The sequence below is a fragment of the Siphonobacter sp. SORGH_AS_0500 genome (assembly GCF_031453245.1).
GTDB lineage: Bacteria > Bacteroidota > Bacteroidia > Cytophagales > Spirosomataceae > Siphonobacter.
Genome location: NZ_JAVIYT010000008.1, coordinates 115,344 through 173,014 on the forward strand (window position 1 = coordinate 115,344; position 57,671 = coordinate 173,014).

The 57,671-nt window shown below is 45.9% G+C and carries 44 protein-coding genes (2 of these 44 cut by a window edge); 37 read left to right on the forward strand and 7 right to left on the reverse strand.

All coding sequences use genetic code 11. From position 1 onward, the window contains the following. The 4 genes in view from QE357_RS23820 to cbiB are tightly spaced (at most 9 nt apart) and all read left to right on the forward strand, a layout consistent with a single transcriptional unit that may run on beyond the window. Positions 1-1,184: the 3' portion of a magnesium chelatase subunit D family protein gene (locus QE357_RS23820; protein ID WP_309713468.1), read on the forward strand. 688 nt of this gene lie to the left of the window's left edge; 1,184 of the gene's 1,872 nt are visible here — the last part of the coding sequence; its start codon lies beyond the left edge, outside the window; it ends in the stop codon at positions 1,182-1,184. Positions 1,185-1,193: 9 nt separating this feature from the next. Next, positions 1,194-2,666 (forward strand): cobyric acid synthase, encoded by a 1,473-nt coding sequence (locus QE357_RS23825; RefSeq protein WP_309713471.1) that lies wholly within the window; start codon positions 1,194-1,196, stop codon positions 2,664-2,666. A gap of 3 nt (positions 2,667-2,669) precedes the next feature. After that, positions 2,670-3,674, forward strand: coding sequence for an aminotransferase class I/II-fold pyridoxal phosphate-dependent enzyme (locus tag QE357_RS23830; RefSeq protein ID WP_309713474.1), 1,005 nt, complete (start codon positions 2,670-2,672; stop codon positions 3,672-3,674). Beyond that, positions 3,665-4,594, forward strand: a complete 930-nt coding sequence (cbiB, locus tag QE357_RS23835) for an adenosylcobinamide-phosphate synthase CbiB (RefSeq protein ID WP_309713477.1) — start codon at positions 3,665-3,667, stop codon at positions 4,592-4,594. Before QE357_RS23830 ends, cbiB begins: the two co-directional genes overlap by 10 nt. Here cbiB and QE357_RS23840 read toward each other — a convergent pair. Then, on the reverse strand, positions 4,591-7,281 hold the full coding sequence (locus QE357_RS23840) for an outer membrane beta-barrel protein (protein WP_309713479.1): 2,691 nt from the start codon (positions 7,279-7,281) through the stop codon (positions 4,591-4,593). The two genes, cbiB and QE357_RS23840, sit on opposite strands and share 4 nt — an antisense overlap. 375 nt (positions 7,282-7,656) lie before the next feature. Between QE357_RS23840 and QE357_RS23845 the strand changes: the two genes are divergently transcribed. The 7 genes from QE357_RS23845 (at position 7,657) to QE357_RS23875 (ending at position 19,577) form a co-directional block, all read left to right on the forward strand. After that, a complete protein-coding gene (locus QE357_RS23845; protein ID WP_309713482.1) occupies positions 7,657-8,688 on the forward strand; it encodes a FecR domain-containing protein in 1,032 nt (343 codons plus the stop codon). A gap of 4 nt (positions 8,689-8,692) precedes the next feature. Further along, positions 8,693-12,262 carry a SusC/RagA family TonB-linked outer membrane protein gene (locus QE357_RS23850; protein WP_309713485.1) on the forward strand — a complete coding sequence of 1,190 codons (3,570 nt, stop codon included), beginning with the start codon at positions 8,693-8,695 and terminating at the stop codon, positions 12,260-12,262. 20 nt (positions 12,263-12,282) lie between these two features. Continuing rightward, positions 12,283-13,650: a RagB/SusD family nutrient uptake outer membrane protein gene (locus tag QE357_RS23855; protein ID WP_309713488.1), complete on the forward strand. Its 1,368-nt coding sequence runs from the start codon at positions 12,283-12,285 to the stop codon at positions 13,648-13,650. Between the two features lie 10 nt (positions 13,651-13,660). Further along, positions 13,661-15,634: a TlpA disulfide reductase family protein gene (locus QE357_RS23860; protein ID WP_309713491.1), complete on the forward strand. Its 1,974-nt coding sequence runs from the start codon at positions 13,661-13,663 to the stop codon at positions 15,632-15,634. A gap of 3 nt (positions 15,635-15,637) precedes the next feature. Continuing rightward, positions 15,638-17,224, forward strand: a complete 1,587-nt coding sequence (locus QE357_RS23865) for a S41 family peptidase (protein WP_309713493.1) — start codon at positions 15,638-15,640, stop codon at positions 17,222-17,224. A gap of 21 nt (positions 17,225-17,245) precedes the next feature. Continuing rightward, a complete protein-coding gene (locus QE357_RS23870; RefSeq protein WP_309713496.1) occupies positions 17,246-18,388 on the forward strand; it encodes a TlpA disulfide reductase family protein in 1,143 nt (380 codons plus the stop codon). A gap of 157 nt (positions 18,389-18,545) precedes the next feature. Further along, positions 18,546-19,577: a histidinol-phosphate transaminase gene (locus tag QE357_RS23875; protein ID WP_309713499.1), complete on the forward strand. Its 1,032-nt coding sequence runs from the start codon at positions 18,546-18,548 to the stop codon at positions 19,575-19,577. Between the two features lie 44 nt (positions 19,578-19,621). On the opposite strand, the gene QE357_RS23880 is transcribed toward QE357_RS23875, so the two are convergent. Continuing rightward, positions 19,622-20,221, reverse strand: a complete 600-nt coding sequence (locus QE357_RS23880) for an RNA polymerase sigma factor (RefSeq protein WP_307144020.1) — start codon at positions 20,219-20,221, stop codon at positions 19,622-19,624. A gap of 243 nt (positions 20,222-20,464) precedes the next feature. Between QE357_RS23880 and QE357_RS23885 the strand changes: the two genes are divergently transcribed. Then, positions 20,465-20,884 carry a BLUF domain-containing protein gene (locus QE357_RS23885; RefSeq protein WP_309713503.1) on the forward strand — a complete coding sequence of 140 codons (420 nt, stop codon included), beginning with the start codon at positions 20,465-20,467 and terminating at the stop codon, positions 20,882-20,884. Between the two features lie 468 nt (positions 20,885-21,352). On the opposite strand, the gene QE357_RS23890 is transcribed toward QE357_RS23885, so the two are convergent. Then, the gene (locus QE357_RS23890; RefSeq protein ID WP_106636094.1) at positions 21,353-21,766 is read right to left on the reverse strand and encodes an OsmC family peroxiredoxin; all 414 of its coding nucleotides are present in this window, start codon (positions 21,764-21,766) and stop codon (positions 21,353-21,355) included. A gap of 72 nt (positions 21,767-21,838) precedes the next feature. Further along, on the reverse strand, positions 21,839-22,423 hold the full coding sequence (locus QE357_RS23895) for a TetR/AcrR family transcriptional regulator (protein ID WP_309713506.1): 585 nt from the start codon (positions 22,421-22,423) through the stop codon (positions 21,839-21,841). 173 nt (positions 22,424-22,596) lie between these two features. Here QE357_RS23895 and QE357_RS23900 point away from each other — a divergent pair, with 173 nt between their 5' ends. From QE357_RS23900 to QE357_RS23950, 11 genes are all read left to right on the forward strand, one after another. Next, the gene (locus tag QE357_RS23900) at positions 22,597-23,628 is read left to right on the forward strand and encodes a sensor histidine kinase (RefSeq protein ID WP_106636092.1); all 1,032 of its coding nucleotides are present in this window, start codon (positions 22,597-22,599) and stop codon (positions 23,626-23,628) included. Further along, positions 23,625-24,371, forward strand: a complete 747-nt coding sequence (locus tag QE357_RS23905) for a LytTR family DNA-binding domain-containing protein (protein WP_309713509.1) — start codon at positions 23,625-23,627, stop codon at positions 24,369-24,371. Before QE357_RS23900 ends, QE357_RS23905 begins: the two co-directional genes overlap by 4 nt. A gap of 133 nt (positions 24,372-24,504) precedes the next feature. Next, complete coding sequence (locus tag QE357_RS23910; RefSeq protein ID WP_106636090.1) at positions 24,505-25,281, forward strand: acyl-CoA desaturase; 777 nt, start codon at positions 24,505-24,507, stop codon at positions 25,279-25,281. Positions 25,282-25,483: 202 nt separating this feature from the next. Beyond that, positions 25,484-26,074: an RNA polymerase sigma-70 factor gene (locus QE357_RS23915; protein WP_309713980.1), complete on the forward strand. Its 591-nt coding sequence runs from the start codon at positions 25,484-25,486 to the stop codon at positions 26,072-26,074. 197 nt (positions 26,075-26,271) lie between these two features. Beyond that, the gene (locus QE357_RS23920; RefSeq protein ID WP_106636088.1) at positions 26,272-27,231 is read left to right on the forward strand and encodes a FecR family protein; all 960 of its coding nucleotides are present in this window, start codon (positions 26,272-26,274) and stop codon (positions 27,229-27,231) included. Between the two features lie 207 nt (positions 27,232-27,438). Further along, positions 27,439-30,789 (forward strand): SusC/RagA family TonB-linked outer membrane protein, encoded by a 3,351-nt coding sequence (locus tag QE357_RS23925; RefSeq protein WP_309713517.1) that lies wholly within the window; start codon positions 27,439-27,441, stop codon positions 30,787-30,789. A 13-nt stretch (positions 30,790-30,802) separates the two neighbouring features. Beyond that, positions 30,803-32,155, forward strand: coding sequence for a RagB/SusD family nutrient uptake outer membrane protein (locus QE357_RS23930; protein WP_309713520.1), 1,353 nt, complete (start codon positions 30,803-30,805; stop codon positions 32,153-32,155). Positions 32,156-32,182: 27 nt separating this feature from the next. Further along, positions 32,183-33,310: a TlpA disulfide reductase family protein gene (locus QE357_RS23935; protein WP_309713523.1), complete on the forward strand. Its 1,128-nt coding sequence runs from the start codon at positions 32,183-32,185 to the stop codon at positions 33,308-33,310. Between the two features lie 103 nt (positions 33,311-33,413). Beyond that, a complete protein-coding gene (locus tag QE357_RS23940; RefSeq protein WP_309713526.1) occupies positions 33,414-34,472 on the forward strand; it encodes a PLP-dependent cysteine synthase family protein in 1,059 nt (352 codons plus the stop codon). Positions 34,473-34,499: 27 nt separating this feature from the next. Continuing rightward, positions 34,500-36,554 carry a cytochrome c biogenesis protein CcdA gene (locus QE357_RS23945; RefSeq protein WP_309713529.1) on the forward strand — a complete coding sequence of 685 codons (2,055 nt, stop codon included), beginning with the start codon at positions 34,500-34,502 and terminating at the stop codon, positions 36,552-36,554. A 138-nt stretch (positions 36,555-36,692) separates the two neighbouring features. Continuing rightward, entirely contained in the window at positions 36,693-36,815 is a 123-nt protein-coding gene (locus QE357_RS23950; protein ID WP_309713532.1) for a hypothetical protein, read from the forward strand. 21 nt (positions 36,816-36,836) lie between these two features. Here the strand turns inward: QE357_RS23950 and QE357_RS23955 are convergent, their stop codons facing one another. Next, complete coding sequence (locus QE357_RS23955) at positions 36,837-39,485, reverse strand: HEAT repeat domain-containing protein (protein WP_307144242.1); 2,649 nt, start codon at positions 39,483-39,485, stop codon at positions 36,837-36,839. 813 nt (positions 39,486-40,298) lie between these two features. On the opposite strand from QE357_RS23955, the gene QE357_RS23960 reads away from it, so the two are divergent. The 10 genes from QE357_RS23960 to QE357_RS24005 all read left to right on the forward strand — a co-directional run bounded on the left by QE357_RS23960 (position 40,299) and on the right by QE357_RS24005 (position 49,824). Continuing rightward, the gene (locus tag QE357_RS23960; RefSeq protein ID WP_309713534.1) at positions 40,299-40,715 is read left to right on the forward strand and encodes a hypothetical protein; all 417 of its coding nucleotides are present in this window, start codon (positions 40,299-40,301) and stop codon (positions 40,713-40,715) included. 199 nt (positions 40,716-40,914) lie between these two features. Next, positions 40,915-43,275, forward strand: coding sequence for a TonB-dependent receptor (locus QE357_RS23965; RefSeq protein ID WP_309713537.1), 2,361 nt, complete (start codon positions 40,915-40,917; stop codon positions 43,273-43,275). Positions 43,276-43,437: 162 nt separating this feature from the next. After that, a complete protein-coding gene (locus QE357_RS23970; protein ID WP_309713539.1) occupies positions 43,438-44,592 on the forward strand; it encodes a PepSY-associated TM helix domain-containing protein in 1,155 nt (384 codons plus the stop codon). Between the two features lie 21 nt (positions 44,593-44,613). Next, entirely contained in the window at positions 44,614-45,006 is a 393-nt protein-coding gene (locus tag QE357_RS23975) for a hypothetical protein (protein ID WP_309713542.1), read from the forward strand. A 243-nt stretch (positions 45,007-45,249) separates the two neighbouring features. Further along, positions 45,250-45,678: a hypothetical protein gene (locus QE357_RS23980; protein WP_309713545.1), complete on the forward strand. Its 429-nt coding sequence runs from the start codon at positions 45,250-45,252 to the stop codon at positions 45,676-45,678. Continuing rightward, the gene (locus QE357_RS23985) at positions 45,675-46,286 is read left to right on the forward strand and encodes an SCO family protein (protein ID WP_106636074.1); all 612 of its coding nucleotides are present in this window, start codon (positions 45,675-45,677) and stop codon (positions 46,284-46,286) included. The genes QE357_RS23980 and QE357_RS23985 overlap by 4 nt, the downstream gene beginning before the upstream one ends. A 10-nt stretch (positions 46,287-46,296) precedes the next feature. Beyond that, complete coding sequence (locus QE357_RS23990; protein WP_309713551.1) at positions 46,297-46,623, forward strand: c-type cytochrome; 327 nt, start codon at positions 46,297-46,299, stop codon at positions 46,621-46,623. Between the two features lie 507 nt (positions 46,624-47,130). Further along, on the forward strand, positions 47,131-47,790 hold the full coding sequence (locus tag QE357_RS23995) for a hypothetical protein (protein ID WP_309713554.1): 660 nt from the start codon (positions 47,131-47,133) through the stop codon (positions 47,788-47,790). Then, on the forward strand, positions 47,790-48,473 hold the full coding sequence (locus QE357_RS24000; RefSeq protein WP_106636071.1) for a response regulator transcription factor: 684 nt from the start codon (positions 47,790-47,792) through the stop codon (positions 48,471-48,473). The genes QE357_RS23995 and QE357_RS24000 overlap by 1 nt, the downstream gene beginning before the upstream one ends. A gap of 4 nt (positions 48,474-48,477) precedes the next feature. Then, complete coding sequence (locus QE357_RS24005; protein WP_309713558.1) at positions 48,478-49,824, forward strand: HAMP domain-containing sensor histidine kinase; 1,347 nt, start codon at positions 48,478-48,480, stop codon at positions 49,822-49,824. Positions 49,825-49,966: 142 nt separating this feature from the next. Here QE357_RS24005 and QE357_RS24010 read toward each other — a convergent pair whose 3' ends face one another. Beyond that, on the reverse strand, positions 49,967-50,677 hold the full coding sequence (locus QE357_RS24010; RefSeq protein WP_309713561.1) for a hypothetical protein: 711 nt from the start codon (positions 50,675-50,677) through the stop codon (positions 49,967-49,969). 704 nt (positions 50,678-51,381) lie between these two features. Between QE357_RS24010 and QE357_RS24015 the strand changes: the two genes are divergently transcribed. Beyond that, entirely contained in the window at positions 51,382-53,727 is a 2,346-nt protein-coding gene (locus tag QE357_RS24015) for a response regulator (protein WP_309713564.1), read from the forward strand. On the opposite strand, the gene QE357_RS24020 is transcribed toward QE357_RS24015, so the two are convergent. Beyond that, entirely contained in the window at positions 53,728-54,942 is a 1,215-nt protein-coding gene (locus QE357_RS24020) for a TCR/Tet family MFS transporter (protein ID WP_309713567.1), read from the reverse strand. A gap of 147 nt (positions 54,943-55,089) precedes the next feature. Between QE357_RS24020 and QE357_RS24025 the strand changes: the two genes are divergently transcribed. From QE357_RS24025 to QE357_RS24035, 3 genes are all read left to right on the forward strand, one after another. Next, positions 55,090-55,794: a YetF domain-containing protein gene (locus QE357_RS24025; protein ID WP_309713570.1), complete on the forward strand. Its 705-nt coding sequence runs from the start codon at positions 55,090-55,092 to the stop codon at positions 55,792-55,794. A gap of 86 nt (positions 55,795-55,880) precedes the next feature. Beyond that, positions 55,881-57,212: a cytochrome ubiquinol oxidase subunit I gene (locus QE357_RS24030; RefSeq protein ID WP_309713573.1), complete on the forward strand. Its 1,332-nt coding sequence runs from the start codon at positions 55,881-55,883 to the stop codon at positions 57,210-57,212. Positions 57,213-57,263: 51 nt separating this feature from the next. Beyond that, positions 57,264-57,671 carry the beginning of a cytochrome d ubiquinol oxidase subunit II gene (locus QE357_RS24035; protein WP_309713576.1) on the forward strand. Its footprint extends 624 nt past the window's final position, so only the first 408 of its 1,032 coding nucleotides appear in the window; the start codon lies at positions 57,264-57,266; its stop codon lies beyond the right edge, outside the window.

Here is a 57,671-nt window from a genome sequence, read left to right on the forward strand (position 1 = left end):
CTGCCGAACAAACGAACCTAACGCAACAAATCGAGCGGGCCCGACAGTTGTTACCTTCGGTAGCTATGCCAGAAGGATTACTAACCCTCATCAGTCAACTTTGCACCCAACTAAATGTCAGCAGTTTACGGGCCGATATTGTTCTTTATAAAACGGCGTTGACCTTAGCCGCTTACCATAACCGGACTACCGTTACGGCTGATGATGTCAAACAGGCTGCCGAATTGGTATTACCGCACCGCCGCCGCAAAAAACCGTTTGAACCGAATCACTGGAATAACTCGGAGCTGGATGAGTTAATGAATCAGTTACCGCCACCACCGGAAGAAACAGGGAATAACGATACCCGCGAAAATAACCCCGCAGATTCCACGGATTCCGATTCTTCCGAAGAAGTTTTTGACAGTGCCCCGGTGGCTTCTTTCCCCTCTTTGCAAGTCGAAGATTTTCGAATGAACGCTTCGGCGGGGCGACGCAGCGTTACGGAAAACAGTAACCGGGGCTTTGTGAAGCAAACCATCGCCAATGCCCAGACCAAAGATTTAGCCATTCAGGCCAGCATTCAGCAGGCTATCATCCGTAATCCCGATCATTTTTCCTTACAAAAAGAGGATCTTCAGGCGAACGTCCGAAGTGGCAAAACCGGACATTTGATTGTTTTCGTAGTGGATGCCTCGGGTTCAATGGCGGCTAGCCGTCGGATGGAAGCCGTGAAGGGAAGCGTCCTGAGTTTATTAACTGATGCTTATCAGCGTCGGGACACGGTAGCCGTCATTGCTTTTCGGGGCGTGGAAGCTCAGTTGGTACTCGAACCTACCCAAAGCGTCGAGCGGGCCGAAACGGCTCTACGGGCTTTGCCCACCGGCGGACGAACGCCATTACCCCAAGCGTTACAACTGGCCCAAGACTTGCTGAACCAGCGGAAAGAAAACCCCTTACTGATTATTTTGAGCGATGGCAAAGCAAACGTTCCGCTACCCGGCGGCGGCGATGCCTGGCAGCAATCCCTGGAAATCGCTCAATCCCTGCGACAGGTACCCACCCTCGTGCTGGACACCGATACGGATTACCTGCGGCTCGGCAAAGCCAGCGAACTGGCGGCGGCATTGGGAGCGGATTGCGTATCGCTGGAAGCATTATCCGCCGAAACCCTGACCCGAACCATTGTTAAGCAACTCCAATAAATGAATCGCGTGCATTCATCTCTTCGACCTATTATGTTTGTGGGGACGGCTTCTGACGTAGGCAAGAGCATCATTACCGCCGGATTTTGCCGGATTTTTAAACAGGATGGTTATGCTCCCGCCCCATTTAAGGCTCAGAACATGTCCCTGAACAGTTATGCCACGCCAGAGGGGCATGAAATGGGCCGGGCTCAGGCCGTGCAGGCAGAGGCTGCGGGTATTCCCTGCCATACGGATATGAACCCGGTACTACTCAAGCCTACCACCGATCAGCGTTCGCAGGTCATTTTGAACGGTAAACCCGTAGGCTCTCAGTCGGCATACGAGTATTTCCGCACGACCGACCGAACGGAGCTGTTTGCCTCGGTAGCCCAGGCTTTTGACCGATTATCCCGTCGTTATTCTCCTATCGTTATGGAAGGTGCAGGCAGTATTTCGGAGCTTAATTTAAAACATCGGGATATTACTAATCTTCGCATGGCTCAGCACGCTGGGGCGGCCACTTACTTAATCGGAGATATTGATCGTGGTGGCTTATTCGGCTCCGTTTACGGAACCATTGCTCTTCTGACACCCGAGGAACGGGCCTGCATGAAAGGCATCATCGTCAATAAATTTCGCGGCGACGCCCGACTTTTTGAGGATGGAAAACAGATGCTCGAAGAACTCACGGGCTTACCTGTCGTGGGAATACTACCTTATTTTCGGGATATATTCATTGAAGCCGAAGACTCCGTTTCGCTGGAATTGAAACAGCGAAACCCTACGAAAAATAAGGTCAATGTCGCGGTGATTCTACTACCCCGCCTTTCAAACTTTACCGATTTTGATCGACTGGAAAAAGACTCCCGCGTCCACCTGTTTTACACCCACCGCCCGGCTGACCTTGAGCAATCGGACCTTATTATTCTACCCGGTAGTAAGAATACGATTGAAGATTTACTTTTCCTGAAAAACAACGGCATGGCCGAAGCTATTATTAAGGCTCATAAATCGGGAAAAACGGTGATTGGCATTTGTGGAGGATACCAGATGCTCGGCGAACAGATTGAAGATCCTTTGCACATAGAATCGTCTGTCGATTCTATTCCGGGTCTCGGACTTTTGCCCGTTCGCACGGTATTACAGGCCACGAAAACCACGCTTCAGCGGCAGTTTCGTTTCCGGGCCTCGGAAGAACGTTGCCTGGGTTACGAAATTCACATGGGGGAAACTTACGTAAATGGCGAAAGTCAGCCCTTAACCCAGTTCGATTCGGGTGAAAGCGAGGGTTATTACCTAGACGAGACCTGCTGGGGTAGTTACCTGCACGGTATTCTGGATAATCAAGTCGTAGTCGATTCGCTACTTTCCCGCTTTACATCGGCGGAGGTAACCCCTTTCGATTACGCTGCCTACAAGGAAGAACAATACGATAAGCTCGCCGCTATGATTCGGGCGAATGTTGATTTAGAATTGATTTACAGTCATTTAAAAAAGTAAGGTATGCTGGAAGGACACGGCGACGATGGGTATCGTTTTTCGGGAAAAATTCGGGCCGACTTCAGTACCAATGTCTGGTACGGCGGGGAGCCTGTGGGCCTGAAAGCCTATTTATTTGACCGCTGGGAAAAAGTAAATCGTTACCCCGAAGTATTGGCAGAAAGCCTGTCTGAGCGGATTGCCCAACATCATCAGTTGTCCACGCATCAGGTTTTGGTTAACAGCGGTTCAACCGAAAGTATTTACCTGATTGCTCAGGCATTTGCGGGTGCCCAAACCACCATTATTACCCCCGCCTTCGCCGAATATGAAGATGCCTGTACGCGTTTTCAGCATCAGCTTCAGTTTGTAAATTGGTCGAAAAAAGAAGTATTACCCCAAAGCGATCTGGTTTTTATCTGTAATCCCAACAATCCAACCGGAGCTGTTTTCAGCGAACTGGAAAAGTGGTTAATCGATTATCCATCCACCCTTTTTGTCATAGACGAGGCTTTTATTGATTTCACCAAAGCCCTTGCATCCAGCATTCATTTATTAGCTCAGTATTCGAATCTGATTATCCTTCGTTCCCTGACAAAAACGTATGCTATTCCCGGTCTTCGACTGGGTTATGTATTGGCTTCTGCCGGGTTAATTAATCGATTAAAGTACCAGAAACAGCCTTGGACGGTTAATACCTTAGCTCTCGAAGCAGGACATTTTATCTTCGAACATTTTAACGAAATCCAGATTCCTTTACTATCCCTGTTAGCAGATAAAGAGTCGTTTGTTCAGGCGTTAAAGCAGATAGAATTCCTGGAAGTTGAGGACAGCGAAACTCATTTTTTTCTGGTAAGAACCCGTATAGAAACAGCGGCAGCATTGAAATCTTATTTGCTGGAAAAGCACGGTTTATTAATTCGAAACGCCAGTAATTTTAGAGACTTAAGCCCGCAACATTTCAGGCTGGCTACGCTTCGTCCTTCTCAAAATAAATTATTACTTTCTGCCTTACACGAATGGTTTTAAGCCTTGCCGCTTTATTCATCGGCTATGCACTGGATTTATTCATCGGTGATCCCGATCACTGGCCGCATCCCATTCGGGTGTTTGGTAATGCTATTTATGCAGGAGAAAAACGATTCAATACAGGTAACCATCGGTTCTGGAAAGGCTTGGGTATGAGTCTGTTCTTATGTCTGTTGGTGTTTGCTTTTTTTACTTGCATTAACCATTTACTCCAACTCCTTCCTCAAAGTATCTGGTTGATTTTCAACGGAATTATGGTGTGGTACGGACTGGCGAATCACAACTTAATCAGCGAGGGAAAAAACGTTTTTAAAGCCTTGAATGAAGGCGGTGTTGAAGCAGGGAGAACCCAGCTTTCGCGGATTGTCGGTCGCGATACCCGAAACTTAAGCCCTCAGCAAATCAGAATTGCGGTACTGGAAACCATGTCCGAAAATCTAAGCGATGGCGTAATTGCTCCCTTGTTTTATTATGCTCTTGCGGGGGTTCCCGGAATGATGACCTACAAAATGATTAATACGCTGGATTCGATGATTGGGTATCGCAATGAACGGTACGAGCAATTCGGCAAATTTGCCGCTCGCCTGGACGACGTTGCCAACTTCATTCCCGCCCGATTAACGGCCTTATTAATGATCCTGGTTACCTTCAGCAAACGCGGGCTTACGTTCGTTTTCCGTTACGGCAACCAGCATAAAAGTCCGAATTCGGGTTACCCCGAAGCGGCTTTGGCGGGTATTTTAAATTGCCGTTTCGGCGGACCCAATGTCTATCATGGGAAGCTCGTGGATAAGCCTTACATCGGAGCAACGGAACGAATGATTGAAGATCAAGAAATCAAACAGGTCAGCCGTATTAACCATTTGACCTGTTTATGGATGATCCTGCTTATTGCTATGATTTTCTACGCTTTATCCTAACGCCTTGCTGACCTGGTTTTACGTTCTGGATTAGGCGTTGGCATTCCCCCAAAATTTCGGAAATGATACATAAAGCTTACCAGAAAATACCGGGATAACACCCGATTCTGCCGTTCTTCCGTGTAGAGTTCCGTGACGTTACGCGTCACGCTCCGGTTCTGATTAAGTAAATCAAACACCCGAATCTGCATTTCCGCCTGCTGTTTTTTCAAAAATTTCTGACTAACCGTTACGTTCCAGAGCGTATATCGCTGGGCCGGACCGGCCGTATTTCCGCCGTAATGTTGATAGGTCGCATCCGTGCTAAGTCTCAGGTAAAAATCCCACTCGTAATAAAAGCTTGCGGATACGGAGGTATTGATAAACGATGTATTTCGCTGACTTTGCAGGGAATAGCGAGCGGACTGGTACGTCAGCATGGTCCGTAGGCTATATCCCAAACGTTCCTGATACGAAGAATTTAATTGTAGTTCGGGACTGATCAGTAAAGAATTAGCTTGATTAACCTGGCCATTGACCAGAGTCAGGCTGCGGTTATAGTTAATGGAAGAGCCTGTATTAACCTGTAATTTCAGAAACTCAAGCTGACGTCCATAATTAACATTACCCGATACCATGTAATGGCCGTTGGTATTCAGGGGAAGCGTCGTTTGAACGCCCTGCTCATCAAAACGGACCGATTGTATAATTTTATTGGTGACCTGATTAGCATTAATGTTAAGAAAGAAATTCTCAAAAGTCGTCGAATTAAAAGAGTTATAATTCAAGTTCATCGAATGATGGAATTCCTGCCTCAAGTCGGGATTACCCAGTCGAATGAGTAAAGGATTTGTATTATCAGCCACGGGCTGCAACTGATCTACGGTTGGGGCTTGCGTCTGCCCCTGATAATGAAGCCGGAGGTAACGATCCTTTTTTACTTTAAAACTTACCATGGCTGTGGGTAACAGACTGATAAAGTCTTTAGTAATATTCTGCGACGTAGATCTACTGCTAAGGCTTGCCTGCTGGACATCCATTCCCAGATTGAAAAGATTCTGGCCCTGATTTTGCTGGAATAATACGCCCGCTGCATGACTGGGGTAACTCGACCGAAAACGATTGGACAGGGAGTCATTGAAGCGGTCATACCTGCCCGTTGTTTCGTTATAGTCGCGAACTTCCCGATTGGAATACGAGGGATTTTTCTGGAATCGGTAATGAAACTCAAGTCGGTTTTTTTCCGAAAACGGTTCACTGTACGAAACATATACCTGATGACGGGAAGAACGGGTCGTTTGCTCATTTTCCTGATTAATCGTCTGGTTTTGTCGCTGACCAAAGAATTCGTTCGTAGACTTCGTTAATCCTTCATTTTGTTGATGATTCAGAAAAAGCGTATACGTGACCATTACGTTTCTCCCTTTTTTGTGAAAGTTTCGATTCAGGAAAGCGTTAACCGAACCATTCAAACTTTGATTATCCGTTGTATTTTCAGTACTACTTTGATTAATCGGATTTAGAAATTCTGAGCCTATGGGATACGTTTGTGACTGTCGATGGGAAAGATTACCGGATTGCAGAAGCGAGACATTCGAATTCAAACGAAAACTGGTCAGCGAATCAAATTCATGGTTAAAATGGAGATTCAGCGAATGGGTGGTGTTTCCAGCATGGGACGAACTCGATTCCCGCACCTGATACGAGGTATCGGGCAGTGCATACGTGCGAATGCTTTGCTGGTCATTAAGGGATTTAACCCGATTAGCTCGATAATTGATACCCAGGTCTGTTTTCTTGCCCCAACGATTTTGATAATTTACTCCCCCTACTAACGTTCGATTAATGGATGAACCACTGCCGGGGCCACTATTGGTATTATCTGCCTGAGCAATTACTGAAAATTGCTGCGATTCTCGAAAACGGTTTAGATTGAGTCGAACCCCATATCGCGGATTTCTTTCACTCTGATCGGGGCCAATGCTGAATTCCTGATCGCCGAATAAACCTTTTCGTCGGTCTTTTTTGGTGACAATGTTGATGGTTTTACTCCGCGACCCGTCATCCATTCCCGACATTTGGGTTCGCTCTGATTTCTGATCAATCAACTGAATTTTCTCGACTATATCAACGGGCAAATTTTTCGTTGCCATTTTAGGATCACCGTCAAAAAATGGTTGCCCATCCACAAGAATCTTCGGCACATCCTGGCCCTGAGCCTTGATATTTCCGTCTTTATCGACCGTAATGCCGGGTAATTTGCCGAGTAACTTTTCTATGACCGCACTGGGCTCCGTCTGAAAAGCTTCTGGATTATATTCTATCGTGTCTTTTTTAACCGTCACCGGCGGTGCCTGCCGGCGAATAACCACCTCAGCTAAGGTACTGGCTTGGGTGAGAAGTGGAATAGTGTCTAGCTGAATATCAGAAGTATTTACCTGAAAAACTGAACTATAATTCTGATAACCTACGTAGCTAATGACCAGATGGTATTTGCCTTTCGTAACACCCGAAAGGATAAACAGCCCAGCTTCATTGCTGCGAGCTCCTTTCACCAGAACGGAATCCGAAAATGTAAACAGGGTAACACTGGCATCCGACAGATTCACCCGAGTGTCCGAATCCTGAATTCGACCTCGCACCTGCACCTGAGCACTAGCCCACGACCAAACCCCACAAATCAGGATTAAAACCCAAAGAAATCGCATTGCATAAAAAATAAACCCCGCCCTTCACTCCTGACTCCACGCAAAGATGAGAAATGCTTTTGATTGAATACGTCAATCACGATCAAGATGTTGTACGGTCCTGAAAACCGTCGCCCTTCTCAATCAGTCGTAAGCCATTCCCTTAATCATCACTTAACAATTTGATCATCTGTCCTTTATAACTTTTCTTCTTTGTAAAAGCCTTTTCATTCCTGCCGTCCTTGGCTAAAATTTTAGCCTTTCTGCTGTCTACTATTCTTTGGCATTTTTTAAAGAAGCATTCAGGTATGTTCAGGTTTTTAAAAAATTTCAACTTTTTATTCTGAAAGAAGGGATAAATTAAAAATTCCGTGTGTATACCTAATTGAAGAGACCATGAACGAAGCATTACAAGTATATCAGACCTATAAAACGATCGAATTCTTTAAGGATGAAACGTTCGTTGACAGTGTAAAACATCCCACGCCCGAAAAAGAGCAGTTCTGGCAGGAGCTATTACGGACCTATCCTGATCGTCGTCCTTTTGTAGAAGAAGCCCGGCAATGGATTGAATGGTTGCAAAACCAGCCTCTATACATTCCTCAGCAATCTGAAACGGAAGCCTGGGGACAATTATGGGAAAAGATTGAAGAGAAAGAGCGTTACCAGCGAACATACATCCGCCCGCTCCGTCGGGCCACGCAGTGGGCTTCAGCGGCGGCGGCAGTCGTTCTGGTCTTTTTCGCAGGCCGTGAACTTATCCAATTGGGAGATCAGCAGGTAGAAACTCCTTTTGGACAACTCAGCACGATTACCCTGCCGGACGAGACGGAAGTGGTCTTGAACGGTAATTCGAAAATTCACTATTCCCGGAACTGGAAATCCAGCAAACCCCGCGAAATCTGGGCGGAAGGCGAAGTTTCTTTTCACGTCAAGCACGTGGCTATTCAAAACCGGGTACAGGAGTCTGATTCCTTCCGAGTACACGTAAATGGATTGAATCTGACGGTGTTAGGAACTCGTTTCAACGTTAAATCGCGGCGGCAGAAAACGGAAATATCACTACTGGAAGGACGCATCAAAGTTGAAAAACCCGGCGTATTCGTCCGTTACCTCAAACCGGGAGAAAGTCTGGGCTACGATGCCCGAACCAGCCAGTTGCAGGCTCTTGATCGCAGTCCGCAGGCGAATACGGCCTGGGTTAACAAAGAGCTTGAACTTACCGGATATACCATGGCCGATGTAGTGGGCATACTGGAAGATACCTACGGCTATACCGTCACTGTTGACAAGCCAGAATTATTGAGCAGGCGGTTGAATGGAACGGTTCCGGCGGCGAATCCGGACGACATTTTATTCGTGATTGAAAAAGTATTTGATGTAAAAATCGAAAGGCAACACCAGCATCTGATTATACATACCCCCTGAGTTTATGAAAAAACCCTTACTGTTCCTTGTCTGCTTACTCCTAACGGGTCCGGTTGCCTTCGCTCAGCAACGGATTACCCTGAACCAGGCTCTGGTCAAAATCCAGGCTTTTTACGGAACCAAGTTTTCCTACGCCGAACACTTGACCGATAATATGTATGTTCAGCTCAAAACGCCGCTGTCAAAAAACCAGCCAGTAGAGAATGTACTAAAAGAAATTCTCTACCCCAATAAACTCTTATTTCTATACGTTCAGCACAATTACTACACCCTGATTAAAGATACCCGCGACCAACCCTCGAAGAACCGAGTGGAGGCTTCCGCACCTGGTTATACAGAAATCGTCGAGCCAGAGTCTGCCTACATTGAGACCATTCGCGGCACGATTACCGACAGTCACGGCAAACCACTGATTGGAGCAACGATTAAATCCGACCGGGGAAATGTCGGCGTGACTGCCAATAGCGACGGTCAATATACGCTTCGGCTCACGCAACCCACCCAGCACCTTACGGTATCTTTTGTCGGGATGGTTACGCAGCGGGTGGCCGTTGGTAACCGAACCATGATTAACGTCATCCTGGAAGAAAACACGCAGGAATTAAAACAAATTGAAATTCTCTCGACGGGTTATCAGAAAATTCCAAAAGAGCGGGCAACGGGTTCTTTTAGCCAGGTAACCAAAGAAATTAAAGATGTTCCCAGCATTAACCTGATGGAGCGTCTGGAAGGAGCCATGCCTGGCGTGAACTTTAATGTCCGCAAGAACACTATCCAGATTAGGGGTGTAAATTCTTTTGGATCAGGTGCAAATACCAATCCACTCATTGTCATTGATGGCTTCCCGGCCATTGATCCTGAGTTAACCAGCCGTGGTACTTCCCAGTATACGGCGGGTGCCATTTTAAGTCGTTACAATCCAGAAGACATTGCCTCCATCACCGTTCTGAAAGATGCCGCCGCTACGTCCATCTGGGGAGCACAGGCCGCCAACGGCGTAATCGTGATTGAAACCAAAAAGGGCCGGCCCAATACCTCTTCCATTAATTTCAGTACGAACCTGAGCATCTCTCGTCCCGCTAATTTGTCAAGTTTAACAACCATGAGCAGTGCGGAATACATCGCTCTTGAAAAAGAGCTCAAAGACCGTGGTTTTTATTCTGACCCAACCAACTGGGATTCTTCCTGGATGAATTTCAACCAGAATCGTCCCCTCAGTGATGCGTTGGAATGGATGTTCCGGGTGGATCGGGGCACAGCAACGGTTAGTCAGCGGGATTCGGCCTTAAGTGCTCTTGCGGGGATTAATAATCAGAGTCAGATTCGTAAACTGCTTTTACAAAACGCAATTTCCCAGCAGTATAACCTTTCTCTTTCGGGCGGTGGACCGAATAGCACCTATTACCTTTCAACGAATTACAGCAAGGATATTCCCGTTTTTCGCAGCAATCAATCCGAAAGTTACTTTGTGACGGCTAATCTGGGTAACCAGTTTTTTCAGAACCGCCTTCGACTCAACACCAGCCTCAATTATAACATTAGTAATAGCATCAATAATTCAGCGGCTATTAATGCCATTACCACAAGTAATCTGGGCCTTCGTCCCTATGAGTCACTCGAAGACGCTCAAGGAAATCACATTCAACGGTATTACGTGTATCGGCAGGATGTCGCCCAGGCTTTTGAAAAGAAGGGTTACCTCCCTTATGGGTACAATCCTATTGATGAATTGAATTATTCGAAATACACCACGCAGGAAAATCGCCTTCGCTTTGGAGCGGACTTAACGGGTAAGCTTACGGATTGGCTCGATCTAACTGTAGCCGGACAATGGCAGCGAAATCTGGTAAACGGGGTGAGCCTTGACGAATTGCAAAGTTACAACATGCGGAACCGACTCAACTATGCCACCAGCATCAGCCCCACTACGGGCAGCATCGTATATGGCATACCGTTCGGAGGTTCGATGATAAGCAGAAACCAGATTAATGACAGTTATTCGTTGCGTGGACAGTTCAATATCAACAAGAGCTGGCATCAGTTTGCTCAGTTAAACATGGTAGCGGGCAGTGAAATTCGGCAGACCTTCAATAATGCCCAACAGCAAACGCGTTACGGATACAATGCCGATACCCGTAGTTCACTGGCCTTTAATCCTTCTGTTGCTTACACCACCATTGACGGATATAGCAGCATCCTTGGCTATAACGACGGAGCAATTACCTATGACCGCATGCGGTACCTGTCGTATTACAGTAATGCTGGACTTTCATTTCTTAATAATCGCTATTCTTTATCGGCTAGTATTCGTTTTGATGATTATTCGCTCGCCGGAATTTCACGGAGTCGCCGGGCCCGTCCCCTGTGGTCTACGGGCGTTAAGTGGAATATCAAGTCCGAATCGTTCATGAATACCGTCTCGTTTTTTGACGATTTACAGCTTCGCCTCACGTATGGAATAGCCGGAATCATTCCAACCGCTACCTCCAATAGCACTTTAATTAATACGTTTGGAGCTGATAACCTCACGAATGAAGCTTATGCCAGCATTTCAACGCCCGCCAATAGTCAATTAAGCTGGGAAAAAACGGCAAGTAGTAACATAGGGCTCGATTTTGCACTGCTTAACAATCGCCTCTCGGGAAACTTTGATGTTTATCAGAAAAAATCTACGGATATTCTCGGACAGTTTCCTTACAATTCTACCTACGGCTGGTCTACGCTTAAGTTTAACTCGGCATCCATGGAAAATCATGGTTATGAGCTAGGCTTGAAAGCAGAAGTAATTCAATACCGGGGTTTCCGATGGTCCTCTGCGTTCAACGTTTCTTACAACACCAATAAAGTTACCGATACCCGATTTAACCAGACTACCGTGGGGCAGATCCTGAGTAATGTATTTCTAAACGGAATGCCTACGGATTACCTGTATGCGTATCGCTGGGCTGGCCTTGATAACCGCGGACAAGGACAGATTTATAATAAAAGTGGAGAAATCGTTTCGGATCAAGTCGGTGTCAATAGCTTAACTCGTGAAGACTTGGTATATGTGGGTCGGACAACAGCACCCTATTTTGGAGCTTTCATTAATAACTTTTCATACAAGGGCTGGACGCTGGCGGTTCGGTTTACCTATGCCATGGGACACGTCTTCCGTCGTCCTTCAATAGATAACTATCCTGACTATCAGGCTACCGCTCTTTCAGGACTGATGGGAACTCAGAAAGATCTGGCTCTTCGCTGGCAAAAACCCGGGGACGAAGCTTTCACCAACGTACCCGGTCTGGCCAACATAAGTTATAACAGCGTAAACCGATATAAATTATCCGATCTTCTCACGGAGAGTGCCAGTCATATTCGCTTTCAGCAACTTTCACTAGGTTACCAACTGGGCGAATCATTACTAAAAAAGTTACCCGTCAAATCTGCCAGTTTGAACGTAACGGCTCGTAACCTGGGTCTGATTTGGGTGAAAAATAAAGCGGGCGTTGATCCCGAGTATTACCGCACAAATAACTACGCTAACCTTCCTCCGGTAACAAGCTTTTTCTTCGGCTTAAACGCTTCTTTCTAACGATCCTAGCCAATATGAACATGAAAAAATACATCTTGATTTTATCAGTTTCCTTATTGGTCATGACTTCGTCATGCCGGAAATACGTGGAGATTGAAATCAATAACAGTAACAACCGACTTCTGAAATATACTTCTGATTTTCAGTCTCTTTTAAATAACTATACGGTTTTTTCAGCAACGCCTTCATTACCCATGCTTTCGAGTGATGATATTGATGCCGGGGCCGATCAGGCCGCCCAAAACCGTCTAACCACGGACCAGAGTAATGTCTATACCTGGGCCGAAAACTATTACGACGCTACGCAAAGCGACGCGGGCTGGGATCAGCTTTATAACCAGATCTACGTCTGCAATGAGGTACTTGCTAAAGTAATGACCAGCGAAAATGGAACCGACGAAGCAAAGCATAAGATTTATGCGGAAGCTCAGGTGCAACGATCCTATGCCTACCTCACGCTGATTAATCTTTACGCACCGATTTACCAAAAAGATAAAGCAAACACCACTCTCGGGGTTCCCTTATTACTCGTTCCTAATCTTTTCCAAAAGTTAAATCGGGTATCCCTGGAAACCGTTTATCAACAGATTTTCAAGGACATAGCCGAAGCTTTACCTTTCTTACCTACTTATCCGAGTTTAAATACCCACCCCGGAAAAGCCGCGGCTTATGCCACATTGGCCCGAGCTTATCTGATGCGTCAGGAGTATACACTGGCTCAGGAAAATGCCCGTAAAGCTCTGGAAATCCAGAACACGCTGGTTGACTTAACTACCTATCAGACCACCCCTACGCAATTTCCCCGTCACCTGAATAACCCGGAGATCATTCTTTCGAGATCGGCTTTATTTAATACAAATATTCCGCTCAATCCTGCTTTATTACAGCTATTCGACACAAACGATCTTCGCTATATGCTCTTTACGCGAGTCGGTACGGCTTTTGCCCCCAACATTGTGGGAAGGGGATATTATAAAGGACGCTTGACTGTAGACCTTTCTATTAACTCAGGACCTAGCGTTGGCGAAATGATGTTAATTCAGGCCGAGGGCTTTGCTCGGAATAACCAGACTGACCAGGCCCTTCAGGTACTCAATACCCTTCGTGCCAAACGCTTCACGGCGGCTAATTATAAAGCCTTACAGGCCACTACCGCTCAGCAGGCTCTTGGGTATGTATTAGACGAACGTCGCCGGGAACTCATGGGAACCGGTCTTCGCTGGCTTGACCAACGTCGGCTAAGTCTGGAAAGCGAATGGGCCAAATCGGTCACTCGAACGTACAAGAATGTAAGTTATACCCTAGCTCCAGCCAGCAATCGCTACGTCTACCCGATTGGACCGAAATACATTGATCTCAATCCTGAGATTCAGCAAAATGACCGTTAATTTTTCCTATATGAAATCTCCTTTTGTTATTCTTGCCTGTCTGGCCCTTCTGCTCAGTAAGGGTTTGCAGGCTCAGCAACTCACGCTTTCCCCGCAAAAACCAGTAGTGGGGAAGACGCTTCAAGTGCAGTATTCACCCCAAGGCAGTTCGCTACAGGCGGGTGTACCCGTTTTAGGGGAGGCGTTACTCTACCAAAATTATTCCTGGACACGAGTGGACTTGCCTTTGGAATCAAAAGGCAATCTCTATCAGGGACAACTTTTGATCCCCGCCCCAACTGCCTTTGTTGCCTTTCGGTTTTTTCAGGGGTCCCCTTTCAGGCCCGATCAACTGGATATTCAGAAAAGTTATGGACTGACAACCGTCAGCTCCACAGGTCAGACTTTACCCGGTGGTGCGTTGGCTTCCGTTATCTTCCAGATGCCTACTCTGGATAGCCATATGCCCTTTTTTTGGAATGATATGCAACCTGCCCTATCAACAGAAATACTTCAGAAAGCCCTCCAAACGGAGTTAAAAGAACCCGCTCGGGTAAAGCACTTCATTCCTACGTACCTAACCATGCAAAAAGCCATTCTGGGTAAGTCTTTTACGCAGCAAGCTCCGGCATTGCTCGCCAAATTGGAGGCTATTCCTGACTTATCAGAAGCGGATCGCATGGAGTTGGCTCGGTACTATAGATATGATTTGAAAGACAAAACCCGGGCCGATCAAATAGAGCAATCGGTCATTCAGGGTAATCCTACGGGGCCTTATGCCCGATTGGCCGCTTCTCATGAGTTAATAGGAGCAAAATCTCGGGAACAGATGATTAGTAAATCAGAAAGTTTTCTGAAGAAGTTTCCTTATGGCGAATGGAAGAAAAACTCTACTAATCAGGCTTTTATTTATTACGAAGTTCACCGAAACCTAGCAACGGCTTATTTCGAAACTCGTCAGTTTGGTCCACTCCTGGCTTTGCTTCCCCAACTTGATTTTAAAACAACCAATGAAATTGCTCGCTGGAATATTCATCGTGCATTTACTTTCAAAATGCTTCCGCTGGATAGTATTAATCTGATTTCAACGCCTTTCATCAAGCACCTGATCCAGAACGTAAAGGACAGCTCGTTCGAAGAACCAAACGTTTTCACGGCCAAAGATGCCCAGATACAGGCAGCTAATCAACTGGATGAGCGATTATACATTCACCTGAGTCTGTTGCATGAATTGGGAAAAGATCAGGAGGCGGAATCCTATTTCAACCATTTTTCGGAAAAAGGTAAATACGCCAATGCTGAGTTCAACGAAACCTACCTTCAGATACTCGAAAAAACGGGCTCTCCTATTCAGTCCTTTCTGGAATCGTGTGCTAAAGCGAATGCTCTTACCCCGCTAATGCTGGAAAAATTACAGTCGGAATTTGTTAAGAAAAAAGGCTCCGCTGATGGTTTCCAGACGTACTTGTCTTCACTAAAATCGGACGAAGGAAAAGCCGAACTGGAAACGTACGTCAAACAGCATTTACTCAATGAAGAAATCATGCCGTTTGCTCTGGAAAACCCCGAAGGAAAACTGGTACGTTCCAGTGATTGGGAAGACAAAATCGTAGTAATTGACTTTTGGGCTACCTGGTGCAAACCCTGTATTAGTGCCTTTCCCGGTATGCAAATAGCCGTTGATAAATATGCCAAAGACCCGGAAGTGGCTTTTTATTTCGTGGGAACCATGCAACACGATAACTACAAGGAAAAATCGGAAGGCTATATCAAGAAGATGGGCTATCGTTTTAACCTTCTACACGATGGAATTAATAAGAAAACGGGTGAGCAAAACGCGGTATTCAGCACACTGGCACCCCGCTTCAATTCGTCAGGCATTCCCCGGAAAATTGTGCTTAAAAATGGCATGATGCGGTATAGTTCCGAAGGCTACTCGGGTAGTCCAAGTAAGCTGGTGGACGAATTGTCTACGGTCATTGAAATCCTTAAGTCCGAGAAATAAGCCATGAATACGACCACATGTTACCTGGCCCTGGCCTTAGGCTTACTAACGATTTCAGGGGTGAATGCTCAGGTAAATCCCAAAGAAAAGTTTGCTTCGGCCTTAAGAGCGATTGAAGCCAATTACGTCGATCCGACCGATGATGAACAGCTAACGGATGCTGCCATTCGAGCCATGATTAAGGAGCTTGATCCGCATTCGCAGTACATGAGTCGGAAAGAAGCCGAAGCCATGAATCAAGCCATGAGTGGAAATTACGCCGGAATTGGCATTCAGTACCTCATGCAAAATGACAGTCTGTTTATTACCCAGATTGTACCGGAAGGCCCCGCCGAAAAAGCGGGCTTGCGGGCCGGAGACCGGATTATTGCCATTGACGGTCAGCAACTGGCCGGGAATGGCCTTTCGAATCTGGACATTATGAAGAAAATCCGGGGAAACAAAGGGCAACCTATTTCCCTAACACTTGTTCGTCGCAGTTCTCCTGATCCTTTAACCGTAGCACTCACTCGGGGTACCATCCCCAATAGATCCATCCGGAGCTATTACATGGTCGATAAAACCATTGGCTATATTTCGCTGGGCATTTTCAATACTACTACCCGTTCCGAGCTTGATCAGGCCTTGAACGCTCTGAAAGCCCAGGGAATGAAAAGCTTGATTCTAGACTTGCAGGGAAATGGGGGTGGTTACGTACAGGCCGCTATCGGTGCCGCCGATGAATTTTTGAATCAGGAAAAACTCGTGTTCTATAGTGTGCCCCGTGATGGCGGTAAAGATTACTATTATACTGGAGGTCAGGGGCAGTTCATGACGGGGAACATGGTGGTTCTGATTGATCAGTCCACGGCATCTTCCAGTGAAATTCTAACCGGAGCCTTACAGGATTGGGACCGGGCCGTGGTAGTAGGTCAGCGGAGTTTTGGAAAAGGTCTGATGCAAAAGCCCGTGAACTTACTGGATGGATCGGTGCTGCAACTGACGGGTGCCCGTTATTACACTCCAGCAGGACGGTCTATTCAGAAACCTTACCACGGCCATGCTTACGAAGACAACCTGACGACCCGACTGAAAAGTGGGGAGTTAACGGATGCCCAGAACATTCATTTTCCGGATTCCCTCAAGTATAAAACCCTCGTAGGTAAACGAACCGTGTACGGGGGCGGGGGCATTATGCCTGATGTCTTCGTTCCGATTGATACGCTGGAGTTTTCTCCTTACTTCCAGCAACTGGTGGGTTTGGGTATAATTAGTCAAATCGCTTTTGAATACATGGATCAAAATCGGGCAACGCTTCAAAAACAATACCCTGATTTCCAGTCCTATGAAAAAAAATTCCAGCTTCCAGCAGAGTTAATGGAACGCCTGGCAAAAATGGGAATCACCCCTAAAGGTAATGAAGCTACCCAAGCACGATTGAAGACTATGGCTGAGTTACACCTGAAAGCTCAAATTGCCAGCCAGCTTTTTGGTAGTAACACGTATTACCAACGGATGCTGAACAGCGAAAATGGCAGTTACCTAAGGGCCATTGCTATTCTCAAAAAGCCCAAACAATACGAACAATACTTACAGATTTCACAACATTAAATCGTTTTTCCCTGATTAGTCATGAAAAAATTCATTCTTCCTGCTCTCCTACTCGCTCAGCTTAGCAGTTACGCCCAGGGCAGTTACACCATCAAAGGTAAAGTCGGTCATCTGAATAAGCCGGCCAAAGCATATCTCTATTACAAAATCCGGGGAACGAATCAGTCTTTCGTAGATTCAACCTTTCTTACGGATGGTAACTTCACGTTCAAAGGGAAAGTAGATTCACCCAAGGAAGCGAACATTCGGCTCGTTCATGACAATACGCCGAACGATCCGACCAAACGCCCCAAATTTGACGTACTGGCCTTGTTTGTTGAAGATACTGAAATTACTCTAACGGCGAAGGACTCCATTAAACATGCGACCATTAAAGGTTCGAAACTGAATGATGAGAATGCCAAGGTAAACGCCATGCTGAAGCCTCATTACGACAAGTACACGATTTTAAACGACGAGTATAATAAACAGCCCGAAGAGAAAAAATCGGATAAAACGTATATCCAGAGTCTGGAAGATCGGGCAACAGCCATTCAAAACGAGATCATTGACGTAAAAATGAAATACGTCAGAAGTCACCCCGATCAGTTCATGGCTTTGATGGCTTTCAATTCAACCTTACCTCCTGAATTCGATGCCCGTAAGGCGGAAGAAGATTTTCTCAAACTCAGTGCTGCCGTCCGTAATTCTGACCTGGGAAAGGATGTAGCCGAGAAAATCCAGAAGGTCAAGAAAACCCAGGAAGGTTCTTTAGCTCCTGAGTTTACCCTTAACGATGTAAATGGTAAGCCCGTTAAGCTTTCAGATTATAAAGGTCAATACGTATTACTTGACTTCTGGGCCAGCTGGTGTGCTCCCTGCCGCCGCGAAAACCCGAACTTAATCAAAGCTTATCATCAGTTCAAAGACAAGGGCTTTACCATTTTGGGCGTGTCACTGGACAAACCTGAAGGTAAAGAAAAGTGGCTGAAAGCCATTAAAGACGATGGCCTGACTTGGACTCAGGTATCGGATTTAAAAGGCTGGGATAGTCCCGCTGCCCAGCTTTATGAAGTGGAAGCCATTCCCATGAATTTTCTGATTGATAAAGAAGGTAAAATCATTGCCAAATACCTGCGGGGCGAAGCCTTGAACACGAAGCTTGCCGAGTTACTAGGCCAATAATATTCAATTAGTTTTGGTTAAGTGTAGGACTAATAAGGTCTCTTTTTAAGGGGCCTTTATTTCTTTTCCTCCTTATCACGTTAAGCTTTGCTTCGTGTCTGAAATAGGTAGTACATTTACACAGAACGGCCTAAGCCGACTACTTCATCAATCTATCATGTTTTCAGAATTTTTAGCGGAACCTTCGATCGTTCAGCCGATTCGGCTGGATGCTAACGAGAACCCCAATGGTCCCTCTCCGCTCGTGCAGAAGGCCATTCTTCAAGCCCTTTCCTCGGTTAATCGGTATACGTTCAGCGAGTTACCCCGGCTTCAGGCCAGCATCGCTGCGTACGAAGGAGTCCCTACAGCACAAGTTCAGTTAGGTGCCGGTATTTCTGACCTGCTGGAAAAGATCGCCTTACGGCTATTTCAAAACCCCGGTACTCTGATTTTGCCTAGTCCAACCTTTCCTTTATTGGGGAATGCGGTTAAGGGCATGGGTTCCAACTGCGTAAGTATCCCCTGCTTATCGAATGGATCACACAACCTGGCCGCTATGGAAGCCGCCCTTACGGAAGAAACCCGTCTGGTTTACGTCTGCAACCCTAACAACCCAACGGGCAGCATCACTCCGAGTGCTGAGTTAGTAGAATTTTGCAAGCGTGTCAGTAAACGGGTACCTGTCGTGGTAGATGAGGCCTATCTTGATCTGGCGGTTGACGCCCCGAGTATGGCTTCGCTTTTACAGGAAGGATACAATGTTATCATCATGCGAACTTTTTCTAAGGGTCTCGGTCTGGCAGGGTTACGCATTGGTTATATGCTGGGTCAGACAAGTTTTTTAAAACCCTTGCAGGAAATAATGGCTTATAATGGCCTGATGTTGAGCAACATTGCCGTTCAGGCGGCTTTCGCAGCTCTGGAAGACCGGGCATTTCATGAGTCTTACATTGCAGAAAATCATCGGGTTCGAAACGAGGTTTCGCAGGCTTTGCTTGAAATGGGTTATGAAATCATTCCTTCCTTTACCAATTTCATTTTATTCAGTATTACAGGGCCTGCCCTAGATTTTGAGCTATACTTTAAAGAGCGAGGCTATGTTCTCAAGACCATGGCTTTGGACGGAAAAACCTGGTGCCGTCTCAGTCTTGGAACGCGGGATCAGATGAAGAGTTTTTGCCAGCTTCTTAAAACTATCCATTCTTAATTCCCTAATCTCCGTATCGAAAGCATCGATACGGAGATCAATCCTTAGTTCGTAACTTGATTCTTCCAGTAAAGAAAAACGCCGAACAATATCCTAAACTCATGGGTCGACAGATGAGCTTTTAAACTGTCTAATGCTTTGTAAAGTAATTTATAGGTACTACTGGAAGATATACCCAGAATCTCGGCAATTTCCTCGTACTCAAGCCCTTCATAATACTTCAGGTGAATAATCTCCCGTTGCCGAGGGCTCATCTTTTCCAATGCTTTTTCGAGATTTTCTTTCACTTTCTGCTGATGCTCGGCCTGAATCATCGTAACATCATGCCCAAGTTCAATCTGAAAGGTATAATCTCCTTCGGATTCAAAAAAATCAAGCAGGGGCGTCGCATATTCGAGCTTACGAAACAGCGTTCTCCGGAAAGCTTTATACAGGTAATTTTTTACGGAAGGGGTTTCTTTAATTGAAGTTCGGTTGAGCCACAACTTTACAAACAGATCCTGAATGGCATCTTCAATCGCTAATTCATCGGGGCTGAATTTGCGTCCGTAATTATACAGACGGCGGCGGTAGGTGTTGAAAAGCAATTGAAACGCCTGCTCATCACCTGCTCTGAATTCATCCCACCATTTCTCTTCTTCCATTGCCAATGGATGCTAATCGCTTTTCTTTTAGAATCGTTTTGGAGTATAATTTCGTATAAAGTGCATGCAAAGGCGAAGTTTACGCAAGATATGAAAAAACACAGAACTTTCTATGGGAATATCAGCACTTTAGCTTACAGTCAGTATGATTTATTTTAGATTTGTAATGCGTAAGTCGCTCGTTTCGCGAACCAAGCCTGCCCTATTCCTTTTTTAAAAGCTATATGCTCTGGCCGACTGCTTATGTTATACCGCATTGCCTTTTTCAGTTCCTCTAAACAACTCCTTCAGGAACAGGAGCTCATTGCCATTTTAGATCAGTTTGCTACAACCGTTGACGCCTTTGACATTAAAGGGGTTTTCATTTATCTTAATGGAAGCATGTTGCAAATGGGCGAAGCTGAGCTTGAAAAGTTCGAAGCTTTTATCGATTTATTAAAGTCAGATCCACGCCAAACCTACATTACTATTCTCTCCAAAAATCCCATTGAACAGCGGATTTTTAACCGAAAATATCTCTTTTATAAAACATTGGATGCCAAGAATTTTTCCGGTTTAAGCGAGGTCATCCACACTGTCTTTCCGCCTGATTACGGGAATAATCCAGATAATGAAATGATCAAAATTATTACTAACTTTTTTCAGGATAATTATCGAAATTAACTAAACTATTGATTCATTAATCAATCTATTGGGTAGTATTATCCATTATAAATACATGAGTCGAGTAATTAATTGAGATGAATAAGTTCATACCCATACATGCTTAATTTAAAAGCTATAACTATTCTCTAAAACATGATTAATAACTAGTAAACCCAGTCTATTAATTACCAGGGCATGTATTTCCTTATCCAATTGTTAACGCTATGAACTAATTCTTTCTTTAGGAAATCTTAAAGCTCAGCAACTGATAGTGTATTCTAATGGTACGCATTCCATCCTACAGGAGAATATTCAGGTTAATTAAGATGAAATCCAATCCATTAAGTATTGATTACCAGTCGTTTTACTGATTCACTAGCAATGGTAGTTTAATTGGGCATACCCGTATCTCCCTTGATTATTACCCCAGGAAAAGCCCACTCAATTCATGAAAATTGAGTGGGCTTTTCCTGGGGTAATAATTAACTAGGCAATCAGACTAGCATTCAGTTTAATTTCGAAACTAAACGCTCCGCTTACGGGACAGGTTTTTTCAGCTTCAGCGGCGATTTTCTGAAATTCTTCCTCCGTAATACCGGGTACTTTTGCCTGTAACGTTAATTCAGACAAGGTAATCTTTCCGTTGTCCAAGGTAATAACTGATTCCGTTTCTAAAGATTCTACGGTATAACCCGCCTGCGTCAAATCCAGGTCTAATTTCATGGTGAAACAACCTGCGTGAGCTGCGGCCAGTAACTCCTCGGGGTTCGTTCCTACTCCTTCAGCAAAACGGCTATTGAATGAATATTGAGTCTTGTTAAGCGTAGTGCTTTGCGTCGTTAAATGACCTGCTCCTGATTTAATGTCTCCGTTCCAAACGGCTGTAGCTCTGCGTTTCATGATTGTGTTGTTTTTGTAATAGATTGATTGGAAATATTTTGTACCAAATAGTACAATATTGGCTAAAAAAATTTACTCGATTACGGCCAGATTCAATTTTAAAAGTTCAGCCAGTTTTGCCGAATCCGTTTCCATCCGACGCGTTACGTTAATGCCATTCCACAGATTAATCAGATACGACGCCAGCGTTGCCGGAGGCAGGTTTGTTTGAAGTAACCCCAGGTCTTTTCCTCGCTGCATGGCTTCTTCAAAAATACTTTCCAGCAGGGTTAGGTAATGAGCAGCCAGCAACTTAAGTCCTGAATCGTTTTCGCTAATCTGTACAAGAGCATTCCCAAAGTAGCAACCCTGATTCCCAATCGGCGATTGTTCTCCCACTAAACCCAAAAAGAAGTCCTTAATCAGCTTAACGGGGTTATCACAGGCATGAATGGCTGATCTCAACTCTCTGAAATTCTGATCCACCACCCGCTTCATGGATTTTTCGAACAGTTCCTGTTTGCCTCCTTTGAAAGCCAGGTAAAAACTGCCCTTGCCAATACCCATGGCTTTAAGCAAATCGTCTGCTGAAGCGTTGGCGTAGCCTTTTTCCCAAAATACGCCCACCGCCCGATCAAGGGCCGTTTCTTCGTCGTATATTTTGGGTCTGCCTGCCATTCCTGTTTGTTTTGCTCTACAAAGGTATAATATTGTACTGTTTAGTACAAAATATTTTTTCATTTATTTTTAAATTCTTTTCGCATCCGACTCCTCTGTGATCTGATCCTTATTATTAGCAAAAACTGAACGCGACCTTTTACCTTTGACTAACTCTTATTCCTGCAAAAGCCTTGACAGAAAAGTTTCGTTATAAATTTCAGGTCCGTTGGACTGCTTTGCTCGGAGCCCTGAGCTTCGGCATTGTGGTGCCTACGTTTTACATTCCCATGGAGTTGGGTTCCTCCGCTCACCTGCTCTCCATTCTGGTGGCTACCCTAACCAGTTATATCATTTGGGAAGGAAGCAAGCTCATTCAGGCCTTAACGCTGTACTTTTTCCCCTGGGAACGCAGCATTACCAAACACCTGGTGTATGAAGTACTGGGAATTTTTCTGTTCTCTTCGTTGAGTCTGATTTGCGGAATTCTGATTTATGGCCGACTGGTAGCATCCGAATTAATCACACTTGGCGTAATCGTCCAGAATGCGTTCGTTTCCTTCCTGCTCGCGTTGCTTTTTACGGCTTTCAATGAAGGAACTTTTCTTTTTAACCAATGGAAACAGTCGCTGGTTGAACAGGAAAAACTTCGGCAGGAAAACCTCGTGGCCCGCCTTGAAGGACTCAAAAAACAACTCGATCCGCATTTTCTCTTCAATAGCCTGAGTGTGCTTAGCGGTGTAGTGTATAAAGATCCGGCTCTGGCCGATTTGTATATCAGTAAACTAGCCCAGGTGTATCGGTATGTGTTAGATCACACCGAAGAAAAACAGGTACCTTTAGCTGCCGAAATTTCCGTAGTTGAAGCTTATTTATTCCTGCTCAATGTTCGGTTCTATCATAAAATCGAAGCCCGCATTGAGCTTTCCCACGCCCAACGGGCTCAGGTATTGCCCCTTTCCATTCAGTTATTGGTGGAAAACGCTGTCAAGCATAATTACATTTCCGACGAACACCCGCTCACGCTTTCCATTTATACGGAAGGTTCAACGCTTTGGGTGACCAACAGCATTCACACCAAATCGGGAAAGGTTAATTCGAGCGGTATTGGACTGAAAAACCTACAGGCTCGTTACCAGTTTATGACCGGACAGTCGATTGTGGTGGAACCCGATTCAAGCGTATTCCGGGTAGGGTTACCCTTGATTTACTCTGAAAAAGCATGAAAGTAGTTATTATTGAAGACGAATATTTTTCAGCCGAAAAGCTCCGGTTTTTACTGGAAAAACTTGATCCTACTATTGAAGTACTGGCGGTATTGCCCTCGGTTGAAAAAAGCGTAGCCTGGTTCAGTGCTCATGCCGAACCTGACTTGATCTTCTCCGACATTCAACTGGAAGATCAGGAAAGTTTCGAGTTATTCGAACGGCTCTCCATCGATGCTCCCATCATTTATACCACTGCCTACGACCAATACGCCATTCAGGCCTTCAAGCAAAACAGCATCGATTATCTACTGAAACCCATTCAACCCGAAGAATTACGGGCGGCCTTGAAAAAGTACGAAAATCAGGCGTATCGTTTATTGAAAAAAGGTTTGTTACCCACGCCTCAACCAACGAAATCTGAACCCAAAGAGCGTTTTATGGTGCGGAAAGGAAATGGCTTCGCCGTGGTTAAGGTTCAGGACATCGCTTATTTCAAAAGCGAAGACAAACTCAGTTTTGTCGTTACCTTCGACCAGCAGAAACTGTTAATTGACGCGACACTGGAAGAACTCAGCGAACAGGTAGATACCCGTCGCTTCAACCGGATCAGCCGTAATCGATTGGTTTGCATTGACAGCATTCATAAAATTCATCCGCATTTCAATGGTCGGCTCAAACTGGAGTTGATGCCACCCGACGAAGAGGAAGTATTCGTCAGTCGCGACCGGGCTACGGCCTTTAAAGAATGGATTAACTCCTGACCTTGCTTTTTTGGCCCTACGATTCAGTCAGGTAATGTTACAACTCGGGAAGTGAATTCGACCAGTCATCGCTAAAAGCTCGGTTTAGAGCCTCTCAGACCGAATATTTACTGAAAAAAGTAAAACAAAAGCGATGACTGCAATCCTCATATTCTTTGCTATACACTGGTACGGAGCCTTATTTTTCCAGACCGTTTTCCTTCACCGTTACGCTGCCCACCAGGCCTTTACCATGTCCAAAGGCTGGGAACGGACGTTTTTTGTATTAACCTGGATTTTTCAGGGTTCGAATTACCTGAGTGCTTACGCCTACGGCGTGATGCACCGCATGCACCATGCCTACGCCGATACGGAAAACGATCCGCACTCGCCGATGTACAGCAATGGCATTTTTGATATGATGCTGAAAACGGCTAAATTCTACTCGGCCATTCGCGAACGCCGCATTGCGGTTGATCCTAAATTTACCGCCAACGTTCCTGATTGGAAAAGTTTCGATGATTTCGCCTCTAGCCGGGTTTCCCGTGTGGCCTGGGGTACGCTCTATACCCTTTTCTACATCTACTTCGCACCGTCCTGGGGCTGGTTCCTGTTGCTACCCGTTCATTACCTGCTGTCACCCATTCACGGTGCCATTATCAACTGGTTTGCTCACAAAATTGGCTATACGACCTTCAAGGTTAACGATACTTCAAAAAACCTGATGCCCGTGGATTTTCTAATGATGGGCGAAGGTTTTCACAACAACCACCACACCTACGGCAACCGGGCCAACTTTGCCTTCAAATGGTTTGAAATTGATCCTTCGTATCAAATCATGAAAGTATTGAATGTCCTCAACGTCATTCAGTTACCCAAAGAAAAAGGTCGTACAAAGGTCTTTATGGAGAAAAGAAAAATGGCCTCCTAAGCGATCCACGTTGTTAGTCCTGTAAAAGGTAACCACTGAAATGGTTACCTTTTATTTTTTTACCTAGGTTGCGTGCTGACTATTTGTAAGTTAACATAGTGAGTAGCCTTCCAATCGTAAGTCGATGGAAGAATCTACCAAATAATTAACCTGTATTCCGTATTTTTACTCGAATTTTTGCAAACAAAATCTGGGTAAGGCCATACTACAGCGATCTTTCGATACGGATCAGGAGTTACTAGCTCGTCTTCAAGAAGGAGACGAAAGTGTATTCTCGTCCCTGTATGATCGGTACTGGTCTCCCTTGTATGCGTACGTCTATAACCGCATTCGGCTAATCGAGGAAAGCGAAGAGCTGGTTCAGGAAGTCTTCATTATTTTCTGGGAAAATCACTCGGCCCTGACCGTTACCGACTCCCTCGCTCCTTACCTGTTCAGTGTGCTCAAAAAGCGGTTACTCTCCTATTTCCGTTCGGAAAAAGTACGCAGCCAATACGCCGAGCACTTTAGTCATTTTCTTTCTCAGCAAGTCGATAATTCTACCGATGAAGAATGGGCGGCGGAAGATTTGAAACAACGCATTGAATACGCCATCAGTGAGTTACCCAATAAATGTCAGCAGGTGTTCTGGATGAGTCGGCGACAGCAGCTTTCCATTGAGGAAATTGCCCGGGAACTACAGATTTCAAACCGAACGGTTGAAAATTACTTGACAACGGCCCTCAAGCATCTCCGATCGGTGCTGGGTGATTCTATTTTATTACTAGCCATCGGAATGCTATTTTGCCGTTGATTCATAGGCATTTTCCGAAATCACAGGAAGTTTATTTTACTAATTTTAAGTTTTTCAAAAAATAATTGCCTTTCGACTATGTGTTAAAGCCCACTTAGGGAATATAACAGTAGAGAGGCAGCTAGAGGCGTGAATTTTTAGGTTTATTAACCCGAGTATTTCACCTTTTTTCCACTCTAACCTGATTGCATCACTTTATGAATGAAGAACAATTTGACCGGATCTTAAGGAAAGTTCTGGACGGAACCGCCACGCCTATCGAACAGAAACAGGTCGATCAGTGGCTGGCTTCTTTCCCTGAACAGGCTTTTGAAGAAATACCGGCCATTGAAAAACAAGCGATTAAAAACCGAATGCAGGAACGCATTCAAAAACACATTCAACCCAACCCGGTACGTCGCCTGCCCTGGTATCGACACATCGCCTGGCAACTGGCGGCAGCTCTGGTAGTACTGATCGGAGCCGGACTGGCAGGTTATCAATACTGGGCCAACCGTGTTACCCTTGAAATGGCTTATGCAAATGCGAAAGAGATTCATAAAGTCATATTACCCGATGGAACGCTGGTATGGTTGAAAGACTCCAGTAGTCTGGAGTATCCGTCCCGATTTACGGGAAACCTCCGGGAAGTAAAATTGCACGGAGAAGCGTTTTTTGAAGTAGCCAAAAACCCTGAACACCCATTTATGATTCATTCGGGCCGCATGACGACTAAGGTTTTAGGAACCAGCTTTAATATCCGAAACCGGGCTGAAAAGCTGGAAGTGGTTGTATTTACGGGAAAGGTAATGTTAAGCTCGCCGCAGGGTCAGGTTACTTTATTACCCGCTCAAAAGGCCGTTTATCAACAAAAAAGTCAGGATTTTAAACCGGAGATACTGCAACCCAGCGAACCCGAAAAGCTGACCTATATTCAGGGAACGGAGTATCCCATGCAGTTTGAGGACGTACCGATGTTTGAAGTGTTAACCCGTATTGAGAAGAAGTTTAACGTTCACATCATCAGCGATAAAAAGTCCATTTATGACTGTTTATTAAGAGCCGATTTAACAGACCAGTCGCTGGAAAATACATTATCCGTCTTAACGCAAACTTTTGGGGGTACGTATGTCATCGAAGGGTCGAGCGTTGAGTTAAAAGGTCTTAACTGCCAGTAATTTTCTATTCACTTAATCATTTATTCACTTCTATTTCTGACTGGATGACATAAACCTGTTCTCAACTCTTTAAAAAGGCCAGAAGTGCCCCCGCACTCCTGACCTTACATGAACACCCAGTAACGCAATTACTCCCGCTCTAGGAAAGCGGGCAGGTTGTTCATTGTCTTATTCCGAAAACCGTCTGAATAAAACTTGACCAAATTAATGCTAAAAATTTATACCCCCCAAACCGTCACTTATCAACTTATGCGATTTACGGTTTATCAATGCTTTCTGGTGCTATGGCTGGCTTCCATGACCTTTGCTCACACCAACTACGCCCAGGGCGTTCTGGATCGTTCGGTCACTATCTCGATTCAGAATCTTACGTTAAAACAAACGCTGCAACAGCTCGAAGCCAAGGCGAGTGTACGATTCGTATACAGCAGCAGTTGGCCACAAATGAACCAGAAAGTAACGGTTTCAACGGTCAATACTTCCCTGAATCAGGTATTAGAAAAAGTATTAACTCCCGCGGGGATGACCTTTCAGCCACACGCGAATTCTAACATGATTGTGATTAAGCCCCTGAAATCAACCAGCTCAACGGACGTTCCGCTGGAAATTCAGCGGGAAGTGAGCGGTCAGGTGGTCAGTGCGGATAACGATCAGCCCATGATTGGGGTAAGTGTTCGGGTTAAAGGCACCTCTCAGGGAACCGTTACGAACGACCGAGGCGAATTTCGCATTACCACACCCGACAAAGGAATTGTATTGATATTCAGCTACGTAGGCTACGAAACCCGCGAGGTAGGAATAGGCACTCAATCGTATCTGAAAGTAGATCTGAAGCCCAAAGATGCTTCGTTAAACGATGTAGTGGTCATTGGTTATGGAACCACCACTCAACGTTATAACACCGGGGCCGTTAGCTCCATTACTGCGAAAGACATCTCCGTTCAGACCATTTCTAACCCGCTGGTTGCCTTGCAGGGTAGAATTGCGGGAGCTCAGATTACGCAGAATAATGGTTTACCCGGCAGTTCCGTTCGTATCCAGATTCGCGGCCAAGGTTCATTATCTTCAGGTACGGTTCCTCTCTACGTAGTTGATGGTGTTCCGTTTACCCTGTTTAATGGTGGACAACCCGCCAATGACAACCTGAATGCTTATGGTATTTCTGGTGCCAATGGTGAGCAAAGCCCTTTAAGCCTGATTCCCCCCGAAGATATTGAGCGAATTGACGTATTGAAAGATGCGGATGCTACGGCCATTTACGGTTCACGCGGATCGAACGGTGTCATTTTGATTACTACGAAGAAAGGCAAAGCCGGGAGAACTCAGTTCAATGTTAATGTCAACAGCGGAGCGGGAAAAGTGCCTCATTATATCCCCATGCTCAATACGGAACAATACCTTTCTTTACGCAAGGAAGCTTTTGCCCGAGCGAAGGTAACGCCTACTACTTCGAACGCTCCAGATTTAACCTTATGGGATCAGAACGCCAACACGGATTGGCAACGCAAATACCTGGGCGGTACGGCTCAATTTGTGAATGCCAGTGCATCAGTTTCGGGAGGCAATGCCTTTAACTCTTTCTTATTCAGTGGTTTATATCGCAAAGAAGGCACCGTATTCCCCGGAAATCTGGGAGCTACTACCCTTTCGGGACGTTTCGCTGGTAGTCATACCACGGCGAACCAGAAATTCAGAATCGATTTCACGACCTCTTACTCTCACCTCAAGAACAACCTGGTTGGATCGGATCTTACTTCTGTCTACAGTCTGGCTCCCAACTATCCGCTGTATAATGCGGACGGTAGCTTGAACTGGACCGGAGGTTCAAACCCGGAAGGTCTGCTTATGCAGGAATTTGACAACGTAAGCACGAACTTCATTACTCAACTGAATTTAAAATATACCATCTTACCCGGCCTGGACGTAAAAATCAACAATGGTTATACGTTGACGGGTATCGATCAAATTCAGGTTAATCCGGCCCGTTCACAAAACCCGTTGTATAACCCCATTAGCTCGTCCGTTTTTGCTAACAATAAAATCGAATCTTACATTGTAGAGCCTCAGGTAGACTACCGCAAAGCTTTTGGAAAAAGTCAGATCAATGTTCTGGTTGGGGGAACGTTCCAGCAATCAAATGCTACGGGCCAATCCATTGAAGGCCGTAATTATACCAATGATGCTCTCCTTAAATCGTTAATAGGAGCGGGTACTATACTCGTTACCCAGAATAACTATTCGCTCTATAAATACACTTCTGCTTTTGGTCGGGTAAACTATAGCTGGGACAACAAGTACATTCTTAACGGAACCTTCCGCCGCGATGGCTCATCCCGCTTTGGTCCTAGCCATCGTTTTGGAAACTTTGGGGCTATTGGAGCTGCCTGGCTGGTTTCTTCGGAAGAGTTCATGAAAACACTTCCCTGGTTTAGTTACCTGAAACTCAGAAGTAGCTATGGTTTGACGGGTAATGATCAGATTCCTAACTATGCCTATCTCCCTACCTATCAGCTCACGAGTAGCACTAATGTTTATTCAGGAACGGCTACGTTGGTTAATTATAATATTCCTAATCCAACGCTCCATTGGGAAACGACCCGGAAACTCGAAGTAGCTCTCGAAATGGGTTTCTTACAAGATCGGATTCTGCTGAAATCTGCTTACTTCCGTAATCGTTCGGGCGATCAGTTGGCCAGTACCAACATGCCTACCCAGTCAGGGGTGAATTCCTTTTCGAGTAACCTGGATGCCGTCATTCAGAATAAGGGATTTGAATTCGAACTGAATACCATCAATGTAGCTACGGCTGCGTTGCGATGGTCAACGAATATCAATTTTACATTCCTGAGAAATAAGCTCCTTTCCATTGGCGATCCCAAAAAGCTTTTCAATTCCAGCTCTTATACCATTGGCCAGCCCGTCAACGCAACCCGCCTGTATCAATACACTGGTCTGGATGCCAACGGTTTGCCAACCGTACAGGATATTGATGGCGATGGCGTCATTAACTTCAACAAAGATCGAGTGATGGCTCCTATCGGGAATCCCTTCTTTGGTGGTATCAATAACTCCCTTTCCTACAAGAATTTCCAGTTAGATGTATTCCTGCGGTTTAATCACCGAATGGGCTATCAATTTAATTTTTCTGATTTATACGGCTTCCCCTTAGGTAATAGTGTGGCAAACAAAACAACGGCGGCTCTGAACCGGTGGTCCGAGAGCAATCCTAACGGTGTTTATCCGGCAGCTACTACGCTTTATTCATCCGCGTTTAGCTACTATTCTTCCTCGAATGCTCTGTGGGGAGATGCCTCTTTCCTCAAGCTCAGTACGGTAAGTCTGTCCTATAACCTTCCTGCTGCCTTGATTCAGCCCCTTCAGCTTTCGAAAGTTTCGGTGTATGTACAAGGGCAAAATATGTTTACCTGGGCCAAACAGAAATACATCCTTGATCCTGAAACTTCACTGCCCGGTACGGGTACCGGGTTGGGTTCGGGCCAGTTCCAGGCAGTGCCTCAGCTCCGTACCATTGTTGCAGGTCTTAATGTGTCATTCTAAGCAGGATATTCCCATGAAATCTATCTTTCGTTTTCCCCTCTTTATTACATTGGCAAGTTTAAGTCTTGCTTCATGTGAGAAGTTTGTAAGCATTGATTATCCTCCCACCGTTATTGGGGTAGATGACGCTTTTAGCTCTGATGCCTCAGCTACCAGCGTGGTGTTAAATATGTATTCTACCGTTCGCAGTAACCCTACCATCTACTGGACTGTATTTGGCGGACTGTTGAGCGACGAATTGGAATACACTCCTACTAACTCAGATCTGGAACAGTTCGAAAACAATACGGTTTCTCCACTCAATACGTTTGTTTCTGACTACATCTGGTTCGAGGGCTATCGCTTTATTCGTCAGGCCAACATGGCGATTGAGGGTATTTCTAAGTCACCGGGTATGACTGAAGCAGGCAAAAAACAGTTGCTCGGCGAAAGCAAATTCTGGCGTGCCTACGCACTATTCCATTTGGTAAATTACTTCGGGGATGTGCCTTTAACGGTTTCATCGGATGAGTTTCTAAATGCTGGCCTTCCCCGAACCCCGGCAGCTCAGGTTTGGGCTCAGGTCATCACCGATTTGAAGGAGGCCAAAGCCAGCCTGCCGACGGCATACGTAGGTAGCTTACGTACCCGAATCAACAAACACACGGCTTCGGCATTGTTAGCACGTGCGTACCTGTATACCAAAGACTACGCGAATGCCGCTGCGGAAGCTTCGGAAGTGATTGGTTCGGGGACGTATAGCCTGGGAGATCTTTCTACGACCTTTGTTAACAATAGCAACGAAACGATTTTCCAGACGGCTACCTTACTGGGCTTCACAAGACTGGGAGCGAATTACCGTACATCCAATCCTAATGCGGCTCCAGGTTTTGTGTTGAAATCAAACTTTGTTCGTTCGTTCGAAGCGGGGGATAAACGTCGTACGGCCTGGGTCGATTCCATGACCATTGGGAGTACCGTATACCAGCGGATCAACAAATACAAACTTCAAACGGCAACAGCGGGTAACGAAAACAACGTGATGTTCAGACTGGCCGAACAGTATCTGATTCGGGCTGAGGCACAGGCAAATTTGAATCAGTTCACGGCAGCTAAAGCGGATTTGGACATCGTTCGCAGCCGGGCTGGCCTGTCGGCTTCTACCGCCACTACGCAAAGTACCTTGCTAGCAGCGATTTTGCAGGAACGTAAAGTAGAGTTCTTCGGAGAATTCGGCCATCGCTGGTTTGACCTCAAGCGAACTAACCAGGCTGATGCCGTGCTAACTCCGATTAAACCCGGCTGGAAAACGACAGGACTGTTAATGCCCATTCCTTCAACCCAGATTGAAGCGAATCCGGCATTAACGCAAAACTCAGGCTATTAATCACTCACTAATAACCAATATCTATTTATGAAAAAAATAACCACCCTGGCTGGACTGATGCTCATGAGTATCTCGGCCTCGTTTGCTCAAAAAGCACCGGCTTCGACGTACCTGATTAAGGGTGAGATTAAAGGTTTAAAGGAGGAAAAGATTTATCTGTATTACCCCAAAGGCAGTGAGTCGGGCCGTGATTCCGTTGTAACGAAAGATGGCAAGTTTGCCTTCAAAGGTACTTTAGACCATGAAGGAACGGCTTCGCTTTCACTGGCTTCCAATCGACAGCAATTCGTAGCCTTTTTTATAATGCCCGGCATTCCTACCACGGTCACTGCCGTGAAAGACTCCCTTTCTAAAGCTACTATTCAGGGAGCGAAGGAAAATAAGGAATGGAAGCAGCACCGCCACGAATTGGAATCCATCGTTTTTACGCAGTTACAGGCCATTGAAAAGAAGTACGCTGGCTATCGATCAGGCCCTAAACAGATCCTACCCGATAGTCTGGCAAAACTTCAGTCCAAGGAAATTCAGAACCAGTTCAAACGGGCCGATAGCCTTTCTCAGGCTTTCATTAAATCTCATCCGAATTCAGTGGTAAGTCCCATGTTGGCCATCAGTTACTACAGCATGGAACCCGAAGCGGAAAAACTTCCGGGCCTGTACGCGGGCATGAGCCCAGCCGTTCAGAATTCATACTACGGAAAACAGATCAAAACACTGACCACCGATCTGGCCAAGATTGGACTAGGTAAGCCCGCTCCGGAGTTTTCCATGGCCGATACGTCCGGTAAGGCTTTCGCTCTGTCCTCGCTGAAAGGTAAATACGTTTTAGTGGATTTCTGGGCGAGCTGGTGCGGCCCCTGCCGGAAAGAAAATCCAAACGTGGTAGCTGCGTATAACAAGTACCGTGACAAAGGATTTGAAATTCTGGGTGTTTCGCTGGACTCTAAAAAGGCAGCCTGGGTGAAAGCTATCGAAGCCGATAAATTAACCTGGCCGCATGTTTCAGATCTAAAAGGCTGGCAGAATGAAGCCGCCGGACTGTACGTAGTGAAGGTAGTTCCTACTAATTTTCTGTTGGATAAAGACGGAAAAATCGTCGCTAAAAACTTACGTGGAGCCGATCTGGAAAAGAAACTGGCGGAGTTATTAAAGTAATGATTAAACCGGGAAGAGTGGGTTTCCTACCCTTCCCGGAAACTAAATAGCAGGTTTCAGTTTTTACTCTTCATCAACATTTTACTGAAACTTTAGAAATTCTATGAAAACGCAGGCAGAGCCCCGAGCATTAGATCTCAGCGAAAAATTCAATCACCTGTGGCACTTGGTGGGTAATACGCCCATGCTTGAAATTTTTTATACCCTTGAAGGAATCAGCCGTTCCATTTTTGTAAAATGCGAGCATTATAATCTGACGGGAAGTATCAAAGATCGCATGGCCTTATACATTCTCGATCAGGCGTATCGTCAGGGGAAAATCAACCCTTCGGACACCATCGTCGAAGCAACTTCGGGCAATACCGGTATTGCCTTTTCTGCCCTGGGGAAAGCCCTGGGTCATTCCGTTCGGATCATCATGCCAAACTGGCTGAGCCGCGAACGCATTGATATTATCCAAAGTCTTGGAGCCGATATCACACTGGTTAGTAAGGAAGAAGGCGGTTTTCTGGGTATTATTCGTCTCAGTGAGGAACTGGCCGCTCAAGGGGATGTTTTCCTGCCCCAGCAATTTGAAAATCAGTATAATGCCGAAGCACACGAACGAACCACTGGTCCCGAAATCTGGCGACAACTGGATTTAATCAATAAAAAGCCGGATGCTTTTGTAGCGGGCGTAGGTACGGGCGGTACCGTTATGGGTATTAGTAACTATTTGAAGGAGCGAGATTCGTCGATCCGCATTCACCCTCTAGAGCCCGCCGAATCCCCTACGCTGACGACGGGTTATAAAGTAGGTTCTCACCGGATTCAAGGGATTTCGGATGAGTTTATTCCCGCCATCGTTCAACTCGATCAACTGGATGCAGTAGTGCAGGCTCACGATGGAGATGCCATTTTGATGGCTCAGAAATTATCCAGAGAACTCGGTCTGGCCGTTGGCATTTCCTCCGGTGCTAATGTGATTGGTGCCATTCGGCTGCAACAGCAGTTAGGTATCAATTCCTGCGTGGTAACCATCCTCTGCGATAGTAACAAGAAATACCTGAGCACGGATTTAGTAAAAACCGAACCCCTTAAAGAAGATTACCTGAGTCCGGTCATTACGTTCTCGGGCTATCGACCTATGCCTCGTTTAGCTACTCACCCGGCTTTGATCTAGCCATCACTTATTGAATTGATAGTAGACATGAAAAGAAGCTTATTCTTTTTACTGGTTTTGTTGTGCCCTTATTGCCAGGCTCAGCTATTTAACCCCGTTACCTGGGACTTCAAAGCGAAGGCCACCTCCCCTACGGAAGCCGTATTAACCTTTCAGGCTAAAATCTCCCGGCACTGGCACATTTACTCCCAGCATTTGGCCGATGGAGGCCCCGTGGCTACCTCTTTTGTTTTCAATCCAAGCAAGGAATATACGCTAGTGGGTAAGGTTGAGGAAAAGTCGAAAGTGGTGAAAGGCTTTGATAAGACCTTTCAAATGGATATTAGCTGGTTTGAAAATCAGGCCCTATTCACGCAAAAAATCAAACTTACGGGAAATAAAGCCACGGTTTCCGGCAAGCTGGAATTCATGGCTTGTGACGACGAACGCTGTTTACCTCCCGAAGAAGTAGCGTTTGATATTCCCGTGCAAGGGCTTAGTGAACCCGTAGCAGCCGTAACTCCGACAAAACCTGTCAGAGATTCCATCCCGCAAGTTAGCCAATCGCTGGTCAGCGATTCTATAAATATCGGTTCGAAGTCAGCATCTGTGGACACGGCTCAGGCTCACGAGTTACCAGTCGTTCAGGCGAACGAATTTCCCAAACCCGAAGAAGAATCCTTATGGGTAACCTTTGTAGCAGGATTACTGGGGGGACTGGCCGCCATCTTCATGCCCTGCATTTTTCCGCTATTGCCCATGACGGTTAGCTTCTTTACCAAGCAGGCAGAATCCCGCTCCTCTGGTATTCGCAATGCCCTGCTCTATGGTCTGTCCATCATTGTTATCTATGTTTCGCTAGGCTTATTGATTACGGTGCTGTTTGGAGCCGATGCTCTCAATAACCTCTCTACAAACGGCCTTTTCAACTTCGCCTTCTTTCTTTTGCTTGTCGTTTTCGCGGCTTCCTTTCTGGGTGCCTTCGAACTTATGCTGCCCAGTAGTTGGGCGAATAAGATGGATCAGAAAGCTGATCAGGGCGGTTTGCTGGGTATCTTTTTCATGGCAACCACCCTTTCGCTGGTTTCTTTTTCCTGCACGGGTCCCATCATTGGAACGCTGCTGGTGCAGGCCGCCGCTCAGGGAGCATTGCTAGGCCCGGCCATCGGCATGTTTGGCTTTGCATTGGCTCTGGCGTTGCCGTTTACCTTGTTTTCGCTGTTTCCTTCCGCTCTCAAATCCCTGCCTAAATCGGGCGGCTGGCTGAATTCGGTGAAAGTAACCCTGGGTATTCTGGAACTGGCTCTGGCTCTTAAATTCCTTTCCAACGTTGATCTGGCCTATCACTGGCAGTGGTTCGACCGGGAAGTGTTCCTCGTCCTCTGGATTATCCTTTTCGCTATTTTAGGATTCTATCTGCTGGGTAAACTCCGCTTTGCTCACGACTCAGCACTGGTAAGCCTTTCGGTGCCCCGTTTCTTTTTAGCCGTGATTTCGCTCAGTTTCTCGCTGTACATGGTTCCCGGACTTTGGGGGGCTCCCCTCAAAGCCATTGCCGCTTTTCTACCTCCCCAGCAAACGCAGGACTTTGATCTTTACTCGGCCAGTCTGGCTGGAAATTCGGGTAGTGCTCCCGTTTCTCAAGAGAAACACAAATACGGCGATTTATTTCACGCTCCGTTGGGACTGAATGCCTACTTCGACTACGACGAAGCTTTGGCGGAAGCCCGGAAAACGGGCAAACCCCTCCTGATTGATTTTACGGGACATGCTTGTGTAAACTGTCGAAAAATGGAAGCTACGGTCTGGCCCGATCCTGCGGTATTAACCACCATTCGGGAAAATTATATTCTGCTTCAACTCTACGTGGATGATAAAACGGAGTTAGCTCCTGCCGAACAAACGGTTATCAATGGTAAAGAAATCAAAACCATCGGTAAGAAATGGAGTACCCTACAGGCTACCCGTTTTCAGGCTAACTCCCAGCCCTATTACGTGTTATTAGATCCGATCACTGAAAAACCTCGGGTTAAGCCCCAGGGGGCTAACTATGACATAACCGAGTTTCTGACGTTCCTTCATGCAGGGATTTCTAAACCTTAAATTGTTATTTTTTAGTTTTGGTTAAGTGTAACGAATAGGCTCTTTTAGTGAAAGAGCCTTATTTTTTGAGCCTGTCTCAGTAAACCCACTAGTCTCTTTCTTTTTGTAGGTAATTCAAAAAGAAAGAGACTAGCTTTCATGATTGCTACCCCACTAATACTCATTCTTTCCAATGGCATGGAAGCGGCGGCAGTGCTAGCAAAAGCTGGTAAGTCTAAATCAAAAAAGCGGTATCAGAACCTATCTGATACCGCCCGGTAATCTACTAATACGCTTAGAGACTTATTTTTTCTGTTGCGAAAGGAAAGTAACTAAAGATGCAAATTCTTCGTAAGACAGAGCATTGGCCAGTCCAGAAGGCATCATGGAATTTTCCATTTCCTTACGACTTAGAATATCCGAAGTCTTGATGGTATACACCGTTCCCGTGATGTCACGCATGATTACGCGGGTTGGGTTTTCTTCCGTTACAAAGCCCATGTAGCTCTTCTTGCCTTTTGCGGTAATCATGACCGTCGAGAAGCCCTGGGAAATAGAAGCATTAGGCTTCAGGATTGATTCGGCAATTTGCTCCCGCGTCATGATCGAGCCGATTTGTCCCATGAAAGGTCCTTTCATCGGTTCTGTTTTGCTCAGGCTATGGCAGGCAATACAACCCTGATTGGTAAAGAGCGTTTTACCCTTCGAAGGATCTCCTTTCAATTGAGCAATCGCCAGCATTACGTCTTCAATCGAAGATTCGCCTACCTGCCCTTTTTTATTCTTGATTTTTTCTAAATCAACCTTAGGTTCTTCTTTCACAGCCGCGACTTCTTCGCCACCAAATTCAGAAATACCTAAACGTAACTTCGCATTCAGATCCGCATACGCCTGTTTGTCTGAAGACTTTTTCCATTCCTGCGTCAGGAAGGTTTTGATGGCTGGGGAAGATTCCCAGGTGATCGCTTTGTAGTAAGGTCCATGCGTATCGGGACGCGTGCTCCACCACCAACTAGCATCATAAGGAGCTTCTTTGTGGTACAGACGAGCAACTGTCTGGAGAATTTGCTTCTTCAAAGCCGGATCGTTGCTCTTCTGATACGCCTGAATCAACCCGTTTACGGCTTTTGGCGAGTGCATGTAACGCAGGGCCCATAAAGCCAGCGTAGACTCATCTGTACCAATGGCCGCTACGCAAGCGTCCACTGCCTGTAAGTTAACCAGAGCACGAACGGCTAAGTGTGGAGGTACAATGGCCGAATTCGGCGTCGCGTGTGGTCCTTCGGTACCTTTCGCCGGAGCGACAAAAGAAGCGGGAACTTTGGTTTTCAGAAGAGCCGTAGCCGCTTCGGGTTTACCTAAACGTCCGATACCAATAATCGCTGCCGTCTGCACGCGGGGAGAAGCATCGTTCAAGGCTTTCAGGAATGGATCGAGGGGCACCTGAGCGGCCCAGGCTTTACGGTCAGAAAGGGCTTTCAAGGCATATTCACGCAGATCGGCGTCGTTGGTATACGTTACCAGTTGGTTAATACCAGCCGCTCCGTTCAACTGAGCATAGGTGAATAACGCCGCTACCCGACTCGATAATTTCTCCTTGGTATCCGAAATGATTTTTGTAATCATCGGATTTGCTTCCTGAGCTGCTTTGCGGTTGATTAATTCCTGCTGAGCAGCCAGACGAGCAACGTTACTACCCGCTTTGAGCTGAGCTACGACGTCTGAAATGCTTGCTTTTCTTAAATCGTGGAAAGCCTTATACTTCCAGTCTTTGGGAACAACCCGAACGACATAGCCTTTGCCGGGGTTACCCGAGTAACCCGCACCGTCCCAGGCCGCTAAATACGCCCGGCCCGAAGCATCCAGATCCACATCCGTGATTTGGGGTAACTTGATGAATTCTTCTTCCTGTTGCGTAAAAGTCGCCTTATCGGGCTTCACGCGGTGAATGAAGAGGAAGTTACGACCCCAGTCGGCCATTAAAGGCACCTGGTTGTAACGCTCAGGCCAGGTTTCATCGTCAATAAAGAACGAGCCCGTACCAGAACCGCCACCTAAGTCCACCAGAGCAGGGATGATCTCTTCCGTAAAATTCTGGAAAAAGACCGGATACCCGTACTCACCCGATTGTAAATGGTGAGAGAAACGAATATTCCAACCGCCGCCGTCATTAGTGTTATCCCGCGTGAACACATTCATGTAAGGGTCAATAGCGACGTCATAAATGTTACGTGTACCGTGGGAGAAAATCTCCATTTCTGTGCCGTCTGGTCTTACCCGAACGATGCCGCCACCCAACATGGTCAGTTTTTTACCTGAACGGTCGGTAGCATTGTGGAAGCCAAAATCCCCCACAGCGATATAAATCCAGCCATCAATACCCATGCGGATTCCGTTCGTAGCGTGGTCTACACCCCGGTTACGGATATACGCAGCATTACTAATGTGTTCAATCAACATTTTTGACGGACCGTCAGCGACACCGTCCTGGTTTTTATCTTCAAAAACCACCAGATTCATACCCGTAGCCAAACCGGTTTCGGGAGAGAAAGCCGCGTGAAGCACGTATACTTTGTCGCCTTCAATCAGAATCCCACGGGGGTTGTTTACTTCCGCAAAAACGGTGTGTTTATCTACCTTGCCATCATTATTTGAATCGACGAGCTGGACGATACTTCCTTTGCCGGGTTCTTTCCCAAGTGATCCCATTTTGTCAACTCCCACGTACACCTCTCCGGTTGGAGCAACCGCCAGACAGGCTGGACTGGGAGTTAAATTCGGGCCAGAAAAATAGGTCAAGTCCAATTCTTTCGGCCAGCTTACTCCTTTCAAGAGGGTATCAGAACTGGTCGTCATGCTCCGCTGGGGAACCTGAGACGGAGTAGACATTTTAAGTGCAGCAACTCCTAAAAAAAGAGCGGCAGTAACCAGCGGTACGGTAAGCTTTATCATACTAAAAAATCAAAGGGTAAAACAGGTTTAGAAACACGGCCTCAGTGATAGTACAAACGGTTTTCTTCACTATTAGAATATTAAGGGTTATATATACCCTGTTTTCGTGAAATCAACTTCCTTAGTACTTTAAAAGCCCAGACTGTTACCATTCCTGCATATGCATCAACATAAGGTTTCTTAACAAAAGAAATCTAATTATCTCATTAGTAATACCAAAAGCGACAAATTGACAAAATTGACACTTTATTTGACGAAAATCTACCCCTATTACGTCCAGCTTTCCTCGTATCTGTTGTAAAATACTATCATTTGCAAAGCAGGCTTGTCCGGCTTTTCTGAACGTCTCCTCCCTGATTATGGCTAGTGATTACCAAAAAATCTTTACTCAATCAGGCATTTCTTCATGATAAGTTAATCCAATTTCTAGTCAGTTAATACGAAGGGACACGCCTGTATAGCTGACCGGAAAAGCATAGGTTACCTCTCAGACAATGTTCTTTCCTACTTGTGAAGCGGGTCGTTTGCTGACTGACATATGCCTGAAACGACATACTCCAACACGTTTATATAAGTAATAAGCTTCTTCGCTCTAGACCACAGACGTGGAGCCTAACGGCAGATGGGAACCTGCCATTATTGATAGGAACGAGAAGGAATCTGGCTCCAGTAGCCACAGGCTCCTCCCAAAACGTTCATCCCAAACCAAAAGAAACCTTGGATTATCGTTTTTTTCAACGGGCTTCCAAGAAGACACTTCCCTAACCTACTAAGACGAAAGAATTTTAAGATAAAATCATCTCCCTACCCGATTTGGTACTTACTTTTGCGGGCATGAGTCCACTTTTCAAATCCATTAGCGTTGTTTTCTTCACTGGCTTACTGCTGTTGAAGACGCTTATGGTACCTTTGATTCTGATGGACTTTGAGCTTCGGCACGATTACATTGCCAGCGAATTATGTGTCAATCGGGACAAGCCCCAACTGCATTGTGACGGCAAATGTTACCTGGCTAAAAAATTAAAAGCTGCTCAGGACTCCGAGGAAAAAGAAGCTAGCGGACGACTGCTGAGTCAGTTACTGGAGGTTCCGGCTCAACTTACCCAAACCCATATTACCTTTCACTGCCCTACGGTTTCATCCGAACCGACTAATAGTACCTTTACTTACCTCTGTTTCTTCCCTTCCAGTCTGCCTACTGACATCTTCCGCCCCCCAAAGCTAGGCTAATTTCAATGCTGCATTCCGTACGTTTTTTAGAATATCCGTGAGCTTTCTATCCTCATGGCTAAAAATCATTAAGGAAATACTTTCGGGCCTTCGCTTGGTCTGGAATGCTCCCTTGTACGTCTGACAGCCTCTTTTCTTTCCCTTTCTGAAGTCGTTGATTCCTTTTCAGGTAATCAACCCATTGCTTTTAATCTAGTCCATGAAATTCCATTTACTCGTTTTTCTTTGCCTTTGTGTAGGGCTGGCACCCGCTTACGCTCAATCGGGAACCCTAAAGGGTCGCCTGGTTACCTTTGAAAATGAACCTCTGGCGGGGGCTTCCCTTTCCTTTCAACCTACTACGCTTGGTACTCAAACCGATTCGGATGGTCATTTCAGTATCACCGGCATTCCTGCGGGGACTTACGTACTGATCGTATCGAACATAGGTTACCGGGCTCATACCCAAAATCTCACGATCCGACCCGGTAAGAATCCTTTTCTTAACCTGCAGCTGTCAGAGAGCCGACAGGAATTAAAGGAGGTCATTGTCAGTGCAGCTAAAAGCCAATATCAGGTACTTGCCTCCGCTACCTCTACTCGTCTGGAGCAGCCGTTGCTAGCTACTCCACAATCTGTGCAAGTAGTAAATGCTCAGGTACTTCAGGATCGGCAGGCCTTTACCCTTAATGACATTGCGGGCACCTTTACGGGCATGAAAGCCAATAACGGCAACGGTTCTTTTCAAATACGGGGCTTTACGGCTTATTCGCCTAACGACGCCAGCTTTTTACTCTACAATGGCATTCGGGGGAATCTGTTTCTCTGGAGCCAGCAACCGCTGCTTTACAACATTGAGTCCGTAGAGCTTTTGCGGGGTCCCTCAGGAGCTTTATTTAGTGAAGGTTCGCCGGGAGGAGTGGTTAACTTCATTACTAAAAAACCACTGGCTCAGAAAAAAGCCCGTGCGGATCTTTCGCTGGGTAGCTGGGCTTTTCGTCGGGTAGCCCTCGATTTTACCGGCCCTCTTTCTACCAATCAGAAGTTACTTTACCGGGCCATTATTGGCTATGACCGCTCGAAAAGTTTCAGGGATTATCAGGACAAAGAAAATCTGTTTGTAGCTCCTTCCCTGACGTATCTGATTAATACCCGCAGCTCGCTTCATCTGGAGCTTAATTATGCTTATCAGAAGGCTGTCCATCAGTACGATAACGGAAGCTACATTTATACCCGGCCCGATGGCAGCTTTGATTTTAACTATTACCCCAATCACCTGACGATTCAAAGTCCGACGGATTACGGACGCACGCACAACGCTTCTGCTACGCTAAGCTTTACCCATCAGCTAACAGATCAATTGAGACTGACTGTGGTGGAACGGGCCGTTCGAAACGTGTTGGACTTTACGGATCATATTCCGAGAGGCCGAATCCGAAATGATTCCATTAGTCGGGGGTATCAGGACTGGCAAACGGATCGCTTTAGTTTACAAACCACAGCCTTTGCCAGCTATACTGCTAAAACGGGAGCTATCGCTCATCAGGTAGTTGTAGGAGTGGATTATAACCGCTACGGCTGGACGAAGAATGATTACCAGTATAAAAATTCCACCCGAATTTCAATCCTTCATCCAGACTACTCGGGTAGTGTGCCCGATGCCTCAGTTCCTGCGATTGAAGCTGATGATAATAAGCGAATTACAAACCTGATGGGTGCTTACGTTCAGGATCAGGTAAGCCTGGGGGAACGGGTGAAGGTATTACTTTCGCTTCGGTATGATTCGTACCAGGGGAAGGAGACGCCGCTATCCGACCGAGATAATAAGCAAGGAGATACTTTGCAGGCTTCAGGATGGATTCCCCGGGTTGGCCTCGTGTACTTACCTGTTCCAAACGTATCCATTTATGGCACTTACTTAAAATCGTTCAACCCTCAAACGTCAACGAATGCCCTGGCAGGCGGCCCCTTCCCTACTCGTCAATCCACTCAGTTTGAAGTGGGTTCGAAAGCGGATTTGATTCAGGAACGCCTCTCCGCTACCTTATCCCTCTATCAGATTAATTACGCCAATATTCTGACGGCAGCTCCAACGCCGGAAAATTCACACCGTCAGGCTGCTATCGACGGTACCCGAAGCCGGGGAGCGGAATTCTCCCTGACGGGTAGCCTGGGGCCGATACATCTGATTGCCGGATATGCATTCAATGATCACGTGCTGGTGAGTACCAGCAGCTACGGAAAAAAGGGAGATCGCTTTGCTAATGCTCCCCGCCACCTAGTGAATGGCTGGGCTAAGTATACATTTTCCTCCAAAGCCCTGAAAGGACTAGGATTGGCAGCAGGGGTTCGCTACGTGGGCGATCAGGTGGGACTTTTGAGCAATCAACATTTCATTTTTCCCGCTTACACCGTTTTTGATGCAGCCCTTTCCTACCAGCGGAGCCGGTATTTACTCCAGGTTAATGCCTATAACCTTACTAATCAGCATTACTTCACGGGTAGCCGCTCTAGTACGACGACGGCAGGTTTGGGTGATCCTTTCAATTTCCGGGCAGCCCTTAGCTATCAGCTCTGGTAAGGTAAGTAGTTGTTAGTTGACAGACTGATAGCCAACATTTTACAGCCGAACCATAGATTAGTAAATCATTACAAGAACTTAAATTCAATGTAGCGTTCTCTGGGAGTAATCTCTGCGTTGAAGCTGATGAAGTACGATCAAACGAGTTAAAACGTTAAATGTATGAATAAAGGAAAACTCACTCGCCTCACCTTTACCCTTCATAGCTGGCTGGGATTTGTTAGTGGCATTTTCCTGCTGCTGCTGGGCCTGAGTGGTTCCGTACTCGTCTTCCGTCATGAACTGGATCATTGGGCTAACCAAGAACTGTTACAGGTTTCCAGCCAGGGCAAAACGCTGGCTCCTGATCGACTTTCCCGGTGTTACCATACCATCGTTGACAAGTACGGTGATCTGGATGGCATTGCCTGGCTTAACCCAGAAGCAGGTCCTGATCAGGCTTATAATTTTAGAATTTACTATAACGATGCCCGCCTGTTTACGTATGATCTAGGTTTGATTTCATTTGACCCTTATTCGGGAGCCATTCTGAGAGAAGGCCCTTCCCGTTCGTTTACGCCCAGCTTTATCGAGTGGTTATTACAATTTCATTTCAGCTTTCAGTTGGGGATTCCCGGGGCGGCTCTGACCGCCATTTTCGGACTAACCCTGCTGCTTTCGTTACTAACGGGAGTCATCGTTTACCGGAAAATGTTTTGGAAAGTACTTTCTTTCAGAATCAGGATTAACCGAAAAAACTGGCGAACCATCAGTTCCGACCTGCACCGAATCGTTGGTGTATGGTCTCTGCTTCTGAACGCCATTATTTTCTTTACGGGTTTTTACATGAATCTCTTTGCATTTGAAGCTAAAACCTGGCGGGGAGAAACGGTTCCTACCCAACCGAATACGCTGATGGCTGCCTCTCCCGATCAGATGTTACAACAGGCTCTGAAAGCGTTCCCCGGACTCCAACCAAGCTATGTGTATTTACCCACTCAACCCACCCGTACATTTGAAGTTAGAGGTTATACCCCTAATCAGTGGAAACTTTGGGGGGCTGGTAATAACGTAAAAATAGATCAGCAAACGGGTAAGATCACCCGAATTTCACGTTTGCAGGATAAGTCATTAGGAGAACGAATTGAAGCCACTTTCTTTCCCCTGCACGTGGGTAACTACGGTGGTCTGCCCGTTAAGGTGCTTTACGTAATCATAGGATTAACCCCTGGACTGCTTTCAATAACAGGCTTTTTGCTCGGGTGGCGACGTTTGAGAAAACCCGCAAAAGCTCAGGTTAGCCCTGCTTTCAAGCCACGTCCATTACTAAAAAAATAACGATGCTTTAAAATAAGAGCTATGAGTCCATTTGTTAAATCCATCAGCGTCATTTTTCTGACTGGCTTATTGCTGGTGAGGGCATTGGTGGTGCCTGCGATTTTGATGGACTTTGAATTTCGTAAAGACTATATTATTAAATATTACTGCGAAAACAGAAACCGACCCGAGCTACACTGCGATGGCAAGTGTTACCTGGCTAAAAAACTCAAAGCCACTCAGGAATCGCAGGAAAAAGAAGCTAGTCAGCGTTTACTAACGCAGGTTCTGGAAGTCCCTGACCAACTTAGCCACTGGCAGTTTACCTTCGAAGCCCCGGACTTCGAATCTACGGCAGTATCGTTCCCTTTTTTCTATCATCGTTTCTTTCCTTCGGCTGAAAAAAACGGCCTTTTCCGTCCCCCCAGGCCTTAAACGTCCCTACAGTCTGTGCTTATTCTTCCTGTTCGGGATTCTCCCGAACACAGGGTACGTATATGCTTATAAGTTAGCCATTACCGTACGCTAGTGGAAGAAATCAGGAACATTCCGGTGCAAAACAGAGTGTTCCACTCGCGAGCCTGCTGGAGTCGCAGGATATCCTTTTGATCATAAATTCTTACGGACGGGACCTTTCGAACCTTCCGAATTTCAGAATCCATTTTTAATACTTTTCTAATGAAAACTATTTTCTTCTTTATCACCTTAATCGGAGGCTTGTTTCTAAGCAGTTGCTCGGAAAAGAAGACGGCTTTGAAAGATGAAGTCATGGCTATTCATGACAGCATTATGCCACGCATGAGTGAGCTTATGGACTTGCAGGAAACCCTAACACTAGAGCTGACCCAGACGGATAGCTTGCTAGCAGCCCATCCCGCTGATTCCGCGTTAATATCTCGTCAAAGCCAGCTACAACGCCTGATTGCTAACCTCAAAGGGGCTGATCAGGCCATGATGCACTGGATGCATGAATACAACGCCGATACATTAACCAAACTAGAGGCAAAACAGGCCGATCTGTATCTGCAAAACCAGAAAAAAGCCATTGAAACGGTGAGGGATCAAATGCAGAAGAGTATTACGGACGCTCAAACTTTTCGACCATGAGAAAGCTACTTTACGTTTTTCTAATGGCTCTTTTACCCTCCTGCCATTCAGAAGAGGCGAAACTCCCCCTATTGGGTACTCCTCACGAGGTTGAGGTGAATGGTAAACTTACGCAGGTATATCCCAGCATTCCTGATTTTAGCTTCGTTAATCAAAATGGCGATACGGTAAGGCAACGCGATCTGAAGGGGAAAATCTACGTAGCTGATTTTTTCTTTACCACGTGTCCCACGATCTGCCCGATCATGAAACGCAATCTGTTAAAGGTCTATAAAGCTACTACGATCCAACTGCTTTCGCACACCATTGATCCCGATCATGATACCCCCGCCATCTTAAAGCGATATGCCCTTGATTTGGGAGTCGTGGATACCCGCTGGCAGTTTGTAACCGGGGATCGGAAAAAGATTTACGAACTAGGTGAGAAACATTACCTGATTACCGCACAGCAGGATTCGACCCAACCCGGTGGTTATATTCACAGTGGTCACTTTATACTCGTGGACCCTAATGGTCACGTCAGGGGACTGTTTGATGGGACTTCTGACGAAGGCACCCAACAGACCATTGAAGCCATTGCCCTTTTGAAAAAAGAGTTTCCTAACTAATTGAAATAGCATGAACATCCGATTTATTCTTGTCATTGGTCTATTCAGCAGTCTACCCGCCGCTGCCCAAAGCAAACCACCCGCCGACGTAGAAAAGATTTTACAAAAACACGCCTGTCTAACTTGTCATCAGATAGATACCCGAGTGGTAGGCCCCGCGTATAAAGAAGTAGCCAGGAAAAAATACAAGCCCGAGCAAATCGTGGCTTTAATCCACAAACCGGACCCTTCGCACTGGCCCGGCTACCCTCCGATGTCTCCCATGCCGCAGGTGCCCAAAGAAGAGGCTTTAAAAGTAGCCAGGTGGATTAACTCACTGACTGTTTCAAAGAAGTAATTGAATCTCAACGCGTTTTATTTTATTTAGTTTAATAGGTTGATAGGCTTCCCCTTTTAGAGGAAGCCTATTTCGTGTATAATGTATTTTCAGTAACCCTTCTAGACGTTTAAAACGTCTAACATTGAGTACCCAACTAACAAAGTCATGTTCTATCTCTAAACTTTTAGCTATGAAAAGAATCTTATTTCTGGCAGGGTTCTCGCCGCAAGTACCAACCCTTTTTTAGTTGGCTAGTGAAGATTCACCCGGTTCAAGAGCGTTAATACCCGGCATAACGCTTATCCCGATCATTAGATTACCATCACGCTTATGAAAATAGGAGTTATAGTAGGTATCTCATTCAAGCTCATTAACGAAGATTTGACAAGTCATCAGAGCTTTGAATAGCTCACCAGGTACACTAATTTTCGTTCGATATTTAGCCTTTCATTAATTATTCTATAAAAGAGACTTCATCAAATGTTTTTTCAACCCCGCCCACTTGTAAATACCTGTCGGAAATTCGTGTCATTTTTTCTGACCTGTTTTTTACTGCTTATCATGCTGGGAGAGGCGGAGGCTCAAACCGTTACGTCCGTTTCGGGTCGGGTACTTGACTACTTATACAACCAGATTGGTGATTATAACGGGCTTCGCCTGAAGCCTTTAAAAGGGGGTGAAGTGGATGTATTTTTTCCACCTCACACAGCCGCCCGGATTCGCCGACAAGCGGCAATCGGACAACAGGTTAAGGTCGATCTTGATCCCAGCCCTAATGGACCACCGCACCCCGGACCCGTTCTAGCTAAAACCACACGGAAGAATCAGTCCGTTATTCCGGCCTTTCGCTTAATTCGGTTGCAAAATCAACGTTTAAAAACCACCTTATCGATCTCTGATCTTCCTTCTCCCCTACCTCAATCAGGGCCGCTGGTTCAGTCAGAGGGACCACTGGTAGGGCAAATGCACGATGAGCAGGGCCGATTAATAGCTTTACTAACCAACAAATACTTAATCGAATTAAAACCTCACCAGTCCGAACAAATTAGTTCTCTGCTCGTGGGAGCCCAACGGTTGAGAGTTACCGGATTCGAGCGAATGTCTGATGGCTTTGTTAATCGGACGGGCCGCCCTTTATTACACCCGACTTCTTTAACCATTCACGGCCAAACGTTTGCACTTTAATGAAAATATTGCTGATCGACGACGAAGAAAAATTAGTCCTACACCTGCAAAAAGGACTTCGGCAGGCTGGTTACACGGTAGACATAGCCTTATCAGCGGCGACGGGTCTGGAAATGGCCGCAGTTGGGGGATATGATTTGATTTTGCTAGATTTGATGTTACCCGGTACAACTGGTTTCGATGTACTGCGTACGCTGCGGGCCTTTGGCATTGAAGTCCCCGTGATGATCCTGAGTGCCCTCAATCAGTCCAAGCACGTAGTTGAAGGACTGGATTTGGGGGCAGTCGATTACCTGCGTAAACCCTTTGAACTAGACGAGCTATTAGCTCGCATTCGAACGGTTCAACGTAATCATGCCGGAAGCAGACTTCCCGTGTGGAGAGTCGAAGATCTGACGATGGATCTTGCCAGTCGGCAGGTAAGTCGGGCGGGCCAATCGATTGCCTTAACCCCCCGCGAATATCAATTGCTGGAGCAGTTGATGCGTCAGGCCGGGCGGGTCATCACGAAGGCACAGTTAACCGAAAAAGTATGGGAGTCGGATTTTGACCGGGGTAGTAACGTCGTGGAAGTTCATGTGCACCAGCTTCGCAAAAAGATTGACCGGGGGTTTTCGATTCCTTTGCTCGAAACGGTCGTGGGGGTTGGATACCGACTCCGGGGGAAGCTTGAAACGAACTAAATCTATGGCGTTGATAAGGCCCGTTCAGAGCATTCGGTTAAAAATAGGTCTGGTATTCGGGATTACTTTTTTCCTGGGATTTGCCGGAGCCGCTACCTACGTGTTCTATGAAGTAAAAAAAGTATTGATTCAGCAGGAAAATCGGTCCTTAACCGACCGGGCAACCCGGCTATCCGAAAGGACATCTCTCTACCCGCTGGTCATTCCCTTGCCGGACCGGGGGGAAGTTATATCACTCTGGTACACCACCGGGGGAGTCGCCAGACGGCTCTATCAGTCTCCGACATTTCCCGCTTCTGCCCCTAATCTAGGTAGTAAGGCTGTCTTTCAATCAGATACGTTTCAACTGGCTCGTTACATTCGAAGCGTTGAAGGCGGCTACGGAAAACTAACCACTGTTGTTGGGCACAGTAACCAGCCCCTGGCTCATCAACTCCTGTCCATTGGCTGGTTACTCATTAGTTCTTTACTACTGAGTATGGTTCTATCCGGGTTAGGAGCCTGGTGGTTGAGTGGCTGGCTGTTACAACCGCTGAAAACGATCATTAAATCGGCTCGTTCCGTCAATCTGGCCGACGAGGTTACCCCCATTCCAACGCCAAACTCTAATGACGAACTACAGGAATTAGCTGATACGATTAACGATATGCTCGCTCGCATTCGGCAGGCTATCGATACCCAGCATAACTTTTTTGCGGCGGCTTCACACGAATTACGTACCCCACTCAGCATTTTACGTACTGAAATTGAAGTGGCCCAGCGGGAAGCAACTCAAGATCAGGATCGCCGTTTTTTAGCTAGTCAACTATCGGAGTTACGTCGATTGAGTCGCCTGGTAGATGATTTACTGGCCATGAGCCAACTGCGTGCCGGTACGCTGCAACTTCGCCCCGAACCCATTGAACTGGATGACCTGACGCTGCATCTGATGGAGCGGTATCACTTATCCATCAATCAGCGGCAGCTTTACCTGGCCATTCATTTGGATGATACCACCCCCTCCTTTACCATCCATGCCGATCTGGATAAGTTAACGAATGTGTTATTGAATTTACTGGACAATGCGGTTAAATACGCCCAGCCCAATACCCAGCTCGATTTACGCATTTCTACTGACAATGGACTAATTATCTGGTCAATAACCAACCTGACGAACGTTCCCATTCCCGATCCTGATCGATTGACCCGAGAGTTTTATCAGGTCGATAGCCGACATGACGGGTATGGCTTAGGTCTCTGGATCAGCCATCAGATTATTCGGTTGATGGGGGGCTCCCTCATGCTATCCGCAAAAGATAATACGTTTCGGGCTGAAATCTCCTTTAAAAAAGCTAAAGCCAATTTCAATTAAAAGCGAGTTTCAGCCTACTCTGATTCATGAATGAGAGCAGCCTGAGTAATGATATACACGTAAAATTCATCGGATTCACGTTGGTCCTGTAACGTGAATCCGATGAATCTTATCAAGAATGAGAAGCTTCACTGTTTTACTACTAGCGGACTAAGTAGGACTGTCCGTTAACTGTAATTGTTGAAGCCTCAACGACGGTTTGCTTGGTTAATTGAACCTGTCCTTCTCCAATCGGGCGTACATAGCCATCCACCGAAATCGTACTTCCTTTAGGAGCAATCGTCAGGAGTTGAGACGCAATGTGAGGAGGCACCCGTACGAGCGTCTGGTCACTCATTTTCAGTCCAGTAGCCTGTCCTTGTGGGTCTAATTGATAATCGATTACTTTTCCTTTCACACTAATCGACTTTGGTGTGGGAAGTACCGCCGGAGCTGCGGGTGGGGCATCATTCACTACCGTTTGTCCATTGGTTAAACTCACCAGACGGAAAACCTCTACCCCTTCGGGGGTAACCTCAGATACGCCGGTTACGGTCAGCTTACTTCCTGGTTTTCCAGCGGCCTGAATAGCCTGACCCAGGTGAGCAGGAAACCGAACTGCCACTGTTTTTGAACCTGTATTCAGCGTAAATCCATCCAGAATAGATTCGTCATTGGCGGTAAATTGCTGAATCGTACCCGACAAATTGGTTAGGGCTACAATGCCGGGTGTTTGCGGAGGACGAGGACCAGCCAGAGCCATTGGACCAGGGCCGCCGGGTCTGGGACCAACAGGGGGTTGTGCCTGAGCAGTAAACGTAGCGGTTAGTCCGACCAGTAAAAGCAGAAATGGGATTGGGTTGTTGCGTTTCATAACAGTAATAATTTGATTACGCTAGCAAACCTACCGTACCCATCTAAGGATGATCTGAGGAAAGTATTAATTTTTCTTAAGGTCAAAAAATGTACTTTATTTAAAACCGCAGTCTGCCGGATTTTCAGCATTCGAACGTGGTAATGCATGTATTAGCTCCAAAGTAACCCCTAATAAAGAACGATCCTTTGGATATTAAATGGTAAACCCTTAAGTTTATAGATTTATATTATAAGCTTTAATCAAGCTTTACAAAGTAACAGTGCAAGTAACGGGACCGTGAGGTCCGCTGCTGATTATCTATTGTTTTTTGAATGCCCTCATCTTTACTAAACTTCATCAAGAAGATCTCAATGGTCTATTTTAATGATACTCCCTAGTGGTTCATTCCACTAGCTACGGTTAGGAAGGATCTTCCTCATCCGCTTCCCAATAATCTTCAGCTATATTAAAACTTTTTATTACTACCTATCGCTTTTTTTTTCATCCTATGTTTTTAGTATAATTTCTTAAGTAAACACTACCTACACCCGGTCGGTTTGAGCTATGTGAATAGTCAGGATCGGTTAAAACAGTCATACGTATTTATATCTATCAATTCCTAATAGATATGTCTCGATACGCCTGTTGATGATCTGATTAGTTTATAAAATACTGACTTACAAGCATTTACAGCCGCCAATGTATAATGTCATTTTTTGTCAATGAAACGATCTTTTCTATATTTTCTTTCCATTTTACTAGTGCTGAGTCATTCGGCCTGGGCTTTGCCTGAGCCTCGTAAGGGTATTCTGGATCTTCGCCAAACCAATTTAAAAAATCAGGAGATTGCCTTGGGAGGAGAGTGGAAATGGTACTGGCATCAGTTACTTATTCCACAGCATCCTGCTGGAGAGAGTGAACCCATTCGTTTTCCCAAGCTTTTTAATAACAGTACCTGGAAAGGCAAACCCGTTCCGGCTCAGGGATATGCCACCTATGAATTGACCGTATTACTCCCCCACCAACGACCGCCACTAGCTTTATTTATTCCTGACTGCTATACTGCTTATCAAATCTCCGTAAATGGCCAGGTGGTGATGAGTAGTGGCCGACCAGGAACTTCGAAAGAAACTATCATTCCCTATTGGTCGCCCCAGGCTCAGGTATTGCCTGATTTTCCGGGGGATTCGCTCCTAATTTTATTGGAAGTCGCTAATTTCCAACACTCTAAAGGGGGCTCCTATCGAGAAATGGAGCTGGGAGATGCTCAGTTGATTGTCTCTTCTTTTGAAAAGGATAAAGCTCTGGATTTCGTATTGGCAGGCTGCCTTTTCATGGGCGGACTATTTTTCCTGGGGCTTTTCGGTTTCGGCAAACATGATAAAGCCATTCTGTATTTTGCCCTGTTCAGCATTTTTTACAGCTACCGAATCGTGGGTTCTGACTTACATGTCCTGCATACCCTTTTCCCTAATCTGAGCTGGAGTTTTTCCATTCATATGGAATACCTGACGCTATATTTATCCATCGCTGCTTTCGTCGAATACACCCGCCGTTTGTATCCTGAAGACGTGTATCATCCCGTAATGAAAGCTATGAGAGGTATTTGTCTAGCAATGGCCCTTGGAGTATTGATTCTGTCTCCTGTCATCTTCACTCAGCTCATCAATCAATTCTTACTTCTGACGTTTCTGTACGTAGGTTATGCGATTTATATCTACCTGAAGGCAGCCAGAAACCAGCGTCCGGGAGCTACTTATGCCTTGATGAGCACCGGAATTCTACTCGTGGTTTTTGTAATCATCAATTTACATTATTTCGGAATCATTACCCCTAAAAAGTTTCTGTTGTTTGTAGGCTATATAGCTTTTTTCTTTTTGCAGTCATTAATCCTTTCTTTCCGGTTTGCCTTTGCCCTAAAACAGGCGAAATCGCAGGCAGAAGAAGGTTTAAAAGCCAAAAGTGAGTTCCTCAGTACGATGAGTCACGAAATCCGAACGCCCCTCAACTCGGTAATTGGTATGACGTATTTGTTACTGGGCGATCAACCCCGAAGCGACCAGAAGCAGCACCTGGATGTGATGTTGTTTTCAGCTAATAATCTGTTGAACATCATTAATGACATTTTGGATTTCAATAAAATTGAAGCCGGAAAGGTTACGTTTGAAAGCATTCCGTTTGACGCCACCCTCATTGCCCGCAACTGCATTGCCAGTTATCAGACCTACGCTCAGGAAAAACAGAACACTCTAACGACTTCCATTGACCCTAAGCTAAAAAATCTGCTCTTGGGCGATCCTACCCGTACGACACAGGTTCTGAATAACCTGACCCATAACGCCCTGAAATTCACTCAGAAAGGCAGTGTAACACTCGGAATAGAAATGATGAGTGAAACGGATACCGACGTTCAACTAAAGTTTTCGGTTACGGATACGGGCATTGGCATTGATCCCGCTAAACAGAAACTTATTTTTGAGCGATTTACTCAGGCAGATTCTTCGATGACTCGTAGCTTTGGTGGAACCGGGCTTGGTTTAGCCATCTGCAAGCATATTCTGGAATTACAGTCTGTTGAATTACAACTCATTAGCACTCCGGGAGAAGGCTCTCAATTTTTTTACATCCAATGGCTCAAGAAAGGAGATCCGATTAGCGTCGTGGAAACCCAGGTGGTGGAAACGCCTGTTCAGCCATTGCTGGGCCTTCACATTCTGTTGGTAGACGATCAGCCCATGAATATTCTGGCAGCCCGGGGAATTCTGAAACGCTGGGGAGCCCAGGTAGAAACGGCATCCGACGGACAACAAGCCCTGGACAAAATGGAAGAGAAGTTACCCTCGCTGGTATTGATGGATTTACAAATGCCCATCATGGATGGATACGAAGCTACCCGTCACATCCGTCAGCGAGGATATACCATTCCCGTCATCGCTCTAACGGCTAATCTGATTCCTGAAATCGAGGATAAAGTCAAAATCTCGGGAATGAACGACATAGTAATAAAGCCCTTCAAACCCGAAACCTTATTACAGGTTATTCAAAGTCACGTTAAAGTTAGTTCCTGATTATTTTTCAGGAAGACGACGAAACGTGCGGGCCGCAAAGAACATACTTAATAGTGCCAGTAAAGCTCCAGCAAGAAAGGGTGCTCCGGGGAAGTGAGTGGCTGCTCCGGGTTTGGTAAAGTGCGAAAAAAGGCTCGTCATGAATGGCGGCCCTACGATAGAAGTCGCACTCATCAGGCTGGTCAAGGCTCCCTGTAATTCGCCCTGCTCGTTAGGAGGAACCTGCCCGGAAATAATCCCCTGCAGTGCCGGACCTGCAATGCCCCCGAGGGCATAGGGAACGGTAAAAGCCAGCATCATCCAACCCTGACTGGCAAAAGCAAAACAAATAAAGCCGATTACGTAAAACCCCATTCCGACAAAAACGGAATTTCGAGTACCCAGCTTGGGGATGATCACACGGGTTAATATTCCCTGAACTAGCCCCATGCAGAGGCCCACACAGGAAAGCGAAAGGCCAATCCAGCGTTCGGACCAGTTAAATTTCTCGATGGTGTAAAACGTCCAGGTGCTTTGTGTGGAATGTCCGGCAATGTAAATACAAACCAGCGAAGCTGTTAAACTAACGATAATCGGGTATTTGCGAAGCTGGACTAAAGAGCCTACGGGGTTAGCCCGTTTCCAGTCGAAGGATCGCCGATTTTCAGGTTTCAAAGATTCAGGCAGTACGAAAAAGCCGTACAGTGCATTCAGTAATGAAAATCCGGCGGCAACAAAAAACGGAACTCTGGTACCAAAATCTCCCAGAAAAGCTCCAATGGCGGGTCCGAGAATAAATCCTGCTCCGAAAGCGGCCCCTACCAATCCGAAATTCTGAGCTCTGTTTTCGGGTGTGCTTACGTCAGCAATGAATGCACTGGCCGTGGTAAAACTGGCTCCGGTTACGCCCGCCAGAATTCTTCCTATGAACAGCCAGGTAATGGTTGGAGCAAACCCCTGAAGAATATAATCCAGTCCGAAACCAATTAATGAGGCCAGTAATATCGGACGTCTGCCAAATCGGTCACTCAGGTTACCCAAAATCGGAGCGAACATAAATTGCATGATCGCATAGGCAAACGTAAGCCAGCCGCTATAGAGCGAGGCCTGGCTAATATCCCCGTGAATGAGTTCTTCAATTAATTTCGGAAAAACCGGAATAATAATCCCTAAACCCGTTACATCAATCAGTAAGGTTAGAAAAATGAAGATTAATGCAGAAGAAGGCTTAGCCATAATTAGAATATTTACAAGCCTTCAAAAATACGGGTCAAAACCGAATTTTAAGCGAATCCGTCATTACTCGACATTTATATTTCATAATGAGGGGAATTCAGTAACTTTCCTAAACATTTAGTCATCAGCAAGGGTATTAACAGTACCATGAACGACTATGAAATTAACGATTGGGCCCGCATATTACTAGGTGATTTACCGGGTCAGTTTTTACTGGAAGTGACCATTCGGACGCTTCTCATGTTTATCGTTATTTTCGTCAGTATGCGGGCTACGGGTAAGCGGGCCGTTCGACAACTTTCCATTATGGAACTCGTGCTGATTGTCGGGCTGGGTTCCGCCGCGGGTGATCCGATGTTTTATCACGATGTAGGTATACTGCCCGCATTAATTGTTTTTAGCGTCGTTATTCTCGTCTACCGAGGTCTTACCCGACTGGCAGCTAAATCCATCAAGATGGAGAAGATTATTGAAGGAGAAGCTCTTCTGATTGTAGAAAATGGACAGTTTACCATTGACAGTTTTGACAAGGAAGATTTGGGTCAGGATGAATTCTTCATGGAACTACGGGTGAACAGTATCGAACATTTGGGTCAGGTCCGCCGAGCGTACATTGAAACCAATGGACAGGTAAGTATCTTTTTCTTTGAAGAAGACGAAGTAAAACCCGGGCTGCCGCTATTGCCCGAGATATTCAACCAAAGAACGCAAAGCATTCCCCGAATTGGCACTTATGCCTGTACGTTCTGCGGAAACGTAAAAGAGTTAATGCCTCAAGATAGTCTGCACGTTTGCCCTAAATGTAATCGTACCACTTGGGTAGCCGCTTTGAACAATCGCCGGATTAAGTAATACTATCCTTATTTATTTTCATAACCTCTTCCCGATCCCTTATATTTCTCCAAAAATCGAGTATGAATCAGTGAATGACTACGCCTATGGATGATTTCATCGCCGCCCGTTCCCAAATGGCCCTATCGCTGGGCTTTCATATTGTTTTCTCCTGTATTGGCATGGTCATGCCTTTTTTTATGGCCGTTTCGCATTACCTCTGGCTCCAGACCCACCATATAGTTTACCAAAATATTACCCGAGCCTGGAGTAAAGGAGTAGCCATTTTCTTTGCCGTAGGTGCGGTTTCTGGTACGGTCTTATCCTTCGAGTTAGGCTTACTCTGGCCTACGTTCATGAAGCACGCCGGGCCCATTTTCGGGATGCCCTTCTCGCTGGAGGGAACTGCCTTTTTCATTGAAGCCATCGCTCTGGGCTTTTTCCTGTACGGCTGGGGTCGATTTAACCCCTGGTTTCACTGGATTACGGGGGTTATCGTAGGCATCAGTGGGCTATTATCAGGAATTTTAGTCGTTTCAGCGAACGCCTGGATGAACAGTCCAGCGGGTTTTGATTACGTCAATGGCCAATACCTGAACATCGATCCGATCAAAGCCATGTTCAATGCAGCCTGGTTTTCACAAGCCCTGCACATGTGTCTGGCCGCCTTTGCAGCGACGGGTTTTGCAGTGGCTGGCGTTCATGCCTTGATGATTCTTCGTAAGAAAAACGTTTTGTTTCATCGCCAGTCCTTCCAGATAGCCGCCATTTTTGGGTGCGTAGCCGCTCTCCTTCAGCCTTTAAGTGGAGATTTTTCAGCGAAAGACGTTGCCAAACGCCAACCGGCCAAGCTGGCAGCAATGGAGTCACATTTTAAAACCGAAAAAAGAGCATCACTCATCGTAGGTGGCATTCCCGACCCTGAAAACCAGAAAGTTGATTATGCAGTAAAAATTCCAGGATTACTCAGTTTTATGGCCCATGGTGATGTGGATGCCGAAGTAAAAGGATTGGATCAGATTCCGCTTCAGGATCAGCCTCCCATTGGCATCACACATTATGCCTTTCAAATCATGGTAGGTCTAGGAATGGTCATGATGTTGATTGCCTTGCTTTTCGGAACGGCTCTGTTCATCAAAAAAGACTGGCTGAAACGCAACTGGTTACTCAAGCTGTTTGCCTGGGCTACGCCCATTGGTTTCATCGCCGTAGAAGCCGGATGGACAGTTACGGAAGTGGGCCGCCAACCCTGGATTATTCACGGAGTGATGCGAACCGCCGATGCCGTTACTCCTATGCCTGGCATTGCCTATTCCTTCTATCTCTTTACGGGCGTTTACGTCTCGCTGGCTTTGGTTACCTTATTCATGCTCTACCGACAGATTAAAATGGTTGATACGCTGTACGATCTCCCCACGGGTATTAAAGAAGCTCATTAAACTAGCTGATTAGTAACTAAATCCAACATTCTCCTATTAACACTGTCGGTTATGTTATACGTCGTGATTGTTTTTTTGTGGGCAGCTATCTTACTCTATTTATTGCTAGGCGGAGCTGATTTTGGAGCTGGGATTATTGAGTTATTTACCTCTTCCAAAAACCGAACCCAAACCCGTAAGATCTTGTATCGGGCCATCGGTCCTATTTGGGAGGCTAATCATATGTGGCTCATCATTGCCATTGTGATTTTATTCGTGGGCTTCCCGGCCATTTACACCACCATGTCGGTTAATCTGCACATTCCATTAACCATCATGCTATTGGGAATTATTGCCCGGGGAACGGCTTTCACTTTTCGGCATTACGACGCCGTAGTAGATGATATGCAGCATATTTACAATCGAATTTTTGCCGTTTCCAGCCTCATTACTCCTCTATTTCTGGGTATTATTGCCGGG

Excerpts from the sequence above, each read along its gene's own strand:
- QE357_RS23950 (WP_309713532.1), top strand. The coding sequence starts at position 36,693 with ATGATTGCTACCCCACTAATACTCATTCTTTCCAATGGCATGGAAGCG.
- QE357_RS24005 (WP_309713558.1), top strand. The coding sequence starts at position 48,478 with ATGGCGTTGATAAGGCCCGTTCAGAGCATTCGGTTAAAAATAGGTCTG.
- QE357_RS24025 (WP_309713570.1), top strand. The coding sequence starts at position 55,090 with ATGAACGACTATGAAATTAACGATTGGGCCCGCATATTACTAGGTGAT.
- QE357_RS23955 (WP_307144242.1), bottom strand. The coding sequence starts at position 39,485 with ATGATAAAGCTTACCGTACCGCTGGTTACTGCCGCTCTTTTTTTAGGA.
- QE357_RS23990 (WP_309713551.1), top strand. The coding sequence starts at position 46,297 with ATGAACATCCGATTTATTCTTGTCATTGGTCTATTCAGCAGTCTACCC.
- QE357_RS23865 (WP_309713493.1), top strand. The coding sequence starts at position 15,638 with ATGAATACGACCACATGTTACCTGGCCCTGGCCTTAGGCTTACTAACG.
- QE357_RS23855 (WP_309713488.1), top strand. The coding sequence starts at position 12,283 with ATGAAAAAATACATCTTGATTTTATCAGTTTCCTTATTGGTCATGACT.
- QE357_RS23970 (WP_309713539.1), top strand. The coding sequence starts at position 43,438 with ATGAATAAAGGAAAACTCACTCGCCTCACCTTTACCCTTCATAGCTGG.
- QE357_RS24030 (WP_309713573.1), top strand. The coding sequence starts at position 55,881 with ATGGATGATTTCATCGCCGCCCGTTCCCAAATGGCCCTATCGCTGGGC.
- QE357_RS23905 (WP_309713509.1), top strand. The coding sequence starts at position 23,625 with ATGAAAGTAGTTATTATTGAAGACGAATATTTTTCAGCCGAAAAGCTC.
- QE357_RS23880 (WP_307144020.1), bottom strand. The coding sequence starts at position 20,221 with ATGGAAGAAGAGAAATGGTGGGATGAATTCAGAGCAGGTGATGAGCAG.
- QE357_RS23895 (WP_309713506.1), bottom strand. The coding sequence starts at position 22,423 with ATGGCAGGCAGACCCAAAATATACGACGAAGAAACGGCCCTTGATCGG.
- QE357_RS23985 (WP_106636074.1), top strand. The coding sequence starts at position 45,675 with ATGAGAAAGCTACTTTACGTTTTTCTAATGGCTCTTTTACCCTCCTGC.
- cbiB (WP_309713477.1), top strand. The coding sequence starts at position 3,665 with ATGGTTTTAAGCCTTGCCGCTTTATTCATCGGCTATGCACTGGATTTA.
- QE357_RS23935 (WP_309713523.1), top strand. The coding sequence starts at position 32,183 with ATGAAAAAAATAACCACCCTGGCTGGACTGATGCTCATGAGTATCTCG.
- QE357_RS24010 (WP_309713561.1), bottom strand. The coding sequence starts at position 50,677 with ATGAAACGCAACAACCCAATCCCATTTCTGCTTTTACTGGTCGGACTA.
- QE357_RS23885 (WP_309713503.1), top strand. The coding sequence starts at position 20,465 with ATGTTATACCGCATTGCCTTTTTCAGTTCCTCTAAACAACTCCTTCAG.
- QE357_RS23870 (WP_309713496.1), top strand. The coding sequence starts at position 17,246 with ATGAAAAAATTCATTCTTCCTGCTCTCCTACTCGCTCAGCTTAGCAGT.
- QE357_RS23920 (WP_106636088.1), top strand. The coding sequence starts at position 26,272 with ATGAATGAAGAACAATTTGACCGGATCTTAAGGAAAGTTCTGGACGGA.
- QE357_RS24020 (WP_309713567.1), bottom strand. The coding sequence starts at position 54,942 with ATGGCTAAGCCTTCTTCTGCATTAATCTTCATTTTTCTAACCTTACTG.
- QE357_RS23845 (WP_309713482.1), top strand. The coding sequence starts at position 7,657 with ATGAACGAAGCATTACAAGTATATCAGACCTATAAAACGATCGAATTC.
- QE357_RS24000 (WP_106636071.1), top strand. The coding sequence starts at position 47,790 with ATGAAAATATTGCTGATCGACGACGAAGAAAAATTAGTCCTACACCTG.
- QE357_RS23930 (WP_309713520.1), top strand. The coding sequence starts at position 30,803 with ATGAAATCTATCTTTCGTTTTCCCCTCTTTATTACATTGGCAAGTTTA.
- QE357_RS23890 (WP_106636094.1), bottom strand. The coding sequence starts at position 21,766 with ATGAAACGCAGAGCTACAGCCGTTTGGAACGGAGACATTAAATCAGGA.
- QE357_RS23840 (WP_309713479.1), bottom strand. The coding sequence starts at position 7,281 with ATGCGATTTCTTTGGGTTTTAATCCTGATTTGTGGGGTTTGGTCGTGG.
- QE357_RS23945 (WP_309713529.1), top strand. The coding sequence starts at position 34,500 with ATGAAAAGAAGCTTATTCTTTTTACTGGTTTTGTTGTGCCCTTATTGC.
- QE357_RS23850 (WP_309713485.1), top strand. The coding sequence starts at position 8,693 with ATGAAAAAACCCTTACTGTTCCTTGTCTGCTTACTCCTAACGGGTCCG.
- QE357_RS23910 (WP_106636090.1), top strand. The coding sequence starts at position 24,505 with ATGACTGCAATCCTCATATTCTTTGCTATACACTGGTACGGAGCCTTA.
- QE357_RS23980 (WP_309713545.1), top strand. The coding sequence starts at position 45,250 with ATGAAAACTATTTTCTTCTTTATCACCTTAATCGGAGGCTTGTTTCTA.
- QE357_RS23940 (WP_309713526.1), top strand. The coding sequence starts at position 33,414 with ATGAAAACGCAGGCAGAGCCCCGAGCATTAGATCTCAGCGAAAAATTC.
- QE357_RS23860 (WP_309713491.1), top strand. The coding sequence starts at position 13,661 with ATGAAATCTCCTTTTGTTATTCTTGCCTGTCTGGCCCTTCTGCTCAGT.
- QE357_RS23925 (WP_309713517.1), top strand. The coding sequence starts at position 27,439 with ATGCTAAAAATTTATACCCCCCAAACCGTCACTTATCAACTTATGCGA.
- QE357_RS23965 (WP_309713537.1), top strand. The coding sequence starts at position 40,915 with ATGAAATTCCATTTACTCGTTTTTCTTTGCCTTTGTGTAGGGCTGGCA.
- QE357_RS24015 (WP_309713564.1), top strand. The coding sequence starts at position 51,382 with ATGAAACGATCTTTTCTATATTTTCTTTCCATTTTACTAGTGCTGAGT.
- QE357_RS23975 (WP_309713542.1), top strand. The coding sequence starts at position 44,614 with ATGAGTCCATTTGTTAAATCCATCAGCGTCATTTTTCTGACTGGCTTA.
- QE357_RS23875 (WP_309713499.1), top strand. The coding sequence starts at position 18,546 with ATGTTTTCAGAATTTTTAGCGGAACCTTCGATCGTTCAGCCGATTCGG.
- QE357_RS23830 (WP_309713474.1), top strand. The coding sequence starts at position 2,670 with ATGCTGGAAGGACACGGCGACGATGGGTATCGTTTTTCGGGAAAAATT.